Raw genomic sequence first — 56,215 nt, forward strand, 5'->3', positions numbered from 1 at the left:
CAAGAAGGCATAGCATTTGGCCAGAGGTCTGATTTGCCATTCCTCAAGTTCTGATAATATTTGATCTGTGATATCCGACACCATGTCATGAGAAATAGTAAAGCCATAAATATCTTCAATTGTCGAGGCAATATCTCGTTGACTCATGCCTTTGGCATACATAGAAAGAACTTTACTTTCAATACTTGAAACGTCTTTGCTTCTTTTAGGAATAATTTCTGGTTCAAAAGAAGCATCTCTATCTCTTGGAACCTGAATGTCTAATTCACCGAAACTTGTTTTTAACTTTTTATTTCCATATCCATTCCGTCTGTTTTGAGTTTCTTTTTCTTGTCTTGACTGATTCTCATAACCTAAATGATTATCTAATTCTCCACGTAGCATAGCTTCAAACATCGGTCCAAAAACATCTTTTAAAGCTTCTTGCATATCTTCAACCGATTCTGGTTGATAGATGTCAATAATTGATTGAGCTAACTTCGCTGATTTTTGGTCTCTTTTCTTTTTAGCCACAGCTTCTCACTCCTTTAATCTATTGTAAAAAAAGAAAAACCGCGAAGCAACCCACTACCTAGGATGGTAGGTTACTTACACAGTTTATATTACACTCTCGTTTCTTATGAGAATGATCTTTTTGACTTATCACTACTTAAAGATTTAAACAATGCATGCAAACAATTTTCATACTCAATCTATGTAACACGTGAACCTGCTTCACAATATATTCATAACAAATTAGATTGTCATGCGTTAAAAAAAGAAATATGTCATCTCAACGAACATACAATGAACGTTATCCTTTCAACAAGTTATCCATTTAGCAATTCATTACATAAAGATTTAGTTAGCCTAGGAGTTAAAACAACTCAAATATACCGCAACGACTTTCTCTTTTAACTAACAAAAGAAAACCGTCACTTTATTATATTGACTTTGGGATAATATCAATCGTTTCTATGTAGTTCTTTCTATTTTCCAATTACTTATTTTTAATCAACAATTCATTGATACAACAAAAAAAGACAACCTATAAATAGATTGCCTTTTTAATTATACACCGTATTTTTCAAACTCTTTTTCAATTTTATCCAATTCTTTTTCATCGTATTTTTCGTATTTTTCAACATCATGTAAAATACGTTTAATATTATGTAATGCTTTAGATTCATAATACCATTTTTTCACGCTATGTTTTTTAGTATCTTCTTCTACTTGATCTAATTTATCCAAGTTAGTATCCAATTCGTTTAAAACTTTTACCACATTATCAATTACTTTGTCTTCTTTTTTTTCATAATTAGCCATATGAAAAACCTCCCTTTATTAAGTATGAGGCAAGTATATTCCTAATCAGATATAATGTGAAATCAAAACCTCCAGTGAGAACTGGAGGTTTGTTCTTCGGCTGAAAGCCTCTATTACCGGCTTGAGCCTGAAAGGCTCACTGAAACGGTTTCCCTCATGCACCACATTCACTCGCTGATCCTAAAAGGATCTATTATTTCTTTTTATTTTTCTCTCCTGTAAACGGATCATATTCTTCAAATAATGTTAGTTGATCTGCTACATAATCTTCTCGAATTTGATTTCTTATGTATTCCTCAATTTGTTTCTTATTTCGTCCTACTGTATCAACATAGTAACCCCGACACCAAAATTTTCTGTTACCATATCTATATTTCAAATTAGCATGTCTGTCAAAGATCATAAGACTGCTTTTTCCTTTTAAGTAACCTATGAATCCTGAAACACTTAATTTTGGTGGAATACTTACTAACATATGAACATGATCTTTACATGTGCTAGCTTCAATTATTTCAACACCTTTTCGCTCACATAATAACCTTAGTATTTCTCCGATACTTTGTTTGTATTTTCCATAAATAATTTGTCGTCTGTATTTAGGTGCAAAAACTATATGATACTTACATTTCCATGTTGTGTGTGATAAACTTTGATTGTCCTTTTTCATAAGGAGCCTCCTATATGATTGATATTTTGTGGTCGGGAAACCAAATTTATCTTATCATTTTAGGAGGCTTTTTTAATACCACGCTGAAAGCTCTTTAGAACCACCCGCATAGCAGGTGGTTTTCAAAACATATAATAATATCCCTTATAATAAAATTATAAGGGATTCATCTAAAGAAATTCTTAATAATTAAGTAAACCACTATTTGTTTTGAGAGTCTAATAAAGCATTTATACCTTTTTAATAACCTATACCAAATCACTCGGTTATTACAAAATAAAAAAATAGGCTGACCCAAAAGTCTTAAAATAGAAAAATCCCATGAAATCAGTTTATTACAATACTGATTTCATGGGATTTCTGTTTTGTTAGTTTAGTGATTTTCATTTAAAAACTTACTTTTGGGTCAGCCTCTTTTTAATGCTATTTAATTATTTTTTCATATCATATAATCTTGCGTGTTTTACATCTTCAATCGTTTGTGTTCCTGCTAATTGCATCACACGTTTTAAGTCTGACTCAAAATATTCTAAGACAGATTTAACACCTTTCCATCCACCTAAAGCTAAACCAAATAGTACTGGACGACCTAAAGCAATGATGTCTGCTCCACTAGCTAATGCTTTAAAGATATGCTCTCCACGACGAATCCCACTGTCAAAGACGATTGGCACACGTCCTGCTACAGCTTCTGAAATTTCTGCCAATACTTCAAATGACCCAGGTGCATTATCTAATTGACGCCCACCATGATTTGACACCCAAATACCGGCTGCTCCTGCACCTATTGCTAATACTGCATCTTCAGGTGTTTGTACTCCTTTGACAAATACTGGTAACCCAGAATATTCAGCAATAAATTTCACATCTGCTGGTTCAATTTTTTGTTTTGATTGAGCATAGATGTTATTTAACGACATATTTTCTCCTGAACCTGTTAAATAACGAGAAACAATTGGCATACCAAACGGGTAAACAAATTTATTGTCTAAGTCGCGTTCACGGTTTCCACTTAATGTTGCATCCGCTGTCAAAATAATCGCTGTAGCTCCATCAGCTTTTGCTTCATCTAAAATGTTTTTGTTCATCTCTTCATCTTTGCTCATATAAATTTGGAACCAACGTGGGTTACCATTTAATCCGGCATCAATTTCTTCAAATGTTGCACCAGAATAAGCACTAATTGACATAATTGTCCCACCAAATTCTGAAATCCCTTTTGCTGTTCCTGCCTCCTTGGTCGCATGAGCTAACCCGTGAGCGGCGATTGGCGCCATAATAAAGGGAACTTTTAAGTCATGTTCAAAAATTGATGTAGAAGTATCTGGGTTTTCCACGTCAGCTAAAACACGAGGTAAAATCCCTTTACTTAACCATGCTTCATCATTACGTTGTAAAGTAAACTCTTTTCCTGATCCACCTGAGATGTAATCAAATCCACCTTTAGGAACGACTTTACTCGCTGCTTCTTCTAATCTATAGGTGCTGATTACTTCGATTTCTTGTTCGATTGTTGGTGCATTATATGTTTGTTGTTCTGTCATTTTTCATTCATCCTTTTTGTTTTTGTTTTTTTAAATGTTATTCCCAAAAATTAATTAAAATAAAAGAGCTGTGATCGGTCCTGTAAAAGGTACTAATATAACAACGGTAATACCTGTTACCACAATTGATAAACCAGACATCGCTCCTTGAACATCTCCAAGTTCAATTGCTTTAGCCGTTCCCATCGCATGGGATGAACTCCCTAACGCAACCCCTTGGGCCACAGGATCTGTGATGTTAAATAATTTGAAGACAGTTGGGCCAATCATCGCCCCAATGACGCCTGTAAAGACGACCACTGCCACTGTGAGTGATACAATTCCACCAAGAGAGTCGGATACTCCTACGGCAATCGCAGTTGTAATCGATTTAGGTATCAATGTTGCCCCCATCTCTTCCTCAAAAGCAAATAATATACTAAACGCATAAATCATTATTGTGTGGAATATTACACCACTGAAAATTCCAGTCAAAATAGCTGGGTAGTATTTCTTCAAATAGACAAAATTTTGTTCCAATTTAATGGCTAGTGCCACTGTAGCAGGAGTAACAAATAGACTTAAAAACTGCCCCCCACTTTTATATGTTTCAAGTGGTATATCTAAAAATACTAAAATCAGTATTAGCATTGCTATAGCAAAAACTAACGGTGTAAATAATGGATTTTTTGGCCATTTCTCTTTTAATTTAGCCGCTATTAAATACAACCCAATGGTTAAACTAATCCATAAAAATGGGCTCTCTAGCACATCAGACAACATCTGCATTCACCTCATTTTCTTCAGGAACAGCCACAATTTTTGTTTCCGCTTCCACTTCTTTCGACTTAATAGCTTGAACAATTCGGCCAACAAACGCCATCATTAAGGCTGTGGTAATAGCCATAATAACAAGTAGTTGCCACCACGTATCAGCTAACACATCAAAATTTGCCATTAATCCAACACCTGCTGGGACAAAAAATATTCCCATATTATTCGTTAACCATGTTCCCGCTTCTTCTACTTGCTCCATTTTGACCCATTTGAAATGAAGAGCACAGAAAAATAACACCATACCAATCACGCTTCCTGGAATTGCTATATATTTAGATAATAACGCGGAGATTATTTCGCCCATTAATGAAAATAAAAATATCCAAAAAAGCTGCTTGATTTGTTTCATTAAAATCAACCCTCTTTCGTTTTGTAAACGTTTTAGTGACACAAATATAGCATGATAAGTATTCCTTTGATAATATCATTTCCTTATGATATTATAAGATTTACTTATATAAATGGACATTATATACATTTTGCTTATGAGTGTTTTTTCACAATATAAAAAGGAGCTTTTTATGAATTTAAAAGATTTATCCTACTTTAATCATCTTGCTAAAACCCTTAGTTTTACTACAACTGCTGAACATTTTTACATTTCACAACCTTCCATTTCTATGGCTATTAAACGACTAGAAAACGAACTAGATACTGTTCTTATTGATAGAAAAAGAATTCACAAGAAGCTTAGTTTAACGGAAACTGGTGATATTTTATATCGTTATTCTCATCAAATTTTAAAGTCTGTTGAACAAGCGGAAGAAGAAATTCATGATTTTAAACATCAAATTGTGTACTTTGGTTTCTTACCAACAATAGGTGGCTATTTTATGTCCCATTTATTACCACATCTTGAGAAGTTTTCTTCATCAATGAAATTTATTGAAGAAGAAAGTTCAGATGTTATGTTAGAACTCGTTAAAAAAGGCACGGTACCTCTAGCAATTATTGGAAGCGATGAACCTGTGTTTGATGACGACTCTCTCATTCAAATTCCTTTAAAACAAGAAGATATGGCTTTATGGGTATCAAAAAATAACCATTTAGCCTCCAAAAAAAAGGTGCTTCCTCTTGATTGTAAGGAGTCTGTTTTTATATCGCTTGAGAAAGGTTACATGCATCATCGTATTTTTGATGATTGGGTAAGCACTCATCATTTAAACAATATACAAACAATCTATACAAAAGAGATACAAACCGCGCTTTCTATCGCAGGTTCTACTAACATGATTGCGTTTTTAAGTAACATCTTAGTACGTGGAAACAATGAATTAATTAAGATTGAACTTGAACAACCGCCTCAAATTTACATTAGCTTGATAGTCAATAAAAAAATTCATCAAGCGAATACATTTCAAACGGAATTTAATCAGGCCATCATAAATTTAGCCAAAACATTTGGACACCCTTTTACAGTAGAATAATGATAGTAATTTTAACTGTTTTCTATAAATATATATGAAACTAAAACGTTTTTTGATATGATAATATGGGGAGTTGATATAATGACAAAACAAGGTATTTTAAATTTAATTTTATTGCTTGCTTTAATATCATTTGCTGGAATAAGTATTTATAAAGTAGAACAAAATAACAAAGATATCGCACAATCTAAAATAGAGATTGATACACTCAAAAAAACAGTAGATAAACAAGCGAAAGAATTAAAAACAAAAGATGACACAATTCGTGATTTAAAAAAAGAAGTCACAGCTGCTCAAGAAGCTGTTAAACAACAAAATACACAAGTGGATAATACCCAAGACAATACAGTGACCTATAATCCATTTTAATAAAAACACACATGGTATGTCTTATCAATAAAGAATCTGCCACGTGTGTTTTTGTATTATATAAATGTTTTTCCTAATATATCCAAGCTATACTTTTTATTATCCATAATAGCTATATTAGGTAAATGAGCCCATCTTTCAAAACCATTTCTTAAAAATAGTTTTTGACTTGCACTATTGTGAGTAAAAACATAAGCCATAATGGTCGTCACATGACATGTCGATTGTTGAGAAAACACCCAATCAAGTGCTTGTTGTCCTAATCCTTTACCATGATGATGTTGATCGATATACAAACTGATTTCAGCTGTCTCATTAAACGCAGGCCGCCCATAAAAATCTTCCAAAGCCACCCATCCCACAATCATATCATCTTCTTTTATCACCCATAACGGTCTCGTTGTCTGATTATAAGATTCAAACCAACTAACTTTTGATTCAACAGAAACAGGATGAGTATCTGCTGTTGATAGTCGTGTTGGAATGGCTTGATTATAAATATCTACAATCGTTGGTAAATCTTGACGTGTCGCATAATCAAATGTAATTGTCATAAATGACCTCCTTTAAAATAATTACTATACATGTCTTGAAATTATTTTATAGTCTAACATATTTCTATATCATACGTACAGTTTATAAAACTACTCGTAAACGTCAAACCCAAAATGATTGATGTGTTGTTTTAACATTTCTATGTACATTTGCGCTACTTGACTTAACTCAATTTTTTTATGTTTTAAGTATCCTAACGTTAATGTTTCATCTACTTCAAGAGGTATTGCCACAATTTTTTCATCATTCAATTCACTACTGATAATTCCAGAACTAATGGTATAACCGTTCAGACCAATCATTAAATTAAATATAGTGGCCCGATCACTAATCTGTATATGTTTTTTATGGGGTAAGGTGCTTAGTATTTCTTCCGAAAAATAGAAAGAATTCGTATCTCCTTGTTCATAGGATAAATAAGGATACTCTTCTAAATCATCTAATGTTAGACTCGTTTTTTGGGTCAATGGATTATCTCGTCCCACAAACACATGAGGCTTGGCATCAAATAATGGAATAAATTCTAAATCTTTTTCTGAAATCAATCGCTTTAATACGGTTTTATTAAAATCATTTAAATAAATAACCCCTACCTCACTTCTGAATGTTTGCACATCGTTTAGGGTATTTTCTGTGATGGTTTCTCGTAGTGTAAAATGATACTCCTCTTTTCCTACTTCTTTTACTAGTTCAACGAAAGCATGTACCACAAAGGCATAATGCTGTGCTGACACACTAAATGTCCTTTTCCGAGAGGTATCTTGTTTAAATCGTCCATTCAACAAATTCACTTGATCCAGTATCATCCGAGAATAATTCATAAATTCTCGTCCCTCACTCGTTAATGTGATTCCTATTTTGCTACGATAAAATAATTGAATGTTATACTCTTTTTCTAACTCTTTCATAGCTTGTGATAAGCTAGGTTGGCTAATAAATAATTGTTTCGCTGCTTCATTGATCGATCCTGTTTCTGCAATTTTTTCTAAATACTCTAACTGTTGTATACGCATATATTCCTCCCTCTCGTTATAGGTTTTACCTATTATATCATTAAATAAATACATATTATCTATTTTTAATAATTGTTGTTACAATACGTTCAACACTTAAAAAACGGAGGGATTTTTCATGACATTATCAAAATTTCAATTAGTAGGCTCACTACTTAGACCAAAAGAATTATTAGATTATAAGGAACAAATTGAGGTACGAGATGATATCACGTATCCTTTTTACGAAGAATTTCCTGGGTATCAAGACGTGGAATCTAAAGCGATTAAAGAAGTCGTAGATGAACAAATTCAGCATGGCATTGATATCATAACTGATGGCGAGTTTTCAAAATCATTATGGCACTTAGATTTTTTATGGGGATTAAGTGGCGTAGAACGTTTCATTTCTGATCACGGATATGCATTTAAAGACCATGATGGCGAACACTTTGAAACACGTAAAGATATCGGAATTCGTATCGTTGCACCATTATCTGGAAAACATCATCATTTTCTAGACATCTTTAAAAAAGTAAAACAAGATGCAGGAGACACACAAGCTAAATTAACTGTATGGGGAGCAGCTCATGCTTTCACTGAATTGACTGTATTTAATGGACTGTACGGTGACGGACAAGTCTATCAAACGGCTGAGGACTTAAAAGAAGGACTCATTAATGCGTACAAAGAATTTCTAACAGAATTTAAAGAAATTGGAGGAGAGATTATCCAATTTGACGATTGTTTATGGACTTTGTTCTCATCTGATAACCAAGATAGCTTTTTTGCAGAAGGAAATGACAACCTTGAAGATTTGGCAGATACGTTTATCGCAATTAACAATGAAGTCGCAGATTTCGGACATTCTCTAGGCTTAAAAGTGTGGACACATAACTGTCGTGGAAACTATCAAAGTCGTCATGCAGCTGGTGGAAGTTACCAAACCATTGCTAAAAAATTCTTAGGAGAACAACATTATGACCGTTTCTTTTTAGAGTGGGACGATGAACGTGCAGGTGATATTTCTGCTCTAGAAGTTTTAAAAGACAAACCAAACGTTGAAGTGGTATTAGGTTTATTATCAAGTAAAACAGCTACTTTAGATGAAGAAGATCGAATTTATCGATTACTCGAAAAAGCGAGCCAAATCTTACCAAAAGAACGATTACTATTGTCTCATCAATGCGGGTTTGCTTCTTGTGACTGTGGTAATGAATTAACCCAAGCGCAACAGTGGGCAAAAATTGATCAAGGACAAAAAATTGCCAAACATTTCTGGTCTGACTCATATGTTAATCAATATAATTAACATCATACTATAAAAGAAAGAAACCCCTCTACTGAATGAGATTTAAGCTACCTCATCCAGTAGAGGGGTTTCTTATAAAAATATATTTACCTCGTTCGAGTAAAGTCCATTCTTATCAATAGTATTCACATCAAAAATGGCTTAACTTTATTACTTATCTATTTATTATGACTTTGCGAACTTTTTCTCATATAAAATATCATAATTAAAATAGATATAATTGTTAGCCCTAGTCCTAATATATATATATTCATATACTCACTAGTTTTAGGTAATTCACCATAGTACGTATTTGATACTGAAGAGACTTCAATTGTATTCGAAGAAGGTGTCTGGTGTATCTGTACCGTTTCTTCTTGACCAATTATTCCTGTTATATCTACTTGATTAGACATAACCGTCCTCCTTCACAACTTAAAATTTAATCCTATTTCCAATCTGAAGGCACAGAGAATGTCAGCCCTAATGTATAATTACTACTGTAAACACCACCTAAATCTGATCCAATTGCCCCTGCATAGTTAAAGGTCAAAATATTAGATCCAGAAACAGCTTCTTCTGACGATTTGTTCTTTCCTTCCTGGTTAGCTAATCGAGTCAACTCACTTGTTAATGATGCTACTGGAGAGCCATTTTTAATAATATTAGTCGAAGAAGCATGTGTTACTCCCCCTTTAGAGATTAAGTTAACTTCAACATTTTTGTTACTAGTTGTGGTATCACTAATTTTCTTTCCACCTGATTGTGCTGGATCCCCACTTTCAGTTAATCCATTTAAATTAACGATTACAGGTCTACCTGAATTATTTTTTATTGTATATTTTGGTGAAGTAATTGCTGAGTTAGCTGTTGTTCCTGCTGAATAAAAGTACGTTTGAGTGGGCACTGTTACATTTATCCAAGCTTTATCTCTTTCATCAATTGGAGAGTCCGGATTTGTATTATCCACACCTAATGTTCCTTGTACAGGAATAGTCGCACTATCTTCCCCAATGTATGTTCTAGAGCCATCTCTAGTACCTAGATCGTCTCCTTTTTGATCTGCTGATACCTGCACTGCTGTAAAAGCAACTACACTTGTTGCAACTAATAACCCTAATAATGTTTTTTTCATAATATATTCTCCTTTTCTATTTTTATATCTATTCATCAACTATAATAGTTAATAACGCTTTAACTTGTCCTTGCTTTTTTTTTGTATCTGGATTATAGATATCAAATGTTGCAGTGACGGGATACGTTCCTGAACCTAATTTTTGTAGTAATGTAGCTTCTTTTATTTCTTCTCCTGGTTGAATAGCTCCTGATTCATAAAGAACAGTGTTATTACTATCTAAAGTAACTATGACATTTACAGGCTGAGAATTTTGAGGTGGGTTTTGAATTGCCAAATCTCCTGTCATTGTATCTTTATTAAAATAAGCTTCTGAAACGATCTTCATATTAAAATTACTGCTGTCTACTGCTTTTTGAGCATACTTTGTCAACTCTTTTTCAGTCATTTTTGAAGCATCTTTCCCCTCAGGTAAAAAATCTCCTGCGACTACAGTAACTACTTCAGTTTGTTTGTCAAAAAAAATTTTATAGATGAAAAAACCACCGATAATAAATAACAAAAGTAAAAGTAATAATAACAGCCTACGCTTTCTTTTTTTTGGTTTATTCTCTTCTTCTATCATAAAATTGTATGCCTTTCATTTATTTTGATTTTATTAAAAAATCTAGATTATAGTCTATCACTGCTGGTGTTCGTGTCAAAAAAGGGCCACTGTATTTTCCATTAATGTAAAAGTTTTTTATACTGCCCTGTGTATCCCAATAAGGCTGAAGTTCTAATGTAGGAGAACTCATCAAATCCCCTAAGTTGATTTGAAAATCTCCAGTAGTTGAAAACAAGTTCAAAAATAACATTTTATTACTCCCGCCATCTGGTGGACTAGGAATCATAGTCACTTGATTATTTGGATTTTCACTCAGACTACTTGGCGTGACTTCTACGACTTGGTTACTCTGATTTGATATTGGATAGGTTATCGATTCGTTGAAAGCCAGTCCAAATTTTCCATTTACTAATTTATAGCTGATATTTTCATTAATATCAATCAGTGAAGGAAAGGTCACTGCTTGATAGGGGCTAATTGTTGTATCTGTATGTTTCCATTTACTATAAAAAATTTGACTGCCATTTTTCGGGATGATAGCTAAACGCCCGTACACCATATAATGGCCAGAAAATAATTGGTCTAAATGTGCAACTGTTGATTGATCACCAGTCTCTGTCGCGATAGAAGGCAAACTGCTTATCTCAGAATAGATACTCCCATCTAAATGTGTAGGGGAAGCTGTTGATTCATTATACTGACTATTTAATGTAGAATCATCTAAAATAGCACTAACATCGTTTGTAATATAATACTGTGCTTTATAAGTATAATTAGCGTCTAGAGTACTTGACACGCCTGTCAGACGACTTGAAATTTTACTAAAAGGAGAGCCTTCTGATTCATTATATCCAGATAACCCTTCAGCCATAATGCCACCCACCTTAACAGCAGGTTCATAAATAATCGAACTATATTTTAATAGATCTTTTGTTACAATATTACTATTCAATCCTGGTAAAATTAGTTCACTTACCTTTGTTTTTTCACTGTTTTTTTCTGTCTTAGATAAATTGTAGATTGTACTATTCAAACTATTATTTGTCACTTTAAAGCTAGTACTACTGCCTAAAGCCGAATTTGTAGTTAATTCATTTACAAATTGAACACTGGCTGGATCTAGAGCATTTATATCAATTGTTCCATTTTGAAATGGTAAATTTGCCGTTATAAAATTCACCTTAGACTCATTTGCAGCTGATATATTCAAGTTCTGTTTAGTGTAAAATAGTTTATTAGATGTCGCATTAGTTTTTCCAGATCGTATCACTTTTTGATAATTTAGTGGGTCACCAAAAACAGTTTGTGGATCTATATATGTTAGATTATTATCAAACATATAAGTAAATTCTGCACTGTCGGACACATTTAAATTCACTGAATATGCTGCTGGATAAATCATACACTCTTTACCAGATTGAATAAATACTTTTGCATTATCCTCTACGTTCATGTCTATATTAGAACTCGCCCAGATAAACGCAAGACTCGTTCCAGATTTTTGTACAATAGACGTTCGACTGCCTTCTTTAAAGTTGAGCGTTCCAGCAAATTCAGCAAATTCTTGGTTATTACTTCCATTACTTGACACAATAAACGAGTTATTTCCACTAAAATTTAATGAACTGTTACTTCCAGTGATATAAAAGGGTTGTCCCCCAGCTTCTGCATAATAATTGACGTTTTCAATATTAATACTGTTGTTTCTATTTGTACTATAACACAAGCCATAATAAGTACTTCTCGGGGATTCACTTGAACCAAAATTTATATTTTTAAATTTTATCGACATATCACTACTACCCAAAGCGAATATCCCACCCGCTACAGTTGATCCATTATAATAAATAGAATAATTTCCTGTAGAAGTTGAATCCGTAGAACCGTCTATGATAATAGGATTTTTATTGTTTGTAAATGTTGAAAATGTGCCGTTTACAGTAATATCGTTCTTCAACTGAATATACACAGTTCCTGAATTAACCGAATTTGTATAATCCGCCTTATTAATTATTTTAATCATTTCTGTCATCTGATCTGCCGTATAGATTAAAAAGGGGGTTGTCATTGTACCATTTCCAGTCAATGCCTTAGTTAAAAATAATGAAACCTCTCGTTCATCTAGTTCGCTACTTACTTCTTCAGAAAAAGATGACGTTGTATCATTAGTTTCAACATGATTTGATGCAGTTGTTGTCTCTTCCGTATAGGTTTCCAAAAAACTTTCGCTTGTCGTATTAATCTCTGTTTCCGTACTACTATGTTCGCTAGTATATGAAGAGGTCGTGCTATCTTGCGTTAACGTATCTGTACTATTAGTTTCAGCCGCTAAAACTAATGTACTAAATAACATAAACATAATAGATATACTTAATAACACGATACCTACATTTTTTTTCACATAATCCCCCTCTCTAATCATAAAATAGAGCGTTCAGAAGTCCTAAATCACACAATAATGACTCACTCGTAGTAGATTATAACATAGTCTGTTCATATTCTACAAAAAACTAATCTCATTTAAAGTAAGTTATACTAACAAAAATTGTTCAATTTACCTAAATAAAAGCAGGATGATTATCCTGTCCTTGTTGAATTGTATAATACATTGTTTTCACTCCTACTCTGGTCGCTCGATTGTTACACGTTTGCCGATAGTGGCATAGTCATTGCCTGCTAATCGACTCATTGGATTTAACCCATCAGCATCAATTCTGCCATCATTGTATAAACCTTCATTGATATGATACTGTGTCACAGATAGCAATAATAAATCTGCAGTGACATGTGGGCCATCCTTGATTTCAATATGTTGATATAACGTTGTTTCCATCTTAATCTGGAGCTCTGATAACATTGGGACAGCAACAACACGAGCAGGATCTAAAGTAAATGATGTTCTTAACAACTCACTCTCATTCTTAGGTAAATTAGCGGCCGTTTGATTAATATCATCTATATATGATTCTTCTGCTATATGGATCACTGCTTCTTTCGTGTCTAAAATAGTTCGAGACGTATCTTTCATCTCACCATTTTTTCGTTGAATAGCCAATGAAATGATAGGAGGGTTGGATGTCACAATATTAAAATAACTAAACGGTGCAATATTTAATGTTCCGTCCTCTGACAAACTAGTCACCACAGCAACAGGTCGTGGAATAATTGACCCAATTAGAAATTTATAATTGTCTCGCTCACTCATATCACGTGGGTTTAAAGATAACATATTACTTCTCCCTTCTATCTCAATGGCAACAGATGTGTTTCTAAATACTGTCTCATGTGCTCATATTGTGGTGGTAACATTAGTTTTTCACCTAGCTGTTCTAACGGTTCATCAACCGTAAAACCTGGCGCATCTGTCGAAAGCTCAAACACAATATTTCCTTTTTCAACAAAATAAATCGCATAGAAATATTGTCTATCTTTTATCTCTGTTACCCCGTAATTTTTTTCGTATAAATAATCTTGCCACATACGATGCGCCTCATCATCAGGGACTGACCACGCTATATGATGAACTGTGCCAATGCCAAAACGACCTCTAGGTAATACTTGTTTAGGAATAATAATCTGATGACGTTCTTTACCAACCGTCTCCAATCGATAAGCATCATTTTCATCAAGCAACAGATTTAATCCTAAGTCATCTCTTAGCGTTCTCATCGTGTCTTTTGGTTGACTAGATAATAGCACTGCGCCATGAAAACCAATAATATCTGGATAATCTTTTTCCTCATCACCTTCGACTAATGCAATCGCTAAATCATGTGTGTCAGTAAATTCCATCGTTGTTTTACCAAATAGTTGACTTATCTCAAATGAAATATCAAATGAAGTTAATCGTTCGTTCCAGTACCCAAGACTACCTTTAGGGATTCGAAACGCAATGCGACCAACTTGTCCACTACCTACACGGCCACGACTGGCAGTATTCCACGGGAAAAATGTCATAATAGTCCCTGACTCAGCTTGTTCATTACCAAAATACAGATGATACGTTTCAGGATCATCAAAATTAACTGTTTGTTTAACCAATCTAAGTCCCAATATTGTTTCGTAAAATCTTACATTTTCTTTAGGATTCCCTACAATTGCAGAAATATGATGAATTCTGTTAATAGCTTTCATAAATCAAACACCTCTATCTTCTAGTATCAAATGGCTTGATAACACTTTCTATATACTCACGCCTGTTTTCTAAAAATGGTGGTAACGACAAAGTTTCACCTAATGTTTCATATGACTCATCCTCCATAAAACCTGGCTCATCTGTGGCAAGTTCAATTAGGATATGGCCAACTCTGGCGTAAAGTGATTCAAAATAAAAACGATTCACATAACCAGAGTTAGGTAATCCTAGATTATCAAACAACTCTTTCCATACTTCTAAAGACTCACGATGTTTCAAACGAAAAGCCAAATGATGCACTTCTCCGTAACCTTGTCTAGCATCAGGTAATTGAATATCTTCGACTAAAATAACTCGTGCGCCATTGCCCCCTTCACCAACTTCCATCAAATGTCTGTTTCCCTCATGAGTAATTTCTTTAAACGAAAAAATGGTTTCCATCAATGATTTAAATTCTTGAAAATAGCTAATAGTTATTTCAGTAGTCCCTAGACCGTAAATAGCATACTCTTCAGGCACAGGACCTTTTTTCCAGGGAGTACCTGCTACGACACCATGATTCTTTTCATCTGATACTAACTGATACCTCTGACCATCTTCATCTCTAAATGACAACACTTTTACACCAAATTCTTCTGAAATATCGTCATGCTCCACATTAAATTGTTGAAATCTTTCTTTGTAGTACTCTAATGCTGCATCACTCGGTACTCTAAATCCCGTACGTGTAATAGCATTTGTGCCTTTGATACCTTTTGGATTATTAGGAAAGTCAAAAAACGTCATCGTTGTTCCCGGTGTCCCATAATCATCCGCAAAATAAGTGTGATAAGTATAAATATCATCTTGATTGACAGTCTTTTTAACGAGTCTCATACCTAATACATTAGTGAAAAAATCATAATTCTTTTTTGCATCACTTGTCATCGCTGTTATGTGGTGAATTCCTAATAATTTATCGTGTTCCTTCATTGTCAATTCCTCCTTGTATCACTTTTTTTCCAGTGACCTATTTAGTTTGGCTAATAATTTTAATAATTGTTCCAATTCATTTGGTTCTAAACATGACATAGAGTCAGTAATGGTCTTCGCATGTTTGGGAAAAATCTCTTTCATGAGTAGTGTTCCATGCTCTGTTAATACAACGAACGTTATCCTCTTATCATTAACATTAGTTTGCCTTGTGACAAATCCTTTTTTCTCTAATTGATCAATAACATATGTTGTACTACTACTAGCTATCAAGACTTTCTCTTTAATGACTTGGATTGTCTGTTTTCCTTTGTGAAAGAGCAACTCCATCACCGCAAATTCGGTTATATTTAATTCGTATTGTGCGACATCTTGTCTGACGATTTTTTCTAATTTATTACTTGAACGCATCAACTGAATAAATGTATTTAATGATTGCTCTGTTTGATTCATTGTCATCACCTCTATTATTTATTTCGAATTCGAGATAATAATGATATAAAAAAATCTCTCTCTTACTTGACATTATCATATAATATTACTTACAAAAAGTAAACTATTTAAACTTACTTTTAATTAGCAAACAAAAAACACTCTCCAAAATGGAAAGTGTTTTGACAAAAATTTAATGACTAATGTTTATACTTTAATAACAAATCTTTAGGTATATGACAGTAATCATTTGGACATCTATCCAATCGGTCTTGATGCTCCTCTACACTTCTAACATAATTAGTCAGAGGTTTTACTTCAACAGCAATCTTATCTCTGTCCTGACGACTCTTTATATAAAGCAAGGCTTCATCTAAATGTGAAGTAGTTTCACTATAAATCCCTGTTCTGTATTTTTCTCCTTCATCTATTCCTTGTTTATTGATACTATATGGATCAATCACTTCAAACAGATACTCGACTAACTCAGTGACCGTTACTTTTTTTGAATCAAACACTGTTTTAACACACTCAGTATAACCATCGTATTCGCCATCTAACGTATTAGTTAGGCCATTTGCCCTTCCTGCTTCCGTTTCAATCACGCCAGGTAACGTCTTGACATATGCTTGTACACCCCAAAGGCAACCCCCCGCCAAATAAATAGTTTCCATTTTTTCTCCTTAACATTCAATTCAATCAAGTATTTTCTTTTTCGATTATTAATTCAAATTAAGTTTACTTGGATTTTGTTGTCAGGACAAGTTCTACTTTTTTATCTGGTAATTTACAATATAAAATACAAAAAAACACCCTCTAAAATGGAAAGTGCTTTGATATTCTGTATAAAAACGAATTAATGTTTTAAAAATTGCGATACTCTGCTAGCTTTTAAAACCTACTTTATTGTTTAATTCATTATTCAAAATATTGTAATATCAATCTAAAATAGGATTTTTACACAATATGCCTACTGAAGTTACAGTTTTAATTTATTTATTCTTTTGCTAAACTCATTTTGAGGTGATAAACATGTATAAAAATAATCTTAAAAAATTAATGGTTGAAAGAAATATTAGCAACAACAAATTGTCTAAAGAAACGTCTATATCTCGTCAAGCAATTAGTAAAATTAAAAACAATGAATTTCATGATATTTCAATTAATGTCTTAACAGAGTTGTTAGAATACTTTGACGTAACTTTTGATGAGTTTGGAACAATCTATACTCGGAATGAGTGTCTACAAGCATTGTTACCAGACAAAGGTTTTACTAACAAAAATTTACAGTTATTAGAATCTTTAATTTATAAAAACTTGCATGTTTCTTGTACGTATTACCCTTACTCAAACAATCAGAGCCTTAATATTTACTCAAAAAAATACTTCAAAAAATTTGATTTTTCTGGTAATTTTAGGGTTAATGCCAGTCTAAACGGACTTACTTTTGAAGTCATAGATTTTGATTTATATATTCGAAATAAAAAAATAAATTTTGATGATTTTTATAGATTCTACCAAAATTTCATTAATCAGTTAGAATGTTATGCGTCATATTTGGGATTCACACAAATAGCTATAAATATAAATCCCTATATTGATGACAATTTATCAGAACTAGTAGATCCTCGAGATGTCAACATACCTGATTTGAAGTTTTTAATAGCTCACTCAAACTGCTCTGATAGAGAAAATGAGTTGATAAAAATGTCAATTATTAAAAATCGAAATTATAGAGAGTACTTGCATAACTCTAAAACTCAAAATAAAAAACAAGATACCGATGAAATAAACCATTTCATAGACTCATTACCTAGATTAGATTTTTTTGAAAAAGAAAAGAGACGACTTTCAATGTTATCCGAAAAAGGGATTCACTCTAAACATTATACAAAAATATTTTTTAAGCAACTAAACTCAGAAATCATTCCCAAAGAAAAACTAGAAAAAGATATGTTAATACGCTGGAGGGATAGTTAAAATTGGATAATTTTTTATCATTAATAGTTGCTCCTATACTTGTAGGAATTGTTACTAGTCTTTTTTCCCATTGGTTGCATAAAAAAGACAAACACTAAAAAATATATAATTTTCTGATTTATTTACAATAAAAATTCAAAAGTTAGTATTGTAAAATCACCAAAAATTATCCCTATCAGCAAAAAAACACCCTCCAAAATGGAGAGTGCTTTGATATTCTGTATAAAAACGAATTAACGTTTTGAGAATTGTGATGCTTTACGAGCTTTTTTAAGACCTGGTTCTAACAACTTTTATTTTCATAAGTTTCAAAAAGCTTTAACATCAAGCTTTTCAAGCAAAGAAAACACTCATGATTTCATCTAATTTCAATCAATTTCATCTGAATGGTGTGAACTTTAGACTAAAAACTATAATTTTGAGCTAGAAATTATCAAAGTTCACACCATATTTTATATCATAACATTTAGATCGGTATTTCTACATTAAGAGCTTCACGAGTTTGAACATCAAGTATTTTTTTATGTAATCTTTTCGCTTCATATTGTGTCAAACAGTAGTCTCTATTGACATTTTTCAGTTCAAATCCAATTAATTCATCACAATCATCTTTCCAAACTGGTTTTACTGGAATTATTGGGTTAAACATACTTGTCTCCAAACTTAATTCTAATACTTCCTTACTAACTTCGTTGAATTTTTCAATCATTTCATTAAACTGATTCTCAATATACCTTTTTGTTGCTAACCTGATCTCTTTCGATGATTGAATTGATTTTTTTGTGACAATACTTGCGTTATCTTCACTCTTTCTTAGGAGTAGAACATCTAACCAAAAACATGGTACTGTATAGATTTGATAAGATTCAATTTCATATTCCTTCTTACGGTTTTTCTCAATTGCATTATCAAACTTTAATCCATCTAAACTTGACCCAGCTTTTTTTTCTGATCTGTTAGCTTCTTCTATTTTTTCTAAAAACTCTGTTTCAAACCCTAATTTTTGAATTTCTTCAGAAAAAACACCATAAAATACTTTTCTTCTTTCATCCTTCACTAATTTTTTTTCAGCTTTCGAAAGATTTTTTGTCTCTGAGTATGTGATGCTATCTAAAAATTTTTTATAGAATTTAATTAACCAATTTGCATCTATTATTTCTTCTGATTCTCTAATTTTAATGAGATTAAACGAATCCAACCTTCTATCCCCATTATTTCTAATCGTAATATCACAATTTTGGGAAATAACAACATACTTTTCCTTATCTATCTCAATAATATCACCATAACTAATATCATCACTTCTACTACTTTTTAGTTCTGGTCCCTGTGAATTAACATGGTAATTTATTTCTTTTAAAAATCTAAATCTATCTGAAATATAACAAGCCAGAATATCACCATCATCTCTAAAGTTTTCATACTTTTGCATAGAGTTTCTGATAGGATTTATTATTTTATCATAATTCACATTTCTAAATTCATTATAAGTATAACTAAATTTATTGGTAAACATATCATATATGATATTATCTACATGTTGTCCTTCCATAAGATAATCATAGTTAAGCAATGCTTCATTATGACTCATATCCCATATTCTTTCTTTTAAAGATACTATACATTGAGAATATATATCATCAAATGAGTTCACATAATTTGCTTTTTGAGATTTACGTAAAGATGAGATAAAATGATCTTTTTCATAGTTTGATTTATTAACAAAATTGATATGCAATGCTAAATTATTTGCAACATCTTTTTCTAAATTCAAACCTTCTCCGTCACTCAAATAATCAACAACTGATTTATAATCTTTCAAATCTTCTGGAGCTGTTGAAAATAGTACTAAAAATAAATTTTTATTGATTATTAATTGATCATTAATTGCTTTTAAAACAATTGACAAAATTTTTTCAGGCTTTTCATCACCTAGTGCTAGAGTTTTATCTAAAATAATTAAAGTTTTGTCTTCTTCGCATCCTAACGTTTCTATATTTTTCAGCAATTTTTCTTCAGAATCTGCTCCCCATCCTTTAAATTCAAAAGTCTTATCTTCTAAAAGTGTTTCGTAATGATTTTTTTCGCTACTATTCATTATTTGTAAATACTCTTCAATTTCTTTTTTTTCTAAATCCGCAAATCTAAAATACTGACCTAATGTTTGTATTTCAAATGAATTAAAAAAAGATCGCATTGTAGTATCTTCATCTCCAGCATCAATGTTACCTTCACCTGTTTTCTCCAAGTGAAACATCGATATATCACTTCTGATTTCAGGTGGAATATTATTGATTTCAGTTTCCTCGCTATAAATAATATTAAACGCATCATCTATTGCTATTACTTTACTTATTCTGTATTCATCAAAATTACTCATCTTTCTCCTCCGGAAAAGTTATAATAAATTTATAAGGATTGTCATATTCATTAACTTCTAAAGACAAAATTATATCTGCACCTATCTCCCTAAGCATTTCTCTTACGATATTTAATCCCATACCTCTCCCTTCACCATCTGGTTTATTAGTAATAAATGGGTCAAATAACTTTTCTACAACATTTTCAGCAATTCCGATACCATTATCATATATTACTAGTTGCTTTTCTGTATTATGTAGTTCAAATACTATCATTGGGGATTTCGTATTCATTCTCTCCAGCCAATAAGTTGAATTTATAATAAAATTTTCTATTATAATTTTAAAACTATCTTTAATTAACTTAGTTGAAAAATCTGATCCCGATATTAAATATTTCAGTTCTAATTTTCTATATATTAATAGCGGACTATCGTGGACTATTTCTTTTATAGATTCTTTTACACTTAATTTTTCAAATCGTCTTCTTTTAGAATATGAATTAACATCTAACAAACTTGCATACCTTGCAAGAAACTTAATATCCGAATCTATACTTCCCAAATTTCTGATCATTGTTTTTTGGTCATTTTTTGGAATAGCCTTTCTTATTTTTAGTGAATAAGAATTAACATTATTTGACAGCCTTATTATTTCATGAGCTAACGTTTCTGATATTATAGTTGCTCCCACAACTGGTAATAATTCATTAAAATATGCATAGTCTTCCTTAATCTGCTTATCTTTTTTAACAAATTCTTTTTTTACATCCTTTGATTTTTTAGATAGTTCAGAAAAAACCATTTTTAGCTTATCTTCATTTTCATTTTCATTTTCAGTATTTTCTAAATTTTCTTTTTTATCGATTTTAATAAGATTATTTATTATATCTACCGTACTATCTACAGTTTCTTCAAAGTCTTCCACAACATTTTTCTTTCTTATAAAAGTTAAATCAGCTATTGTAATTGACTCTCCTTCTTTAATTTCAGAAACTTCTTTTCTTATAAAAGAAAAATTATTAGTAAAGTCTGTATCTTGATACGCTGCATTTTTATATATCAACTCTTTCATTATAAGTAAAAAATTTTTTCCGTATTTATCTAAAACTAGTCCTTGCCTATTCGTTAATTCTTTTAAGAGCTCTAAATTATTTTCGCCATTCACATTTACAAATCCTGTTGTAGTATGTTGCTTATATATCACTGATTTAGTCCGTGAATTAAAGTGACCCATGCCGAGCCAATCATTCCCAACGTTACCATATGGAAACAATCTAAAATTGTTACGATATAATTTAACTCCTACAATATTTTCAATCATTTTTTTTAACTCACTTGTTATTACTTGCGGTGAAAAGTCATACGCATATATCTCTCCAAAAAAATCTCCTGGTAAATACATAAATTGAGTATTTTCGTCATTTTCTGCTTCATTACTTACATCAGTTTCTTCATCACTATGTTCTTCACTACTAGTATAGAGATATGCATCTTTCAAATTACTCTTAGGACTATCTCTATAAATAGAGCTCACATTACTCAAATCAATAACTAATGTTTCTTTTAAATACTTTTTATAGTATTCTTCATAATTTATATTGCTATTTACGAGTTCTAAATTTCTACTCTCTAAACTTTTAATTAAGGTATTAATCTGACGTTGCACATATCCTTTACTTCTTATTGTATTTAATGTTAGTTTTTTTTTCTCTTCATTAAAATGAAATGTAAAAAACGAATCACAACTTTGCTTTATATATTCTTTATCATAAGTATCACTTCTGAAAATTTGATTATCTAGCTTTATTGAAACCTTAAAATTAACATTTTCATCTTCATATGGATTTAAAAATGCAAGTACTTCCGACTCTAACTGATTAGCAGTTTCTACATTTCTCCAAAAATCTAACCCTTTTAATCCATACACTTCAATTTTTGTTCCATGCTTCTTTCTATGTGTAAAGACTGTATTATTAAATTCTTTTTTTTCTATTTCTATTGGGATATCTTCTATTCGTTCATTCTTTTTTTCATATAATTTCCAGTCTATTTTAAAAGAATTATATGTGTCAGCTTCCTGCAATACCAGCTCTTCTAGTGTGTCTACCCCATACATAGAATTCATTTCTTCTGATTTCAATTTATCAGACACAATATCTAAATCAAATTTAGTTTTTACGTGAATATGTTGTCCTAGTTGATTCAATGCTAGTCTACCAATACCTTTATTTCCCTGAGCCAATCTATTAAATTTAGGAGATACTTTTTGATATTTATTTTTAAACGAAGTTGCTATTTTTAAAAAAGCATTCTCAATTATATAAGGATTCATGCCATTACCATTATCTTCAATAACAATTTTTCCTTTTCCAAGACTAGATTCAAAAAAAGTATCAATAACAATGGTACAATTTAATGCATCTGCATCGGATGAATTTTTTACAAGCTCTAACAATGCTACTTTTTCATCATCGATTAGAGCTTCTCCCAAATGACTAATTATTCTTGAATCTATAGTTAAATTGACCTTATTAATATTACTCATTAAAACTCCCCTTTTAATCTTTTATTTTTTTAAAAATTAATATATATTCTGAATTCATAGAAACAACAGATTTATTATTAACTCTAGAAACTTTTCTGGGCATTCTTTTAGTAGGGATTTCTCTTTCAATCTTATCTATAAGTTGTAAATTTTTACTAGTTAAAAAATCAATTGTAATATTAGTTAATGGTAGTACTTTATTGTCAACTCTCCTATTTCCTAAAGTAATTATCATATATTTATTAGGCTTAAGGACTTCAGTTAATTCATCAAAAGCTAATAAGTAATCGCTCATAAATTTTTTTACTTTCTTATGCTTATCTTTAGATATCGTTTCCAAATAATTATCTAGCTTAATTGATTCATACTGTTTTTCACTTGTGTTCTTTTTTATACCTCCAAGGCTTGCTGAGTCTATGCTGGAATAATTATCTAATAAACTTTCATCAAATTTAGCTAAATCTTTATTATTTATCCAAAATAAAGGAAGTATTGAAAACTGACCATATGTAACGGTAGTTCCATTATCACCATATGGAGGTGATGTACAAATCAGATCTATACTATTCTTTTCCATCTTACCTAATAATTCTGTTGTATCACCAACTGATAAAAAGATTTTTCTTTGTCTTGTATAATCAGGTAAATAGTCAACTGATTTTTTTATACTTTTACAAAAATCATTAATAACATCATTTTTTACTAATAGTATGTCATTTTCTTTTTTTATATGGAGTTTAAAAGTTGAACTTCTGGTATTACTATATTTTTTTATTATATTAATCATGCATACCCAATAAAATTGTCTTATATTTTTAGACTTTTCTTGTTCTATCGCATACTTAACTTTACTTAAACTTTCAATAATATCTGATCTAAACCATTTATCTATATTTGGAAAATTATGAATAGGAAATTCTATATCTTCATTCATCAATATTCTAGTTATTTTTTTATTGCTACTATTGATTAGATTTTTATTTATCCCCTGTAATTTAACACGTGTCATCAAGCTGGCTAATGGATTTATATCAAATCCAATAGGTATCAACCCTAATCCTGTACCTTCAACAAGAGTCACACCTGAGCCATGAAAAGGGTCAAAAATATTACTTATTGAACTATCTTCTTCTAAAACCATTTCTATTAGCTCTCTTTGCATATCGGGAACCATAGTTGCTGGATAAGAACATATTTTGTGAATTCCTGACGATTTAAAATCTGAAAAATCCCAATAACCTTTATTTTTTTCCCTTAATTTTATTTTAAGAGACATTGTTTACACCATCCTATTTAATAATTTCTACTTCTAACATACTTTATAAATTTAAATATCTAGTGTTTTATTTAACCATACACTAAGATTATTTATTTTTTACCCATATTTTTTAATGCATATTCACAAGCTTGAATAACAAAGCCTGAAAAACTAACATCTTCATTTTTTATGGCTTCATTAATTTCTTCTATCAAGGGCAAAGGAAAACGAATTGTTTTATTTTCAGTTTCCTTTTTATCTGATCTTAATTTGAAATCACTCATTATATCATTTCCTCTTTATTTATAATAATAGCTATTTAAATCATAAGACATTTAACACTTTTAATATGCATTGCATTAAGCATTACAATTTGTATTGCAATACTCTTTTTTTACTGGTAAACTTTGATTATCATATATTTGGAAAGGAACAATAAAATGAAAAAGTATGACTCAGCAAAAATTGTAAAAAGTATTCTCTATTCAAGTATTCTTGGTGGAACTATCTTTATCGGAGGATCTATAACACAAGCATCAGAAACTGATACTGCTTGGCAACCTCGAACATCAGAACAAATTAAATCAGAAATTAAAGGTAATGAATATGTCATTCAGTGGGGAGACACCCTTTCTGCCATCTCTATTGCTACTGATATTTCAATAAATCGTCTTGCCGAAATTAATCAGATTACCAACATAGATTTAATTTATTCAGGCAACAAGTTAGTATTCGGAGGAGAAATAAATTCAAAAACTGGTGAAGATAATCGTGTAGTAGCAGTTCAAGATAGCAATGGTAAAACATCAATTGTTATCAACACTGATGAAAACAAGCCTTTAGTTAACCAAAAAGAAACTAACAAAGCTAGAGAGACAGAAAACAACGGTGGGACATACACACCACCTAAAACAGATAATAGTGGAAATAACTCTTTACCAAAAGTTCCAACTATTCCTAAACCTAAACCAGAAGAACCTATTCCACCTGTAAAGCCAATTGATCCAGTAAAACCAATTGATCCCGAGTTACCTGTTGATCCTGTCGATCCAGGAAAAACTGAAGCTGATAAAACTCAGTTAACTGCTTTATATAATTCAACTACTAACTATGTATCTACTGATTACAAAACAGAATCTTGGACTTCATTTAAGGAAGCCCGTGAAGCATCATTACTTGTAATCAATAACCCTAATGCAACGCAAACAGAAGTTGATAATAGTTTTTCTCAATTACAGGCAGCGGTTAATCAGTTAGTAGTAATTGAAACAGTTGATAAAACTAACTTGCTTATTCTTGTGGAAGACGTAAAAAATTACCAAGAAAATGACTATACCTCTAAGAGTTGGACTATATTCTATAATAGTTTTATTTCTGCAACTGATGTACTAGTTAATGTAGAAGCCACTCAAGAAGAAGTTGATAGTGCTTATAAAAATTTAAGTCAATCCATCTCTTCTTTAGAAAAAGTAAAAGAGGTTAATAAACAAGAGTTAATTAATTTATATGATTCTACTGCCTCTTTAAATCCTGATGATTATACTGAAAAATCTTATAATGATTTTATCCTAGCTAAGTCTGAAGCTAAGTCAGTAATTGAAAATTCTATCGCTACGGATGCTGAAGTCAATAAAGCTCAACAATCTTTGCAACAAGCTATTGATTCTCTAGAAAAAGTAGTTGTAGTAGATAAAACTAAACTTATTGAATTATACGATTCTACTTCCTTTTTAAATCCTAATGACTATACGGAAGAAACTTGGAATAACTTCATTTTAACTAAATCTGATGCGAAGTCTGTGATTGATAACCCTAATGCAACTCAAGAAGAAACTGACTCTATTAGCCAATTATTATTAGAAACAGTAGAGAATCTTGAGAAAAGAGTAGAAGAAAATGATTTCTCAAAATTAGTTGAAAAAACACCAACGTACTCAATTTCTATGACTGAAAAAATAGAAGCTTCTATCAATGTTTTCAGAGTACAGAATGATGAAAAAGTTCTTCCTGTAAGTCAACGTTCAAGAGACTTATCAGATGCAGATGCAAAACGTAATGTGAGTGATAACTACATGACATGGTCAGCAGATCACAACGAAAATGCTATTGGAACAACATTTTCTATAATAGGTGCTACTAATGAAGATGAGGCAGTACAAAAAGCAATGACGAATTGGATTAATTCTCCAGGACATCACGACACAATGTTATGGAACGATAACGGAGACATTGGTGCATCTGTATATGTGATGAAAACAACAAAAAACGGAACAGTTATTTATACATTTGAATTTATTACTACAATGTATCCTGATTGGATGTAAGATAAGAAGGAGGTCTAAAAATATGTGGGCTTGTATTTTTACAGTTGCACTTTTATGGGGTTCTACAACAGGAGTTAACATTATGTTTCCCCATTTTTCAAATTTAATAAGAGTTGCAATTTATATATTAACGTCTATAATGTTATACATTTTCGGGAATGAATTGGTTATTCTTCTAACAGTTATGCATAATATTATTTTCAGTATCATTTTTGGTAAACGCGCATTATTGAACGGTATGCATAATATCGGAGAAAAAAACAGACAAAAACATAATGATAAAAGTAATCAATAAACTTTTTTATGAGAGTGTAATATAAACTGTGTAAGTAACCTACCATCCTAGGTAGTGGGTTGCTTCGCGGTTTTTCTTTTTTTACAATAGATTAAAGGAGTGAGAAGCTGTGGCTAAAAAGAAAAGAGACCAAAAATCAGCGAAGTTAGCTCAATCAATTATTGACATCTATCAACCAGAATCGGTTGAAGATATGCAAGAAGCTTTAAAAGATGTTTTTGGACCGATGTTTGAAGCTATGCTACGTGGAGAATTAGATAATCATTTAGGTTATGAGAATCAGTCAAGACAAGAAAAAGAAACTCAAAACAGACGGAATGGATATGGAAATAAAAAGTTAAAAACAAGTTTCGGTGAATTAGACATTCAGGTTCCAAGAGATAGAGATGCTTCTTTTGAACCAGAAATTATTCCTAAAAGAAGCAAAGACGTTTCAAGTATTGAAAGTAAAGTTCTTTCTATGTATGCCAAAGGCATGAGTCAACGAGATATTGCCTCGACAATTGAAGATATTTATGGCTTTACTATTTCTCATGACATGGTGTCGGATATCACAGATCAAATATTATCAGAACTTGAGGAATGGCAAATCAGACCTCTGGCCAAATGCTATGCCTTCTTGTTTGTTGATTGTATGTATGTCACTCTAAGAGAAAATTATGAAGTGAAAGAATGTGCAGTGTATACAATTCTTGGCTATGATTTAAAAGGAAATAAAGAAATTTTAGGCCTTTGGTTAAATCAAACAGAATCAAAAAACAGATGGATGCAGATTTTTGATGAGATTAAAGAGCGTGGAGTTGAAGATATTCTATTTATTTCAATGGACGGCGTATCAGGACTTGAAAATGGTGCTAAAGCTATTTTCCCAGGCGTTGTGGTTCAACGTTGTTTAGTTCATTTAGTTAGAAATGCCCTTCGCTATGTACCAAGTAAGAGTTATAAAGAAGTTTGTAAGGATATGAAGTCTTTTTACAGCGCTTCTTCTTTAAAGGCTGCTCAAACAGCTTTTGATACCTTTCAAACAAAGTGGGCTATTTATCCAGGAGCTGTTGATGTTTGGAAAAGAAATTTTCAACATGTTGAACAACTATTTGATTATGGATCAGCTATTCGAAAAATAATGTACACAACAAATGCTGTAGAGAGTGTTCATTCAAGTTTCCGTAAGGTAACTAAAAAAGGCGCTTTCCCTAATGAGAATGCCCTTCTTAAGCTGCTATATCTTCGAGTAAAAGAACTTCAAAGTAAATGGGAAGGTGGACACGTTCACAATTGGGCTATGGTGCTTAATCAATTAACTGTTAATGATTCTTTTTCAAAACGAGTTGAAAAATATAATCGGTACTAATCAAAATAGGTTGGATATATATAATTTGACAACGAGTCTCTCGTCCTGTGAATTTTTATCGGGACAAGAGCTTTATTAAAAATGCCCTCTTATCCTCGAAGATTATCACAGGACGACTCATTGTCAAATTGTCGTTCTATTATTATTTAAAATTACTTACACACTTAACTTGACAAACCCTTTTTTATAATTAAAAAACTCGAAGTAAATCCTATATAAAAGATTTGCTTCGAGTTTTATTTATATATTGCTTAGTTCACTAAACTAAATCCTGTTTTTTTAATATTTAAACTCTCATCTTGTATGTTTTTTAAATTATTCACAAACTCATCATATACATTTATTATTTTAAGATTAGCAGATTTTTTAGTTTCAAGTTCCTTCGATATCAAGTTTTTTATTTTATTAATATTTGTTTTATTTAACTTCTTTCCTTTAAACATTAAATCTTTATTTTTTTCTTCATAAATCATCTTTGACATATCTGTATGATATTTTTGATTTAACTCAATCACATCTAAAACATCTTTGGTTGTTCCATTAATTTTAAAGCCAATATTAACTACTACTTCATTTTTATATTCTTCTTCTATTTCTTCCATTAATTTATATAAATCATTATTGATCCATGTCGTTAATTCTTTACCAATTGTCATTATCTTCTTTTCAAACAATGTATTTTTAGTAATAAAAAACAGCTTAAAACTTTTTATAAATCTATTTTTTTCCTTTTCCCATAGATACTCCATTGAGTTTTCATAACATTTTTTATATTTTTCTAAATAATACTTTTTTTTCTCTTCACCACTGAAAAATTCGTTCTCATTTTTTCTAACAGGAAAATCATAAAATGAATCCTTCATCATATCATATTCTAATAATGACAATTCTGCATTAAACAAACTTATTCTTTTCAATATTTGCCTTATTTCCTTATAAGTATCATTGTATTTAAAATAAAACGCTACATCATCATCAATAATTTCTGAACTAACTATTGATAGTGATATTTCATCAAAAACAAACTTCAAAATATTTTTATATTCATCCTCATTTCCAAATATTAATTCTTCATACGTAATCGGTGTGCTTCCATACAATTCCACTGCTTCAATTATGTTCTTTAATATTGATGCAGTTGCTGGATTAACACTACTTTTCTTCAAAAAATCTTTCTTACCGCTTGCTTCTAACTTAGAAATAGTACTTCTATTTTCTGGAGAAACTTTAAACTGGCTCCATCCATACTCCTCTCTTATTTTTTTTGCTCTAACTCCTATTTTAGGAATTAAATAATTTTCGAATTCTATTCTGTTATCCATTAAATCACTACTTTCTTATTCTTTTTTATTATACTAAATGTGTGCACTTTTATCAAAAAAAACATCTATAAATACCACTACTCACACACATAATTAGTGATATTCTTAATTCATCAAGAAAACATGCATGGATTTTTGATGAATTAAGAAGGAGGTTTTTTTATGAAAACAAAAAATAAAAATGATAATACGAAAAAGATTCAGTCTGGAATTTTTTCGAAAACAGCTAATATTACTGGGATATATTACTGTGAAATTAAATCACCACAACAAATGCCCTTACCTAAAGATTTTAAATCTTTCAATTTTAGATTAAAGAATGGTTCTATTGGAAGAATAGCTTCGATTTTTAAAGAAGAAGGTAATTCAACGATTCAAGTTAGCTATGTATTTAACAATCCTGGTGATAGAAACGCACAGATACAAACACTTTCAGACAGTAAACTACTATGCAACATTAAAGAGTTTCTATAAAGCCAGAAATTCTTCTTGAAGAGCCATAGAAACGCTGTGAAAGCGTTTCTCCTCTTTAAGTAATAACTTTTAGAAAGAGAGATTAAGTGATGAAAACAATTAAAAAAGATATTAAATATATCTGTTCAGCTCAATTTTTTGGATTAGATATATTTACTGTTTCACTTCTATTTTCTACTCCTGTATTACTATTTCTATTAGTTTTGAATTTAACATTCGGATTCAATAAGCAAAGTTTATCTTTGATACTTATAATTCTTATTACAAATGGAGTTTTATCGGTTAATACAAAAAGTAAAATTAATTTTCTATGGAATTTAAAATTTTCTCAGTTTATTAAAAACAACAAGTTAGGTGACTTTCAAACGATTGATGGAAAACAAATTTTCAAAAATTCAGCAACTATTTGCTACTTTTTAGACGGTAATTCCTATCTTCATATTCAGATTTACACGAAAGGAAATCATTATACTAAGAAAGCTCAAAACCTTGATGCTGAACTGATGTCTCTTGTAAAAAAAGAGCTAACAAACAAACTAATCTTCGCTGAATATACTGAATATATTTTCTACCTATCAAATAATAAACGATATTCAATGAATGAAGAATTACTCAATTTGAATTCTAATAGAAATGAATTATCTTTCAATTACTTTTTAAGTTGGAATTTCTATAGAGAACCTCATTTATTAGTTGTAGGTGGAACAGGATCAGGAAAAACATACTTCTTACAAGAACTAATTTTGAAAGCCTATAAGAAAAAAATGATAATTAACATTATTGATCCTAAAAAAGCAGATTTATATCAAATCGGAGCTAATTTTTTTAATGAACGTACTGCCGATTCAACCGAATCTATCATAGAACTATTAACTCAAAACATTCAAATCATGAATGAAAGATATGAACTAATCAGAAATGAAATTGGGACAACCGCAAAAGATCATAAATTATCTCCGATTCTAATTTTTTTCGATGAAGTTTCTGCAGCTGTCGCAAGTTGTAGTTCTAAAGATAAAAAGTCGATTCACAGTCTTCTCACTACTCTAATTTTAAAAGGCAGACAAGCAGGTATATTCATCATTTTAGCAACACAACGTCCAGATACTGATGCAATTCCTGGCAATATAAGAGATCAACTTTCCGTGAAGATTGCTTTTGGTAATTTATCACAAGATGGTTTGCGAATGACTTTTGGTTCATTAAATCAGGAACTAACTTCAATAGATAATACTGAAAAAGGACATGGATACATTCAATTTTCAAGCAATACGGGAAATCCTCAAAAATTTGTTTCAAGTTATTGGGAGACAAATTTTAACTATATAAAAGAATTAAAAAACGTCCAGAGCTCTGAAAGACGAGAAACGCTGTAGCTTAACTAATCAAACGATTAGAAATGAAAGGAAAATTATTATGAAATACAAATTAAATTTAAATAACTTATTATCAACTGCAACAGAACCTATAACAAAGTTTATTTATGAAAATGGAGAAAAAACTGAAAAGATTTCTGGCTACGCTTATCGCCTATTGGACTTAGATTTTGGTGAACCAGTTATCGTTGTATTACCAAAATTAAAAGAGATTCCCGCATCAACTTATGTCAATGTTATTAATGCAATTGGCACTCCTTACAAGAATCAAAATGGAGCTGTTTTAATGAGTATCAAAGCTGATGATATTCGCAAAGCAAATTAGATTATCTCAACTTTTGAATGATAGTTTGCTTGTCTTGATTATGTCCCTGACATAATCAAACAGACAAGCGAATCAAACTATCATCTCTCTTAAATCTTGTGTCAAAACACTCATTTCCCTTTAACTACTTGGGCGGAGGGCTTGTTATCCGCCCAAATTATATTTGTGTCAGTGTCAGAATAAAATTTACTAATTAATTTTTTCTCGACTACTACAGAATTATAAATCTTGTTTTAAAAAGGTTTTAAAAAATTATATTAAAAAAATTACAAATAGGAATTGGCACTTAAAGATGGTAATTGAGATTAACATTTTTATTTCTGTGCTACGAAAAAATACTGGAGGATTACACTATGTCTACAAAACGAAAAAGAGAACGAAATATGATGTACGTTCAGAAATTTAAATATTTACCTTTTGAAAATCTTGAGGAAGTAATTAAATGTATAGAAACTGAGATTAAACCAACTGAGTTTGCAGCAATTATCCATGATAAGGATAAAAAAGATGATGGTTCTTTAAAAGATAAACATATACATGTCATGTTTCATTTTGAAAATGCTCGTAGTATAGAGAATATTGCAAAAATGCTTAAAGATAAGCCACAATCCATCCAAAAATGGGATAAAAAATTAGAATCTGGCTACTCATATTTAATTCACGAAACTGAAAATTCAAAACATCAGCATCAATATGATCCAAAAGAAGTAATTGCCAATTTTGATTACTTAAAACGTATAGAAAAAATTAGAAAATCAATTAAAAATAACAATTTGAAAAAGAAAAAAAGGAAAATCAAAATCGATGAATTTTTAGACCTCTTATTACAAGGAAAGATTAGTAAAGAAAAATTAGAAAACTCACTAAATGGAGCTGAATTAGCTCAATATCATAGACAAATTGATGTTGTCTATAAAAAAGGATTAGAAAGACAAGCAAATAAGTGGATAGAGTCAAGGGAAGCTGAAGGGGCGAAAAGTAAAACGTTATGGATATACGGACCAGCTGGAACTGGCAAAACTCAATTAGCTAAAAAAAAAGCCCAAAAAGAAAGCCGTTCTTATTATATTAGCGGTTCAAGTAATGATCCCTTTCAAAACTATATTGATGAAAATATTGTCATTCTCGATGAGTTAAGACCAAACGATTTTGAATATAGTGATTTACTACGAATGTTTGATCCATACAATTTTAAAAATTGTGCACCTTCACGATACCAGAATAAAAATTTAATAGTTCATACATTTATTGTCACTACACCTTATAGTCCAAAAGATTTTTTTGAGAAAGTAATCAAAATTAAAGGTAAAAACTTTGATTCAAAAATCGATACGTTCTATCAATTAGCAAGAAGATTAGATGAAGTAATACATGTTACAGAAAAACAAATACAAAAACTAACCTATCAAAAAAAATATGACAATTTTCTTTAAAAAAATATTGGAGGTAATCAATTTGAAAGTTATGTTACTTGAAGAACAAATACAAGAAATTCAACAACTAATTTCAAATTTAATAGAACAAGAGATCACTAATCATCTCACCAATTTAAATCTATCTAGCCCTTACCTAAATAAACAACAAACTTGTGAGTATTTAAATATTTCTAATAATACTCTAGATAGTTGGATAAACAAAGGACTACCAACTATAAGAATTGGAAAAACAATTAGATTTGATAAAAATGAAATTCATAAATGGATAAATAGGCTAGAAAAATAATCATAATTGATTTATGATTTTATTATGATAGTTTTCTAGCTCAAACTAAAAGGAGAAATTTATCATGGCAATAACAAAAACAGAAAATGGAACATATAGACTTAGAATGTATATCCCTGAAGAAGTAAAATCATCTTTAGGGATTTCCTCTAAGGTAGTTGAAAAAAGATTCAAAAAAAGAAGTGATGCAAGAAAATTTGAAATAGAGTTATTAACTAAAATTTCAAATATACTTGATGGAGATATAGACATACCTTTAGAAAGTGACGGTAACATTCTTTTTTCAGATTTTTATACAAACGTATGGTGGGAAGCATATAAATCAGGACAAACAACTTCTACTGCTAAGCCACCAACCATTGTCACTATTGAAAATACTGAAATTATATTTAGAAAGCATATTTTACCACTCTTAGGTAATTATTCTATTGATTTTCTAAATAATAATAAACAAGTTATTCTCAATTTAATGACTCAAAAATCTAGAGAATATGCTAATTTCAAAACAATAAAAAGTTATGTTATTTCAATTTTTGATTGGGCAGAAGAGCTGGATTATATTGAATATAATCGAATTGCAAAAACGATTAGAAGAATAAAAGCTATTAAGAAAATTCAACTACAAGAAGAAAAAAATGATTCTGATCTATACTTATCAAAAGAAGAATTACAAGCATGGTTTTCAGCATTTCAACAAGACTTAGAACAAGACAAACTATCTCTAAAAGACTACGTTTTATTCTTTACTACATTCTTTCTTGGAAACAGAAAATCAGAATCTTATGCTCTACAGTGGAAACATGTCAATTTAGAAAATAAAGAAATAAGTTTAGTACAAGCTTTAGACAGAAAAAAAGGTGTAAAAAATACTAAAGGAAATAAAAAAACTATTTTCTCAATACCTGCTGAGTTAACAGCTTTACTCCATTCTTGGAAAATCCAACAAAAACAAGAGTTAGCTAAATTTAATATTCTTCAAGTTGATGAACAATATGTATTCACTTACATTGATTCTAAAGGAAATGTAAATAGTCGCTTACACGCTGATTACTTAAACAATAAAATGAAAACAGTTAAACGTAGACACCCTGAGCTTACACACGCTACACCACATAAATTACGTCATACAGGAGCAACTTTAGCTCGCTTGAGTGGTGTATCTATAGAAACTATTTCTGAGGCTCTAACACATAGTGATACAAGTACAACAAAATACTATGTTAATACTTCAAATATAGTTCCTATGGCTGTCGGGGAAATCGCTTATCGAAATTTGAAAAATTGAATGGTGTGAAAATGGTGTGAATTTTGGTGTGAACTTTTTAAAAAAGCGTAAAAAAAACACCCTTTGGTGTGAACCAAAAGGTGTTTGAAACGTTGATATATAAGCAATATTAACGCTTAGAGAATTGTGATGCTTTACGAGCTTTTTTAAGACCTGGTTTTTTACGTTCAACCATACGAGCGTCACGTGTTAATAATCCTTCACGTTTAAGAGCTCCACGGAAGTCAGGATCTACTTGTAATAATGCACGAGCAATACCATGACGAGTTGCGCCAGATTGTCCTGCATATCCACCACCATTAACGTTTACGAAAACGTCATATGCGCCTTTTGTTTCAGTTAAAACAAGAGGTTGCATAATTACTTCACGTAAATCAGCATGTGGAATATATTCTTCGATGTCTTTGTTGTTCATCACTACTTTACCTGTTCCAGGTACTAAGCGTACGCGAGCAACAGATTTTTTACGACGGCCTGTGCCGATATATTGTACTTTAGCCAATCTATTTTCCTCCTTAAATTAGGTTTGTAATGTCTAATACTTCTGGTTTTTGAGCTTGTTGTTGATGTTCGCTTCCACCATAAACGAATAATTTAGACCATTGTTTACGTCCTAAAGTATTCTTTGGTAACATACCTTTGATAGAATTCTCAACTAAACGACGAGAGTTTTTATCACGTAGTTCACCAGCAGTGATAGATTTCAAACCACCTGGATGTTGGCTATGACGGTAATAAACTTTGTCAGTTGCTTTTTTACCAGTTAATTTTACTTTATCAGCATTAATTACAATTACATAATCACCAGTATCCACATGTGGTGTGAATGTTGGTTTATTTTTTCCACGTAAGATAGATGCTACAACTGTTGATAGACGTCCTAAAGGAACATCTGTTGCATCCACTACATACCATTTACGATCTACTTCGCCATTTTTGGCCATATATGTTGTACGCATGGGTGTTTTTCCTCCAATTTTCTTCTGTTGTTTGACATAACACAATAAGTTTCCGGGGCTCATCGTGGGGCAAACAATACCACTAACCATATTATCCTTATTTTGTTGATATGTCAACAAAATTCACATTATTTATGACACTTTTTCTCGCCATTATAATCGACTTTCATTAAAAATAACCCCTCAGGTTGAGCAGTTGGTCCTGTCATTTTCTTGTCTTGGTTCACTAGGGCACGTTGTATAGCGTCTTCTGGTAGTTGGCCATTCCCTATTTTTAATAACGTTCCAACAAGCATACGGACCATTTTATATAAAAACCCATTTCCTTTAAATACAAATAATAATTCATCGTTACCTACTTCTTCTATTGTCACACTATAGACAGTACGCGTTTTATCCTCCACAGAACTTCCTGTCGCGCAAAACACACTAAAGTCATGTTCTCCTTCAATAAAACGTGCGGCACGTCTCATAGCATCCAAATCAAGCTCATAACGAAAATGGGCAGCATATAATCGTTTAAATGGATTAGGGGACTTTCCTGTATCAACATGATAATGATATTCTTTTCCTGTTGCCAAGTATCTCGCATGAAAATCTTCTGTCACTTTTTCAATAGATAAAATACTAATATCCTCTGGCGTTTGTGTATCTAGAGCAAATCGTAATTTTTCCACGTCACGTTTTTGTGGCAAATCAAAATGTATCACCTGACCAACTGCGTGAACCCCTGAGTCTGTTCTACCTGATGGATGAATAGTTACAGGCTTTCCACTATTCAATCTCTTTAGAGTGGCTTCTATGACTTCTTGAATAGTCACAGCATTTGGTTGTATCTGAAACCCTGCATAGTTTGTTCCATCATAACTAATATTCGCTTTATATCTTGTCATGCTTCTTCTCCTTTATTTTTTCCAATGAAAAAACGAGGCACATGTCCTCGCTTTTTATATATTAATTTCTAACTAACACAAGCACAATCGTCAATACGACAAATGACAACATAGCAAGAGTGTCTGTTTTATCCCAATGCAACACACGGTATTTCGTACGTCCTTCTCCACCACGATAACCACGTGCTTCCATCGCAATCGCTAATTCTTCTGCCCGGTTAAAACTACTGACAAATAACGGAATCAGAAGTGGCACAATAGCTTTCATCTTATCCATTAAGTTTCCTTCACCAAAATCGACCCCACGAGCACGTTGCGCATTCATGATTTTTTCTGTCTCATCCATCAACGTTGGCACAAAACGTAGTGCAATAGATAGCATCAACGAAATTTCATGCGCAGGAAATTTAATTTTTTCCAACGGTCGAAGCAGATACTCAATCGCATCTGACAACGATAATGGTGGTGTCGTTAGCGTTAAAAGTGTCGACATAAAAATAATTAGCACAAAACGCGTAAAGATAAAGAACCCATTGACCAAACCGAATTGGCTAATACTTACCCAACCCCATTCAAAATAGACATGGCCACCACGAGTGAATAGCACTTGCAGTCCGACTGTAAACAGGATTAACCAGATTAATGGTTTCACTCCTTTGAGAAAGAAACTTAGTTTAATTTGTGATAACCAAATACAAAATAGCGTAAAGGCAAACATCACACCAAATGATAAAAAGTTGTTACAGATAAAGATAATTCCAATAAAATAAAAACTCGCAATTAGCTTTGCCCTTGGATCCATACGATGGACAACTGAATCACCTGGTATATAACGTCCTAAAATTAATTTATTCATCATCTGAGAACACCTGCCTTTTTTCAAGTATAGGTAAGAGTTCTTCAGATAACTCTTCTGCAGTTAACGGTAGACGATTAAATTCCATCCCTTTTTCCATTAAATCAAAAGCAAATTCTGTCGCGGTTGGAACGCCTAATTGTTTCTCACGTAACCACTCAACATCATTGAATATCTCACGTGGATGTCCTTTTTTTTGGATTTTTCCTTTTTCAAGGACCACCATAAAGTCGGCATACTCAGCCACATCATCCATTAAATGAGTCACTAAAATAATGCCAATACCTTTTTCTTTATGCAATCGATAGAACATATCCATCATGTCTTTTCTACCTTTGGGATCAAGTCCGGCTGTTGGTTCATCCAAAATCAATACCTCGGGCTCCATCGCAAGCACTCCAGCAATTGCCACACGTCGCATTTGTCCACCTGAAAGGTCAAATGGCGAACGCTCAAGGTAACTATCATCAAGCCCCACAAGTGCTAACATCTCGCTAGCAAGTCTCAAACCCTCTTCTTCAGAGACACCAAAATTCTTTGGACCAAATGCAATATCAAGTGCCACTGTTTCATCAAATAATTGTGACTCGGGAAATTGGAACACAATTCCTACTTTTTTACGAATCGGCTTTAAATTTTTGTTGCTTGTCTCAGGAGTAATCTCTCTATCACCAATAATCACTTTACCACTAGTAGGTTTCAGTAACGCATTCAGATGTTGTAATAAAGTGGATTTACCACTACCTGTGTGTCCCACAATTGCACTATAACTATTGCTTGGAATGTCTAAGTTGATATCAAATAACACACGTTGCTCAAATGGGCTATTAGGTTGATATGTAAAATCTACTTTCTCAAACCGTATGTCCATAGCCATTCCACCATTCCTTCCCTCGTCAGATACTCTTTTGGCACATTTATTCCTTTTTTTCTTAATGAAGCTTTCAGTTTTTCAGGAAATGGGACATCAAGCCCCATACCAATTAATGCTTCACCATGAGAAAAAATTTCTTGTGGTGTGCCTTCATGGATAATTTCACCCTGTTTCATTACTAACACTCGATTAGCATAGGCAGCTTCATCAATATCGTGTGTAATAGAAATAACGGTTAAATTCGTTTCTTCTTTTAGTGCTCGTATAGTTTCAATCACATCTTGTCTACCTTGAGGATCAAGCATAGATGTTGCCTCATCAAGAATAATCACATCAGGAGCTAATGCAATCACGCCAGCAATCGCGACACGTTGCTTCTGTCCGCCAGATAATCGCGCGGGTTCTTTTGTTTTAAAGTCAGACATACGAACTCTCTCTAAGGCATTGTTGACCCTTACAATCATTTCATCACGAGGAACACCTTGATTTTCTAAACCAAAGGCCACATCGTCTTCAACTGTAGAACCAACAAACTGATTATCAGGATTTTGAAACACCATCCCAACCATTTTACGAATATCCCATATATTTTCTTCTCTGAGCACTTCGTTATTTACAATAATCTCACCAGATTCTGGGGTAATCAATCCGTTAATGGTCTTAGCAAGCGTTGATTTACCAGACCCATTGTGACCAATTAAAGCAACCCATTCACCTTGATTAATTTTAAGAGACACATTATTTAGAGCATGATTGTCCTGACCATAATATTTAAAAGTGATATTATTTAATTCAATTAAAGGATTTTTCATTTTACTGCCTTCCTTAGATCACGTCATTTTAGTTTTTTAAAAAATGCTTCTTTCTAAACTCAACTTATTTGAGGATACAAAGAAACATTTTATGAATAATAAACATTTATCATAATTGATGATATAAAAAAAGCACTTTATATGATGAGCGCAAGTCCTCTATCATAAAAGACAGAGGACTGCACCGAGCTAGACTCGGAGATTTCTCTCCAACATCATAACACTCTAAAAAGATCATCTATAAAGTGATGCAATTTCAAAATTAAACAAGTTCAATGATAACCATTGGTGCTGCGTCTCCACGGCGTTGTCCTTTTTTAAGGATACGTGTGTAACCACCTTGACGGTCAGCATAACGAGGTCCTAAGTCATTGAATAATTTTTGTAAAGCACTTTCTTCAATGATAGTTTCTTCTTTTTCGTCTAAACGAGCTTCTAAGTATTCGTTTCTTACGAATGCTGCAGCTTGACGACGAGCATGAAGATCCCCACGTTTACCTAAAGTAATCATTTTTTCAGTTGTTGAACGGATTTCTTTTGCACGAGCTTCAGTTGTCTCAATGCGTTCATTGATAATTAAATCAGTTGTTAAATCACGTAACATTGCTTTTCGTTGGCTGCTTGTGCGACCTAATTTACGATAACTCACGTCGTGTTCCCTCCTTTAAATCGGTTTAGATTAGTCCTCTTGGCGTAATCCTAGAGAAAGATCAGCTAATTTAGCTTTTACTTCTTCAAGTGATTTGCGTCCTAAGTTACGAACTTTAATCATTTCGGCTTCAGATTTATTTGTTAATTCTTGTAATGTATTGATGCCTGCGCGTTTCAAACAGTTATAAGAACGAACTGATAAATCAAGCTCTTCGATTGTTGTTTCTAACATTTTTTCTTTTTGTGTTTCTTCTTTTTCAATCATGATTTCGGCATTTTTTGCTTCGTCAGTTAAGTTAACAAAAATATCTAAATGCTCAGTCAAGATTTTAGCAGATAAACTGATAGCTTCTTGAGGAGCGATAGATCCGTCAGTCCAAACATCTAAAGTTAGTTTGTCGTAATCATCACGACGCCCAACACGTGTGTTTTCTACTTGGTAGTTAACACGGTTTACTGGCGTGTAAATAGAATCCACTGGTAATACACCAATTGGCATATCTTCACTCTTATTTTCTTCTGCTTGTACATAACCACGTCCTGGCTTAACAGTTAAACTTGCACGGAAAGTTGCACCTTCAGCAACGCTACAAATGAATAAATCTTTATTCATTATTTCTACGTCACTATCAGTAAGAATATCTCCAGCAGTCACCTCAGCTGGGCCAGTTATATCAATTTCAAGAGTCTTTTCTTCATCAGCATAAAGCTTTAAAGCAAGTCCCTTAATATTTAGAATAATTTGAGTGACATCCTCACGTACACCTTTGACAGTTGAAAATTCATGCAACACACCATCGATTTGTAAATTAGTGATGGCAGCCCCTGGTAGAGACGATAATAAAATACGGCGTAGGGAGTTCCCTAAAGTCGTTCCATATCCTCTTTCAAGTGGTTCGATGACGAACTTGCCATAATCTCTATCTTCATCGATCTTTGTGATTCTTGGTTTCTCAAATTCTATCATTCTTGTCTATACCCCTTTCAAAACGAAAGTGTCTTGTTCAATGTCGTTATAATTCCTATCCAATGAATAAACTCTCACTAAACACGACGGCGTTTTGGAGGGCGACATCCATTATGTGGAACTGGAGTAACGTCACGAATTGCTGTCACTTCTAATCCTGTTGCTTGTAATGAACGAATAGCTGCTTCACGACCAGAACCAGGTCCTTTTACAGTTACGTCAACAGTCTTCAAGCCATGTTCCATAGCTGCTTTTGCTGCAGTTTCAGCTGCCATTTGAGCTGCGAATGGAGTTGCTTTTTTACTACCTTTAAATCCTAATGAACCTGCAGATGACCATGCAATAGCATTTCCATGTACATCAGTTAACATTACGATTGTATTATTGAAAGTAGAGTGGATATGTGCCACACCTGCTTCAATATTTTTTTTCACTCGGCGTTTTCTTGAAACTTTTTTTGCTACCATGAAGCTTTAAACCTCCTTCACTCTAATCTTATTTTTTCTTACCAGCGATTGAACGAGCTGGTCCTTTTCTAGTACGAGCATTGTTTTTTGTGTTTTGACCACGAGTTGGCAATCCACGACGATGACGCATACCTCTGTATGAACCAATTTCCATCAAACGTTTGATGTTTAAGTTCACTTCACGACGTAAGTCACCTTCTACTTTTAATTTGTCTACTGCAGCACGGATGCTATCAGTTTGTTCGTTAGTTAAATCGCGCACACGAATATCTTCAGAAACTCCTGCTTCTTTTAAGATTTCTTGAGAAGTTTTCTTTCCAATACCGTAAATGTAAGTAAGCGAAATAACAACACGTTTATCACGAGGAATATCTACACCTGCAATACGAGCCATTATTCGTTACACCTCCTTTATCCTTGACGTTGTTTATGTTTTGGGTTTTCACAGATAACCATAACTCGACCTTTACGACGAATTATTTTGCATTTTTCACAAATTGGTTTTACTGATGGTCTTACTTTCATGATTATACCTCCTTGAATTTTACGGAGTACAATTATTTAAAGCGGTAAGTAATACGACCACGAGTTAAATCATATGGAGATAACTCAACAGTTACTTTGTCACCAGGTAAAATACGAATGTAATGCATTCTGATTTTTCCCGATACGTGAGCCAAAATAACATGGCCATTTTCTAATTCAACTTTAAACATTGCATTCGGCAAAGTTTCGACGACTGTACCTTCGATTTCAATCATATCTTCTTTCGCCACAACTAGTACCTCCTTATACAGTGTTTGCATCTGACAATTGACAAAATAGTACTCACACCTATTTCTTTTCAACTTTTGTATTATAGCATAAAAGCTATACAAAGAAAAGATACCAACGTCAATTCAACAAAAAAACGCGGGTAAGAAATAGTGAGTGACATAGATTAAATTGATAACTAGATGAGCGTTCTAATTTGCTTTATCTATGATTGATTTCACATCTTCAAAAACAGCATCAATGTCACGATCACCATCGATAGTGTGTAACACACCTTTATCTTGGTAATACGCTAAAATTGGTTCACTATTTTTAATATTAACTTCTAGACGATTTTTGACAGTCTCAGGCTTGTCATCTTCTCTTTGATAAAAATCATGACTACCACAGCGATCACAAGTACCCTCCACTTTTGGTGGATTGTTTGTTTTGTGATAAGTAGCACCACAACTTCTACAAATAATACGACCAGCTAGACGGTCAACTAACACATCTTCAGCTACATGGATGTTTAGGACATCATCTACTTTTTTACCTAACTCTTCTAAAATTGTATCTAATTCTTCTGCTTGAGCTAGTGTACGAGGAAATCCATCTAATAAAAATCCTTTTTCAGTGTCAGCTTGTGATAAACGTTCTTTTACAATACCGTTTGTCACAGAATCCGGAACTAATTCACCTTTATCGATATAAGATTTTGCTTCTTTACCAAGAGGTGTTTCATTCTTCATTGCTTCACGGAACATATCTCCAGTAGAAATATGTGGGATTTCATAAACATCGACGATTCTTTCCGCTTGAGTTCCTTTACCTGCTCCTGGCAACCCCATTAGGATGAGATTCATTTGTTTTCCTCCTTAAGTTCGAGAAAAGTGCTGAGGAAAACCCCCAACACACACTCTTACTCTCTGATAAAACCAGTGTACTGACGCTTCAACAATAACCCTTCAAGTTGTTTATTCGTTTCAAGAGCCACACTAATGACAATCAGTAAACTTGTTCCTCCCAATCCAATTGACTGAGGTAAGCCCCAAATATTTTGCGCAATAATTGGTAAAATTGCCACTAATCCTAAGAACACAGATCCAACAACACTTAATCTCATTAATAGAGAAGAAATGAATTGCTGTGTTTCCTGACCAGGTCGTACACTTGGAATATAACTTCCTTGCTTCTGCAAATTCTCAGCAACTTTCTCAGGATTAACCTGAACAAAGGCATAGAAGAATGTAAAAGCAACAATCATAATTGTATAAAGTATTCCACCTGGAATAGTTGTGTAATTAAATAGTGTTGACAACACATCAAACCATGTTTTTCCACTTTGACTTGTTTCAAAAGCAGTCAAAACAGCTTGTGGTGTTGCAATAATTGAGCTGGCAAAGATAACAGGAATAACTCCTGCAGCATTTACTTTTAACGGTAAATAGCTACTTTGTGGTGCGCCAGCCACGCGTTTTGTATATTGAATTGGTATCTTTCTTTCTGCTTGTTGCACATAAGTAACCATAACTACAACTAAAAGAATAGCAATAATTAAAGCAAGTATGAATAATACAGATTTCCACATATCAGATTTATCAATATTGACAAAATAGTCTACATAGATTTCTTTGATACTCGCTGGGAATCTAGCAATAATCCCTGCAAAGATAATCATTGAGACACCATTTCCAATTCCTTTTTCAGATATTTGCTCCCCCATCCAAGTAACTAACATGGTACCCGCTGTTAGAATGATTCCTATACTAATATAAGTATAGATGCTTGGACTTTTCACTAATCCGGCATTTGAATACATGTTAAAACCAGCTGTAATGGCAATCGATTGAACAAACCCTAGTACCAACGTAATATAACGTGTAGCTTGGTTTAATTTTCGACGACCAACTTCACCTTGTTTCGACCACTCAACAAATTTCGGCACAATATCCATTTGAAGTAATTGAACAATAATAGACGCAGTAATGTACGGCGATACTCCCATTGCGAACAATGAGAATCTCTCCATGGCATTACCACTGACCGTGTTGAACATCGCCATCAATGCCAAGTCATTTAAACTTGTCAATGCTTTTGCGTCAACACCAGGTACTGTAATATGTGCTCCAACTCTAAACGCGAAGAGAATGAAAAGTGTAAAAAATATTTTATTACGAATATTTTCTATCTTAAACGAATCCTTCAACAGCTTAAACATTAGATCACCTCAGCTGACCCACCAGCTGCTTCAATTGCAGATTTAGCAGATTCAGAGAATTTAGCTGCTTTAACAGTTAATTTTTTAGTTAATTCACCATTACCTAAAACTTTGATTCCTGATTTTTCGTTTTTAACGATTCCTGCTTCAATTAAAGTAGTTGGTGTTACTTCAGTACCATCTTCAAAACGATTTAATACGTCTAAGTTGATAACTGCATAATCTTTACGATTAATGTTAGTAAATCCACGTTTTGGTAAACGACGGAATAAAGGAGTTTGTCCCCCTTCAAATCCTAAACGTACACCACCACCTGAACGTGATTTTTGACCTTTTTGTCCACGACCTGATGTTTTACCGTTACCAGATGATGAACCACGACCTACACGATTACGTACATGTCTTGATCCTTCTGCCGGATGTAACTCATGAAGTTTCATATATTCGGCACCTCCTTAAAATAGTCTACCTACAAATCATAATTAAATTTCTTCAACGTCCACTAAATGAGATATAGTGTTAACCATTCCTTTAATCGCTTCATTGTTAGGTTTCACGACTGTAGAATTAGTTTTTTTCAAGCCTAAAGCTTTCACTGTATCACGTTGGTTTTGAGGACGTCCAATGACACTACGCTTTAACGTAATTTTTAATTCGCTCATTTTTAGTCCCCCTTATCCGATTAGTTCGTCAACAGAAATGCCTCTAAGTTCAGCCACTTCTTCTGCACGTTTTAGTCTACTTAATCCTTCAACAGTTGCGCGAACAACGTTGACAGGTGTGTTTGATCCTAATGATTTACTTGTAATATCAGAAATACCTGCTAACTCAAGGACGGCACGTACTGGTCCACCAGCAGCAACCCCAGAACCGGCTACAGCAGGTTTCATAAGGATACGTCCACCACAGAATGATCCAATCACTTCGTGAGGAATTGTTGAGCCTACCATTGGTACTTCAATTAAGTTTTTCTTAGCATCTTCTACTGCTTTACGAATTGCTTCAGGTACTTCTTGAGCTTTACCAGTACCAAATCCAACGTGACCGTTTCTATCTCCAACTACTACTAAAGCAGCAAAGCGTAGACGACGTCCACCTTTAACAACTTTAGATACGCGGTTAATAGCAACTACGCGGTCTTCTAAGTCGAATTGTCTAGCATCTAAATTAGCCATGAATGGTGTTCCTCCTTTTCCTAAAATTCTAGTCCATTTTCACGTGCTGCTTCAGCTAATGCAGCTACACGTCCATGGTAAAGGTATCCACCACGGTCAAAGACTACTTCTTTAATACCTTTTTCTGTTGCTTTTTTAGCGATTGAAGCACCTACAGCTGCAGCTGCTTCTGTTTTATTTTCTCCTGCGATATCTTTATCGACAGTAGAGGCACTTGCAAGTGTCACACCCGCTACGTCATCAATTAATTGAGCGTAGATGTTTTTGTTAGAACGGAATACGTTCAAGCGTGGGCACTCGGCAGTACCAGAGATTTTACTACGTACGCGGTGATGTCTCTTTTGGCGCACTTTATTTTTATCTGGTTTTGAAATCACACTTGTCACCTCATATATTTATTTGTTATTTACCTGTTTTACCTTCTTTACGTCTTACGTGTTCACCAACATAGCGAATACCTTTACCTTTGTAAGGCTCAGGAGGACGTACTCCACGAATGTTTGCTGCAAGTTCTCCAACAACTTCTTTGTTAGATCCTTTAACAACAATTTGTGTATTTGAAGGAACTTCAATTGTGATGCCTTCTGGCGTTTCAAACTCTACTGGATGTGAATATCCAACGTTTAAAACAAGTTTTTTACCTTGCAATTGAGCACGGTAACCAACCCCGATTAACTCAAGAGCTTTTTCAAACCCTTCACTAACACCAACAACCATGTTGTTTAAGTTAGCACGCATTGTACCATGTAAGGTTTTGTTTTCTTTAGTATCATCAGGACGAGTTAAGACAACTTCACCTTCTGAAATGTTTAACGTAATATTTGGTGAAAACTCACGAGTTAATTCACCTTTTGGACCTTTAACCGTAACAGTGTTTCCTGATTGTGCAACTGTGACACCTGCAGGAACTACAACTGGTTTATTTCCGATACGACTCACTCTAGGCCACCTCCTTGATTAATAATTTTTTACCAAACGTATGCTAGTACTTCTCCACCAGTGTTACGCTCTCTTGCTTCTTTATCAGTTAAGATACCTTCTGAAGTTGAGATAATAGCTATACCTAAACCATTTAATACTTTAGGCACTTCATCAGCTTTTACATAAACACGTAAACCTGGTTTAGAGATACGTTTTAAGTTAGTAATAACGCGTTCGTCGTTTTTACCATATTTTAAGAAAACACGGATGATTCCTTGTTTGTCATCTTCGATGAATTCTACTTCACGCACAAAACCTTCACGTTGTAAGATTTTTGCGATTTCAAGTTTGATTGTTGATGCAGGTACTTCTAATGATTCGTGTTTCACGATATTCGCGTTACGAATACGAGTTAAGAAGTCTGCAATTGGATCTGTCATCACCATTGAGTCCTTTACCTCCTTTTGCGGTTTACTTTTTTTACCAGCTTGCTTTCTTCACGCCGGGAATTTGTCCTTTATAGGCAAGTTCACGGAAGCAAATACGGCAAAGTTTAAATTTGCGATAAACTGAATGTGGACGTCCACAACGTTCACAACGAGTATATTCTTGAGTTGAGAATTTTGCTGGGCGTTTATTTTTAGCAATCATTGATTTTTTAGCCACGTAGTTCGCCTCCTTAAATTATTTTTGGAATGGCATTCCAAGTTGACCTAATAACTCACGAGCTTCCTCATCAGTATTAGCTGTTGTAACAATAACAATGTCCATTCCTCGAACTTTATCTACTAAATCATAATCAACTTCAGGGAAGATTAATTGTTCTTTTACACCTAAAGTGTAATTTCCACGTCCGTCAAATGATTTTTTGCTGATACCATGGAAGTCACGTACACGAGGTAAAGAGACAGATACTAATTTATCTAAAAATTCGTACATTCTTTCTCCACGTAAAGTTACTTTACATCCGATTGGCATTCCTTCACGTAAACGGAAACCAGCGATAGATTTTTTAGCTTTTGTAATAATTGGTTTTTGTCCAGAGATTAAAGCAAGTTCTTCAACAGCTTTATCTAAGTTTTTACTATTTGATACTGCATCACCAACACCCATGTTAATAACGATTTTATCAACTTTAGGTGTTTGCATAACAGAAGAGTAATTAAATTTTTCCACCAATGATGGTGTTACTTCATTAAGATACTTTTCTTTTAGGCGGTTCATTCAACATTGCCTCCTTCCTGATATTCTTATTTATCTAAAACTTCTCCAGTTTTCTTAGAAACACGTACTTTTTTGCCATCTACTTCTTTGTATCCTACACGTGTTGGTTCACCATTAGATGGGTCAACCACCATTACATTAGAAACGTGAATAGATGCCTCCATTTCGATAATTCCACCTTGTGGAGCTGTCGCGCTAGGTTTTTGGTGTTTTTTCATAACGTTAACACCTTCAACGATGACGCGATCTTTCTTCGGAAATGCTTGGAGTACGATTCCCTCTTTGTTTTTATCTTTACCTGAGATAACTTTTACTTTATCGCCTTTTTTAACGAACATCTTGTTTCGCACCTCCTTTAAACATGAGTATGTATTATAACACTTCTGGTGCTAGTGAGACTATTTTCATAAAGTTGTTGTCACGTAATTCACGAGCAACTGGCCCAAAGATACGAGTACCACGTGGGCTCTTGTCATCACGAATAATCACACATGCATTTTCATCAAATTTGATATAAGAACCGTCACTACGACGAGCTCCTGATTTTGTACGAACGATAACAGCTTTAACTACTTCGCCTTTTTTAACAACTCCACCTGGTGTTGCTTGTTTAACCGTACAAACCACAACGTCACCGATATTTGCTGTTTTACGACCAGAACCACCAAGTACTTTAATAGTAAGTACTTCACGAGCTCCTGAGTTGTCAGCAACTTTCATACGACTTTCTTGTTGGATCACTTGAGTATCCTCCTTTCAAACTTTCAGGTTTCTCTATGGGAAAATTCGAATTAAATAATTACTGCTTCTTCTACAACTTCTAATAAACGGAAGCGTTTTGTCGCAGACAATGGACGAGTTTCCATAATTTTAACGATGTCTCCCGTTTTTGCTACATTGTTTTCATCATGAGCTTTATATTTTTTAGAGTATTTAACTCTCTTACCATAAATCTTATGAGTTTTCTTTGTTTCTACTACAACAACGATAGTTTTATCCATTTTGTCGGATACTACGCGCCCAGTATAAACTTTACGTTCATTTCTTTCTTGAGTCATCTATCAATGGCCTCCTTCCACTATTACTTAGCAGCTTCTTCACGCAAAACTGTTTTGATGCGTGCAATCGATTTACGAACTTCTGAAATTCGTGCTGTGTTTTCTAATTGACCTGTTGCTAATTGGAAACGTAAGTTGAAAAGTTCTTCTTTATACTCTTTCTCTTTAGCGATCATTTCGGTAGTGGTTAATTCTCTGATATCTTTAACCTTCATTCGATTCACCACCCATTTCTTCACGTTTTACAATTTTTGTTTTAATAGGTAACTTGTTAGAAGCAAGTCTTAATGCTTCACGAGCCACATCTTCAGGAACACCGGCAACTTCAAACATGATTTTCCCACGTTTTACTGGTGATACCCATCCTTCAGGAGCCCCTTTACCAGAACCCATACGAACACCAATTGCTTTTGATGTATATGATTTGTGAGGGAAAATTTTAATCCACACTTTCCCACCACGTTTCATGTGACGAGTCATTGCGATACGGGCAGCTTCAATTTGACGGTTAGTAATCCAATGAGAATCAACAGCTTGTAAGCCATATTCACCAAATGCGATTTCTTTACCACCTTTAGCTTCACCACGCATTTTACCTCTAAATTCACGACGGTGTTTTACACGTTTAGGTACTAACATGATTATTTCCCTCCTTTCTCAGTGTTTTTCTTTTCAGGAAGAATTTCTCCACGATAAATCCACACTTTAACTCCTAGTTTTCCGTATGTTGTATCTGCTTCTTCCCAAGCATAATCAATATCTGCTCTTAATGTATGCAATGGAACAGTTCCTTCAGAATAACCTTCAGAACGTGCCATATCAGCACCATTTAAACGTCCAGATACAAGAGTTTTGATACCTTTAGCACCTGATCTCATTGTACGTTGGATAGCTTGTTTTTGAGCACGACGGAATGCTACACGGTTTTCTAATTGACGTGCAATTCCTTCTGCTACTAATTTAGCATCTAAATCTGGTTTTTTGATTTCAACGATATTAATGTGAACTCGTTTACCAGTTAAATTGTTTAATTCTTTACGTAAAGCTTCAACTTCAGATCCGCCTTTACCAATAACCATACCAGGTTTAGCAGTATGAATTGAAACGTTCACGCGATTTGCAGCACGTTCGATTTCAATGGTTGAAACAGAAGCATCAGCCAATCTAGTCGAAATGAATTTACGAATGTTCAAATCTTCATGCAGGTATTCAGCGTATTCTTTTTCTGCATACCATTTCGCATCCCAGTCACGAATGACGCCGACACGCATTCCAATTGGATTAATTTTTTGACCCACTGGTTGTCCCTCCTTATTTTTCTGATACTACTACTGTAATATGACTTGTTCTTTTGTTGATAGGTGAAGCAGATCCTTTTGCACGAGGACGGAAGCGTTTCATTGTTGGTCCTTCATTTACAAATACTTCTGATACTACTAAATCTTCAACATCTAAATCAAAGTTGTTTTCTGCGTTAGCAATAGCTGACATAAGCACTTTTTCAACAATACCTGCTGCTTTGTTAGGTGAGAATTTCAAGATTGAAATTGCTTCTCCTACTTGTTTACCTCTGATTAGGTCAACAACAAGTCTTGTCTTACGAGGTGAAGTGCGAATTGTTTTAGCAGTTGCTTTAGCTGAAGTAATTCTTTCTTCTGACATATTCGTGTCCTCCCCTCAATTAGCGATTTGTTTTTTTATCGTCAGCAGCGTGTCCGCGATAAGTTCTTGTTGGTGCGAATTCACCTAGTTTATGTCCTACCATGTCTTCTTGAATGTAAACAGGAACATGTTTTCTTCCATCATATACTGCAATAGTATATCCTATAAAGTTTGGAAAAATTGTAGAACGACGTGACCAAGTTTTAATTACTTTCTTTTTCGGTTGATCTTTTTGTGCTTCCACTTTTTTCATTAAGTGTTCATCGACAAAAGGTCCTTTTTTTAAGCTACGACCCATGGTGAACCTCCTCTCACATATTTCATATTAGCTATCAAATTATTTAGTTTTACGACGACGTACAATAAGTTTATCTGATTTAGCTTTTTTACTACGTGTTTTATATCCAAGTGTTGGTTTGCCCCATGGACTCATTGGAGATGGACGTCCGATAGGTGCTTTACCTTCACCACCACCGTGTGGGTGATCGTTAGGGTTCATTACGCTACCACGTACAGTAGGACGTTTACCTAACCAGCGATTACGACCAGCTTTACCAATGTTAATTAATTCGTGTTGTTCGTTACCTACAGTACCGATTGTTGCACGACAAGTTCCTAAAATCATACGAACTTCCCCTGAATTCAAACGAACTAATACATATTTACCTTCTTTACCTAACACTTGAGCGCTAGTACCAGCTGAACGAATTAATTGTCCACCTTTACCAGGTTTTAACTCAATGTTATGGATAACAGTACCAACTGGGATGTTGTTCAATGGTAGAGCATTCCCTACTTTGATATCCGCGTCTGGACCTGAAGAAATTTGTGCACCTACTTGGATTCCTTTTGGTGCTAAGATGTATGCTTTCACACCATCAGTATAATGGATTAATGCAATGTTAGCAGATCTATTTGGATCATACTCAACTGTTTTTACAGTACCAACCACATTATCTTTATTACGTTTAAAATCAATTAAACGATATTGGCGTTTGTGTCCACCAGCTTGATGACGTACAGTAATTTTACCTTGGTTGTTACGTCCAGCGTTTTTGCTTAATGGTTGTAATAACGTTTTTTCTGGTTTAGATGTTGTGATTTCAGCAAAATCAGAACCAGTCATGTTACGACGACCATTTGTGGTAGGTTTATACTTTTTAATCGCCACGTGATTTCCCTCCTACTTTAGTCGATGCTCTAATTATTCAGCATCAAAAATTTGAATGTCTTTTGAATCTTCTGTTAGTTGTACGATCGCTTTGCGACGTTTTTTAGTATAACCAGCATGTTTACCCATTCTTTTAAGTTTAGGTTTTACGTTCATGATGTTAACTTTTTTAACTTTAACGTCGAAAACTGATTCTACAGCTTGCTTAACTAATGTTTTGTTGGCTCTTACGTCAACTTCAAACGTGTATTTTTTTTCGTCCATAGCTGCTACAGACATTTCTGTAATAACTGGGCGTTTAATTACGTCGATTAATTCCATTATGCAAGCACCTCCTCTATTTGAGTTAGAGCAGTTTTAGTTACTAATAGTTTGTCAGCAGCAACTACATCAAGTACGCTTACGTTATTTGATTCTACGATAGAAACATTTGGTAAGTTACGTCCTGATAAAGCAGCAAAATCATTGCCACCTTCTAATACTACTAAAACTTTAGTGTCAACACTTAAGTTTGCTAAAACTTGTTTAAATTCTTTTGTTTTTGGTGCGTCGAAAGCTAATCCTTCAACAACAACTAGTTTGTTTTCAGCAACTTTTTCTGATAATACAGATTTAATTGCTAAACGACGAACTTTTTTAGGTAATTTGTAGCTGTAAGAACGTGGTGTTGGTCCAAAGACAACTCCACCTCCACGCCATTGTGGTGAGCGGATAGATCCTTGACGCGCACGACCTGTTCCTTTTTGACGCCATGGTTTACGTCCACCACCGCGTACAGCGCTACGGTTTTTAACAGCGTGAGTTCCTTGTCTTAAAGAAGCACGTTGCATGATGATTGCATCGTAGACAACACTTTCGTTTGGCTCGATACCAAAAATAGCTTCATTTAATTCAATTTCGCCATTTTGAGTTCCATCTTGTTTAAATAATGCTACAGATGTCATTCTTAGTTCCTCCTCTCCCACAATTATTTAGCTGCCTTAACAGCTGTTTTTATTTCAATTAATGATTTTTTAGCTCCAGGAACATTTCCTTTAACTAAAATAACATTTTTATCTGCATCCACTCTAACGATTTCAAGGTTTTGAACTGTTACACGATCTCCACCCATACGTCCTGCAAGTTTTTTGCCTTTAAATACACGTGATGGAGTAGACGCTCCACCCATTGAACCTGGACGACGATGGTATCTAGAACCATGTGCCATTGGTCCACGAGATTGTCCATGACGCTTAATAGCCCCTTGGAAGCCGTGTCCTTTAGTTGTACCTGTGACATCAACAATGTCTCCTACTTGGAAAACATCAACTGTGATTTCTTTACCTACTTCATATTCTCCTAGCTCAACATCATTGAATTCTCTAATGAAGCGCTTAGGAGTCGTATTTGCTTTTGCAACATGACCCTTAGCAGGTTTGTTTGACAAAATATCACGTTTATCTTGGAAGCCAACTTGGATAGCTTCGTATCCATCAGTTTCAACAGTTTTAACTTGTAAAACAACGTTTGGAGTTGCTTCGATAACTGTTACGGGAATTAATTCGCCGTTTTCTGTAAATATTTGTGTCATACCTACTTTTTTACCTAAGATTCCTTTGGTCATGAGTACACCTCCATCTTTTTGTTATTATAATTTAATTTCAATGTTAACACCGCTTGGCAAGTCTAGCTTCATTAAAGCATCAACTGTTTTTGGTGTTGGGCTCACAATATCAATTAAACGTTTGTGAGTACGCATTTCGAATTGTTCACGTGAATCTTTGTATTTATGTGTTGCACGAATAACTGTATAAACTGAACGGTCAGTTGGTAATGGAATTGGTCCAGAAACCTCAGCACCTGTTCTTTTTGCTGTTTCTACAATTTTTTCTGCAGACTGATCTAATACACGGTGTTCATACGCTTTTAAACGGATACGAATTTTTTGTTTTGCCATTTTGTTCCCTCCTTCGCCTATTTTAAAAAGTAGACATAGCTCCTCGAAAATATCCAACACGCCACCATGGCAATGCTCCCTGGCGTGTCGCAACCTCTCGATTCAACGCCTCCGTATTTTCATACGAGGTACTAACATACTTTTTTATCAGCACCTCTAGAATTATACTAAAAAAACATACTATAAGCAACCCTTTTTTTGTATAATTCTTTTTATTTTATTATTAATAATAACGTTTCTTGCTATTTACACTTTAAAAACCAAAAAAGGTTGAAAACAAATGTTTTCAACCTTACGTCCTTACACAACAATGCTTTATTTGAATAGATTAAAAATTAACCTACGATTTCAGTTACAACGCCTGAACCAACAGTACGTCCACCTTCACGAATAGAGAAACGAGTTCCGTCTTCGATCGCGATTGGGTGAATTAATTCAACGTCCATAGCTACGTTATCACCAGGCATTACCATTTCAGTTCCTTCTGGTAATTGACAAACACCAGTTACGTCAGTTGTACGGAAGTAGAACTGAGGACGGTAGTTTGTAAAGAATGGAGTATGACGTCCACCTTCTTCTTTAGATAAAACGTAAACTTCAGCTTTAAATTTTGTATGTGGAGTGATTGTTCCTGGAGCTGCTAATACTTGTCCACGTTGGATATCTTCACGAGCTACCCCACGTAACAAAGCACCGATGTTATCTCCAGCTTCAGCGTAATCTAATAATTTACGGAACATTTCAACACCTGTTACAGTTGTTTTAGCAGTTTCTTCAGCGATACCTACTAATTCTACTTCGTCACCAACGCGTACTTGTCCACGTTCAACACGACCTGTAGCAACTGTACCACGACCAGTAATTGAGAATACGTCCTCAACTGGCATCATGAATGGTTTGTCAGTATCACGTTCTGGTGTTGGAATATACTCATCAACAGCAGCCATTAATTCTAAGATTTTTTCTTCGTAAGAAGCGTCGCCTTCTAAAGCTTTTAATGCTGAACCAGCAACGATAGGAGTATCATCTCCTGGGAAGTCGTATTCAGATAATAAGTCACGAACTTCCATTTCTACTAATTCTAATAATTCTTCGTCGTCAACCATATCCATTTTGTTTAAGAAAACAACGATGTATGGAACACCAACGTTACGAGATAAAAGAATATGCTCACGAGTTTGAGGCATTGGACCATCAGCAGCAGATACTACTAAGATCGCGCCGTCCATTTGAGCAGCACCAGTGATCATGTTTTTAACGTAGTCAGCATGTCCTGGGCAGTCAACGTGTGCGTAGTGGCGAGTGTCAGTTTCATACTCGATATGAGAAGTAGAAATTGTGATTCCACGTTCTTTTTCTTCTGGAGCGTTATCAATGTCAGCATATGATGAAGCTTCCCCACCATTTTTCTTAGCTAAAACTGTTGCGATTGCTGCAGATAAAGTTGTTTTACCGTGGTCAACGTGTCCGATTGTACCAATGTTTACATGGGCTTTCGAACGGTCAAATTTTTCTTTTGCCATTTTTTATATATCCTCCTAAAATTAAAAGTTATTTATTTATATTATAATGATGAAGGAAAAAAATCAATTAATGAATCTCTTCCTTCACACATCATCATTCTACATGAAATTCAGAAAAAAGCCTAGTCAAAAAATTAATCTTGAGATCCGCCATTTTTCTTAATAATTTCTTCTTGAATAGATTTAGGTACATCTTCATAGTGGTCAAATACCATCATAAACGTACCACGTCCTTGAGTGGAAGAACGTAATGTTGTTGCGTATCCGAACATTTCAGCAAGTGGAATCATTGCGTTAACAATTTGTGAATTACCATGTGCTTCCATACCTTCAACGCGTCCACGACGACTTGTAACGTGTCCCATGATATCACCTAAGTTATCTTCTGGAACAGTAATTGTTACTTTCATCATTGGTTCAAGGATTGCTGGTTGTGCTTTCTTAGCTGCTGCACGTAAAGCCATAGAAGCCGCAACACGGAATGCTGTCTCGTTCGAGTCAACATCATGGTATGAACCATCATACAATTTAGCTTTAATGTCAACTAATGGGTATCCAGCAAGAACACCATTAGCCATAGAATCTTCTAATCCTTTTTCAACAGCTGGGATGTACTCACGAGGAACCACACCACCGACGATAGCATTTTCAAACTCGAAGCCTTTTCCTTCTTCGTTTGGTGTGAACTCAACCCATACGTGACCGTATTGACCTTTACCACCAGACTGACGAACGAATTTACCTTCTGCTTGAGTCATAGGTGCTCTAAATGTTTCACGATAAGAAACTTGAGGAGCTCCTACGTTTGCTTCTACTTTGAATTCACGTCTCATACGGTCTACTAAAACGTCTAAGTGCAACTCACCCATACCAGAGATGACAGTTTCACCAGTTTCAACGTTTGTTTCAACACGGAATGACGGATCTTCTTCAGCAAGTTTTTGTAAAGCCACACCCATTTTATCTTGGTCAGCTTTTGATTTTGGTTCAACCGCCACTTGAATAACTGGTTCTGGGAACTCAATTGATTCAAGAACAACTGGTGCATCTAACGCACACAATGTGTCCCCTGTTGTTGTATCTTTCAATCCAACAGCAGCTGCGATATCTCCAGCGTAAACTGTACTGATTTCTTCACGTGAGTTGGCATGCATTTGTAGGATACGTCCGATACGTTCTTTTTTGTCTTTAGACGCATTTAAAACGTATGAACCACTATCTAATGTACCAGAGTAAACACGGAAGAATGTTAGACGACCAACAAATGGGTCAGTCATAACTTTAAA

Annotated in this window: 73 protein-coding genes (2 of these 73 running past the window's edge); 14 read left to right on the forward strand and 59 right to left on the reverse strand. The window is 33.5% G+C overall.

The features are described 5' to 3' along the window. The 6 genes from JNUCC83_RS09690 to JNUCC83_RS09715 all read right to left on the reverse strand — a co-directional run. On the reverse strand, positions 1 to 513 hold the start of the coding sequence (locus tag JNUCC83_RS09690; RefSeq protein WP_454459153.1) for an IS256 family transposase. It extends 729 nt beyond the left edge of the window; 513 of the gene's 1,242 nt are visible here — the first part of the coding sequence; the start codon lies at positions 511 to 513; its stop codon lies beyond the left edge, outside the window. 537 nt (positions 514 to 1,050) lie between these two features. Continuing rightward, a complete protein-coding gene (locus JNUCC83_RS09695; protein ID WP_454459836.1) occupies positions 1,051 to 1,305 on the reverse strand; it encodes a hypothetical protein in 255 nt (84 codons plus the stop codon). 193 nt (positions 1,306 to 1,498) lie between these two features. Further along, entirely contained in the window at positions 1,499 to 1,972 is a 474-nt protein-coding gene (tnpA, locus tag JNUCC83_RS09700; protein ID WP_454459837.1) for an IS200/IS605 family transposase, read from the reverse strand. 431 nt (positions 1,973 to 2,403) lie between these two features. Continuing rightward, positions 2,404 to 3,516 carry a lactate oxidase gene (locus JNUCC83_RS09705; RefSeq protein ID WP_454459838.1) on the reverse strand — a complete coding sequence of 371 codons (1,113 nt, stop codon included), beginning with the start codon at positions 3,514 to 3,516 and terminating at the stop codon, positions 2,404 to 2,406. 54 nt (positions 3,517 to 3,570) lie between these two features. After that, the gene (locus JNUCC83_RS09710; RefSeq protein ID WP_454459839.1) at positions 3,571 to 4,278 is read right to left on the reverse strand and encodes an LrgB family protein; all 708 of its coding nucleotides are present in this window, start codon (positions 4,276 to 4,278) and stop codon (positions 3,571 to 3,573) included. Beyond that, the gene (locus JNUCC83_RS09715) at positions 4,268 to 4,681 is read right to left on the reverse strand and encodes a CidA/LrgA family protein (RefSeq protein WP_454459840.1); all 414 of its coding nucleotides are present in this window, start codon (positions 4,679 to 4,681) and stop codon (positions 4,268 to 4,270) included. The genes JNUCC83_RS09710 and JNUCC83_RS09715 overlap by 11 nt, the downstream gene beginning before the upstream one ends. Before the next feature lie 172 nt (positions 4,682 to 4,853). Between JNUCC83_RS09715 and JNUCC83_RS09720 the strand changes: the two genes are divergently transcribed. Both JNUCC83_RS09720 and JNUCC83_RS09725 read left to right on the forward strand, forming a co-directional pair. Further along, positions 4,854 to 5,759, forward strand: a complete 906-nt coding sequence (locus JNUCC83_RS09720) for a LysR family transcriptional regulator (RefSeq protein WP_454459841.1) — start codon at positions 4,854 to 4,856, stop codon at positions 5,757 to 5,759. Positions 5,760 to 5,840: 81 nt separating this feature from the next. Further along, positions 5,841 to 6,128: a hypothetical protein gene (locus tag JNUCC83_RS09725; protein ID WP_454459842.1), complete on the forward strand. Its 288-nt coding sequence runs from the start codon at positions 5,841 to 5,843 to the stop codon at positions 6,126 to 6,128. 56 nt (positions 6,129 to 6,184) lie between these two features. Here the strand turns inward: JNUCC83_RS09725 and JNUCC83_RS09730 are convergent, their stop codons facing one another. Next, on the reverse strand, positions 6,185 to 6,682 hold the full coding sequence (locus tag JNUCC83_RS09730; RefSeq protein WP_454459843.1) for a GNAT family N-acetyltransferase: 498 nt from the start codon (positions 6,680 to 6,682) through the stop codon (positions 6,185 to 6,187). A 90-nt stretch (positions 6,683 to 6,772) separates the two neighbouring features. Next, on the reverse strand, positions 6,773 to 7,696 hold the full coding sequence (locus tag JNUCC83_RS09735) for a LysR family transcriptional regulator (RefSeq protein ID WP_454459844.1): 924 nt from the start codon (positions 7,694 to 7,696) through the stop codon (positions 6,773 to 6,775). A gap of 118 nt (positions 7,697 to 7,814) precedes the next feature. Between JNUCC83_RS09735 and JNUCC83_RS09740 the strand changes: the two genes are divergently transcribed. Then, entirely contained in the window at positions 7,815 to 8,987 is a 1,173-nt protein-coding gene (locus tag JNUCC83_RS09740; RefSeq protein ID WP_454459845.1) for a cobalamin-independent methionine synthase II family protein, read from the forward strand. Positions 8,988 to 9,145: 158 nt separating this feature from the next. Here the strand turns inward: JNUCC83_RS09740 and JNUCC83_RS09745 are convergent, their stop codons facing one another. The 9 genes from JNUCC83_RS09745 to JNUCC83_RS09785 all read right to left on the reverse strand — a co-directional run bounded on the left by JNUCC83_RS09745 (position 9,146) and on the right by JNUCC83_RS09785 (position 16,861). Further along, entirely contained in the window at positions 9,146 to 9,382 is a 237-nt protein-coding gene (locus tag JNUCC83_RS09745; RefSeq protein ID WP_454459846.1) for an LPXTG cell wall anchor domain-containing protein, read from the reverse strand. A 32-nt stretch (positions 9,383 to 9,414) separates the two neighbouring features. Beyond that, complete coding sequence (locus tag JNUCC83_RS09750; protein ID WP_454459847.1) at positions 9,415 to 10,101, reverse strand: hypothetical protein; 687 nt, start codon at positions 10,099 to 10,101, stop codon at positions 9,415 to 9,417. Positions 10,102 to 10,129: 28 nt separating this feature from the next. Beyond that, entirely contained in the window at positions 10,130 to 10,666 is a 537-nt protein-coding gene (locus JNUCC83_RS09755) for a hypothetical protein (RefSeq protein ID WP_454459848.1), read from the reverse strand. Between the two features lie 19 nt (positions 10,667 to 10,685). Continuing rightward, positions 10,686 to 13,049 (reverse strand): hypothetical protein, encoded by a 2,364-nt coding sequence (locus tag JNUCC83_RS09760; protein WP_454459849.1) that lies wholly within the window; start codon positions 13,047 to 13,049, stop codon positions 10,686 to 10,688. A gap of 219 nt (positions 13,050 to 13,268) precedes the next feature. Continuing rightward, positions 13,269 to 13,877: a flavin reductase family protein gene (locus JNUCC83_RS09765; RefSeq protein ID WP_454459850.1), complete on the reverse strand. Its 609-nt coding sequence runs from the start codon at positions 13,875 to 13,877 to the stop codon at positions 13,269 to 13,271. Positions 13,878 to 13,891: 14 nt separating this feature from the next. After that, on the reverse strand, positions 13,892 to 14,782 hold the full coding sequence (locus JNUCC83_RS09770; RefSeq protein WP_454459851.1) for a VOC family protein: 891 nt from the start codon (positions 14,780 to 14,782) through the stop codon (positions 13,892 to 13,894). A 13-nt stretch (positions 14,783 to 14,795) separates the two neighbouring features. After that, a complete protein-coding gene (locus tag JNUCC83_RS09775) occupies positions 14,796 to 15,755 on the reverse strand; it encodes a ring-cleaving dioxygenase (protein WP_454459852.1) in 960 nt (319 codons plus the stop codon). A gap of 18 nt (positions 15,756 to 15,773) precedes the next feature. Next, positions 15,774 to 16,208 (reverse strand): MarR family winged helix-turn-helix transcriptional regulator, encoded by a 435-nt coding sequence (locus tag JNUCC83_RS09780; RefSeq protein ID WP_454459853.1) that lies wholly within the window; start codon positions 16,206 to 16,208, stop codon positions 15,774 to 15,776. A gap of 179 nt (positions 16,209 to 16,387) precedes the next feature. Beyond that, positions 16,388 to 16,861 (reverse strand): peptide-methionine (S)-S-oxide reductase, encoded by a 474-nt coding sequence (locus tag JNUCC83_RS09785; RefSeq protein ID WP_454459854.1) that lies wholly within the window; start codon positions 16,859 to 16,861, stop codon positions 16,388 to 16,390. Positions 16,862 to 17,219: 358 nt separating this feature from the next. Here JNUCC83_RS09785 and JNUCC83_RS09790 point away from each other — a divergent pair, with 358 nt between their 5' ends. After that, the gene (locus JNUCC83_RS09790; protein WP_454459855.1) at positions 17,220 to 18,167 is read left to right on the forward strand and encodes a helix-turn-helix domain-containing protein; all 948 of its coding nucleotides are present in this window, start codon (positions 17,220 to 17,222) and stop codon (positions 18,165 to 18,167) included. 2 nt (positions 18,168 to 18,169) lie between these two features. Continuing rightward, positions 18,170 to 18,265 (forward strand): type I toxin-antitoxin system Fst family toxin, encoded by a 96-nt coding sequence (locus tag JNUCC83_RS09795; RefSeq protein ID WP_454459856.1) that lies wholly within the window; start codon positions 18,170 to 18,172, stop codon positions 18,263 to 18,265. Between the two features lie 368 nt (positions 18,266 to 18,633). Here the strand turns inward: JNUCC83_RS09795 and JNUCC83_RS09800 are convergent, their stop codons facing one another. The 4 genes from JNUCC83_RS09800 to JNUCC83_RS09815 form a co-directional block, all read right to left on the reverse strand. Continuing rightward, the gene (locus tag JNUCC83_RS09800; protein ID WP_454459857.1) at positions 18,634 to 20,547 is read right to left on the reverse strand and encodes a hypothetical protein; all 1,914 of its coding nucleotides are present in this window, start codon (positions 20,545 to 20,547) and stop codon (positions 18,634 to 18,636) included. Then, a complete protein-coding gene (locus JNUCC83_RS09805; protein ID WP_454459858.1) occupies positions 20,540 to 23,074 on the reverse strand; it encodes an ATP-binding protein in 2,535 nt (844 codons plus the stop codon). Before JNUCC83_RS09805 ends, JNUCC83_RS09800 begins: the two co-directional genes overlap by 8 nt. A gap of 13 nt (positions 23,075 to 23,087) precedes the next feature. Continuing rightward, complete coding sequence (locus tag JNUCC83_RS09810; RefSeq protein ID WP_454459859.1) at positions 23,088 to 24,350, reverse strand: TRM11 family methyltransferase; 1,263 nt, start codon at positions 24,348 to 24,350, stop codon at positions 23,088 to 23,090. A gap of 92 nt (positions 24,351 to 24,442) precedes the next feature. Continuing rightward, positions 24,443 to 24,616, reverse strand: a complete 174-nt coding sequence (locus tag JNUCC83_RS09815; RefSeq protein WP_454459860.1) for a YlcI/YnfO family protein — start codon at positions 24,614 to 24,616, stop codon at positions 24,443 to 24,445. A 156-nt stretch (positions 24,617 to 24,772) separates the two neighbouring features. On the opposite strand from JNUCC83_RS09815, the gene JNUCC83_RS09820 reads away from it, so the two are divergent. The 3 genes from JNUCC83_RS09820 to JNUCC83_RS09830 all read left to right on the forward strand — a co-directional run bounded on the left by JNUCC83_RS09820 (position 24,773) and on the right by JNUCC83_RS09830 (position 28,302). Then, the gene (locus tag JNUCC83_RS09820; protein ID WP_454459861.1) at positions 24,773 to 26,656 is read left to right on the forward strand and encodes a LysM peptidoglycan-binding domain-containing protein; all 1,884 of its coding nucleotides are present in this window, start codon (positions 24,773 to 24,775) and stop codon (positions 26,654 to 26,656) included. A gap of 22 nt (positions 26,657 to 26,678) precedes the next feature. Further along, on the forward strand, positions 26,679 to 26,951 hold the full coding sequence (locus tag JNUCC83_RS09825) for a hypothetical protein (RefSeq protein ID WP_454459862.1): 273 nt from the start codon (positions 26,679 to 26,681) through the stop codon (positions 26,949 to 26,951). Positions 26,952 to 27,060: 109 nt separating this feature from the next. Beyond that, the gene (locus JNUCC83_RS09830; protein WP_454459153.1) at positions 27,061 to 28,302 is read left to right on the forward strand and encodes an IS256 family transposase; all 1,242 of its coding nucleotides are present in this window, start codon (positions 27,061 to 27,063) and stop codon (positions 28,300 to 28,302) included. A 251-nt stretch (positions 28,303 to 28,553) separates the two neighbouring features. Here JNUCC83_RS09830 and JNUCC83_RS09835 read toward each other — a convergent pair whose 3' ends face one another. Then, positions 28,554 to 29,624 carry a hypothetical protein gene (locus tag JNUCC83_RS09835; protein WP_454459863.1) on the reverse strand — a complete coding sequence of 357 codons (1,071 nt, stop codon included), beginning with the start codon at positions 29,622 to 29,624 and terminating at the stop codon, positions 28,554 to 28,556. A gap of 162 nt (positions 29,625 to 29,786) precedes the next feature. Here JNUCC83_RS09835 and JNUCC83_RS09840 point away from each other — a divergent pair, with 162 nt between their 5' ends. The 6 genes from JNUCC83_RS09840 (at position 29,787) to JNUCC83_RS09865 (ending at position 34,806) form a co-directional block, all read left to right on the forward strand. Continuing rightward, a complete protein-coding gene (locus JNUCC83_RS09840; RefSeq protein WP_454459864.1) occupies positions 29,787 to 30,098 on the forward strand; it encodes a hypothetical protein in 312 nt (103 codons plus the stop codon). A gap of 89 nt (positions 30,099 to 30,187) precedes the next feature. After that, positions 30,188 to 31,474: an FtsK/SpoIIIE domain-containing protein gene (locus JNUCC83_RS09845; protein ID WP_454459865.1), complete on the forward strand. Its 1,287-nt coding sequence runs from the start codon at positions 30,188 to 30,190 to the stop codon at positions 31,472 to 31,474. A 40-nt stretch (positions 31,475 to 31,514) separates the two neighbouring features. Continuing rightward, complete coding sequence (locus JNUCC83_RS09850) at positions 31,515 to 31,799, forward strand: hypothetical protein (RefSeq protein WP_454459866.1); 285 nt, start codon at positions 31,515 to 31,517, stop codon at positions 31,797 to 31,799. A 353-nt stretch (positions 31,800 to 32,152) separates the two neighbouring features. Continuing rightward, the gene (locus JNUCC83_RS09855; RefSeq protein WP_454459867.1) at positions 32,153 to 33,232 is read left to right on the forward strand and encodes a Rep family protein; all 1,080 of its coding nucleotides are present in this window, start codon (positions 32,153 to 32,155) and stop codon (positions 33,230 to 33,232) included. A 31-nt stretch (positions 33,233 to 33,263) separates the two neighbouring features. Continuing rightward, positions 33,264 to 33,521 carry a helix-turn-helix domain-containing protein gene (locus JNUCC83_RS09860; protein ID WP_454461361.1) on the forward strand — a complete coding sequence of 86 codons (258 nt, stop codon included), beginning with the start codon at positions 33,264 to 33,266 and terminating at the stop codon, positions 33,519 to 33,521. A 64-nt stretch (positions 33,522 to 33,585) separates the two neighbouring features. Beyond that, positions 33,586 to 34,806, forward strand: coding sequence for a site-specific integrase (locus JNUCC83_RS09865; RefSeq protein WP_454459868.1), 1,221 nt, complete (start codon positions 33,586 to 33,588; stop codon positions 34,804 to 34,806). A 109-nt stretch (positions 34,807 to 34,915) separates the two neighbouring features. Here JNUCC83_RS09865 and rpsI read toward each other — a convergent pair whose 3' ends face one another. The 37 genes from rpsI to fusA all read right to left on the reverse strand — a co-directional run. Continuing rightward, positions 34,916 to 35,308, reverse strand: coding sequence for a 30S ribosomal protein S9 (gene rpsI / locus JNUCC83_RS09870; protein ID WP_071457734.1), 393 nt, complete (start codon positions 35,306 to 35,308; stop codon positions 34,916 to 34,918). Between the two features lie 13 nt (positions 35,309 to 35,321). Further along, positions 35,322 to 35,765, reverse strand: a complete 444-nt coding sequence (rplM, locus tag JNUCC83_RS09875) for a 50S ribosomal protein L13 (protein ID WP_071457735.1) — start codon at positions 35,763 to 35,765, stop codon at positions 35,322 to 35,324. A 128-nt stretch (positions 35,766 to 35,893) separates the two neighbouring features. Continuing rightward, positions 35,894 to 36,658, reverse strand: coding sequence for a tRNA pseudouridine(38-40) synthase TruA (truA, locus tag JNUCC83_RS09880; RefSeq protein WP_454459869.1), 765 nt, complete (start codon positions 36,656 to 36,658; stop codon positions 35,894 to 35,896). Positions 36,659 to 36,719: 61 nt separating this feature from the next. After that, positions 36,720 to 37,517, reverse strand: a complete 798-nt coding sequence (locus JNUCC83_RS09885) for an energy-coupling factor transporter transmembrane component T family protein (RefSeq protein WP_454459870.1) — start codon at positions 37,515 to 37,517, stop codon at positions 36,720 to 36,722. Further along, a complete protein-coding gene (locus JNUCC83_RS09890; protein WP_454461362.1) occupies positions 37,507 to 38,385 on the reverse strand; it encodes an energy-coupling factor ABC transporter ATP-binding protein in 879 nt (292 codons plus the stop codon). Before JNUCC83_RS09890 ends, JNUCC83_RS09885 begins: the two co-directional genes overlap by 11 nt. Continuing rightward, positions 38,361 to 39,200, reverse strand: a complete 840-nt coding sequence (locus JNUCC83_RS09895; protein ID WP_454459871.1) for an energy-coupling factor ABC transporter ATP-binding protein — start codon at positions 39,198 to 39,200, stop codon at positions 38,361 to 38,363. The genes JNUCC83_RS09890 and JNUCC83_RS09895 overlap by 25 nt, the downstream gene beginning before the upstream one ends. 262 nt (positions 39,201 to 39,462) lie before the next feature. Beyond that, positions 39,463 to 39,849 carry a 50S ribosomal protein L17 gene (rplQ, locus tag JNUCC83_RS09900; protein ID WP_071457740.1) on the reverse strand — a complete coding sequence of 129 codons (387 nt, stop codon included), beginning with the start codon at positions 39,847 to 39,849 and terminating at the stop codon, positions 39,463 to 39,465. Between the two features lie 30 nt (positions 39,850 to 39,879). Beyond that, entirely contained in the window at positions 39,880 to 40,818 is a 939-nt protein-coding gene (locus JNUCC83_RS09905) for a DNA-directed RNA polymerase subunit alpha (protein ID WP_454459872.1), read from the reverse strand. Between the two features lie 77 nt (positions 40,819 to 40,895). After that, a complete protein-coding gene (rpsK, locus tag JNUCC83_RS09910) occupies positions 40,896 to 41,285 on the reverse strand; it encodes a 30S ribosomal protein S11 (RefSeq protein WP_071457742.1) in 390 nt (129 codons plus the stop codon). A 28-nt stretch (positions 41,286 to 41,313) separates the two neighbouring features. Then, positions 41,314 to 41,679, reverse strand: a complete 366-nt coding sequence (rpsM, locus tag JNUCC83_RS09915; protein WP_071457743.1) for a 30S ribosomal protein S13 — start codon at positions 41,677 to 41,679, stop codon at positions 41,314 to 41,316. 17 nt (positions 41,680 to 41,696) lie between these two features. Next, a complete protein-coding gene (gene rpmJ / locus JNUCC83_RS09920; protein WP_071457744.1) occupies positions 41,697 to 41,810 on the reverse strand; it encodes a 50S ribosomal protein L36 in 114 nt (37 codons plus the stop codon). Positions 41,811 to 41,842: 32 nt separating this feature from the next. Next, a complete protein-coding gene (gene infA, locus JNUCC83_RS09925; RefSeq protein ID WP_071457745.1) occupies positions 41,843 to 42,061 on the reverse strand; it encodes a translation initiation factor IF-1 in 219 nt (72 codons plus the stop codon). A gap of 189 nt (positions 42,062 to 42,250) precedes the next feature. Then, entirely contained in the window at positions 42,251 to 42,904 is a 654-nt protein-coding gene (locus JNUCC83_RS09930; protein ID WP_079346397.1) for an adenylate kinase, read from the reverse strand. A gap of 56 nt (positions 42,905 to 42,960) precedes the next feature. Continuing rightward, positions 42,961 to 44,259 carry a preprotein translocase subunit SecY gene (gene secY / locus JNUCC83_RS09935; RefSeq protein ID WP_454459873.1) on the reverse strand — a complete coding sequence of 433 codons (1,299 nt, stop codon included), beginning with the start codon at positions 44,257 to 44,259 and terminating at the stop codon, positions 42,961 to 42,963. Beyond that, positions 44,259 to 44,699: a 50S ribosomal protein L15 gene (rplO, locus tag JNUCC83_RS09940; protein ID WP_079346401.1), complete on the reverse strand. Its 441-nt coding sequence runs from the start codon at positions 44,697 to 44,699 to the stop codon at positions 44,259 to 44,261. The genes secY and rplO overlap by 1 nt, the downstream gene beginning before the upstream one ends. Before the next feature lie 42 nt (positions 44,700 to 44,741). Next, the gene (rpmD, locus tag JNUCC83_RS09945; protein ID WP_071457749.1) at positions 44,742 to 44,921 is read right to left on the reverse strand and encodes a 50S ribosomal protein L30; all 180 of its coding nucleotides are present in this window, start codon (positions 44,919 to 44,921) and stop codon (positions 44,742 to 44,744) included. A gap of 12 nt (positions 44,922 to 44,933) precedes the next feature. Then, positions 44,934 to 45,434: a 30S ribosomal protein S5 gene (gene rpsE, locus JNUCC83_RS09950; protein ID WP_071457750.1), complete on the reverse strand. Its 501-nt coding sequence runs from the start codon at positions 45,432 to 45,434 to the stop codon at positions 44,934 to 44,936. A gap of 20 nt (positions 45,435 to 45,454) precedes the next feature. Beyond that, positions 45,455 to 45,811, reverse strand: a complete 357-nt coding sequence (gene rplR / locus JNUCC83_RS09955) for a 50S ribosomal protein L18 (RefSeq protein WP_454459874.1) — start codon at positions 45,809 to 45,811, stop codon at positions 45,455 to 45,457. A gap of 25 nt (positions 45,812 to 45,836) precedes the next feature. Beyond that, the gene (gene rplF / locus JNUCC83_RS09960) at positions 45,837 to 46,373 is read right to left on the reverse strand and encodes a 50S ribosomal protein L6 (RefSeq protein WP_454459875.1); all 537 of its coding nucleotides are present in this window, start codon (positions 46,371 to 46,373) and stop codon (positions 45,837 to 45,839) included. A gap of 29 nt (positions 46,374 to 46,402) precedes the next feature. After that, positions 46,403 to 46,801: a 30S ribosomal protein S8 gene (rpsH, locus tag JNUCC83_RS09965; RefSeq protein WP_071457753.1), complete on the reverse strand. Its 399-nt coding sequence runs from the start codon at positions 46,799 to 46,801 to the stop codon at positions 46,403 to 46,405. 34 nt (positions 46,802 to 46,835) lie between these two features. After that, positions 46,836 to 47,021: a type Z 30S ribosomal protein S14 gene (locus tag JNUCC83_RS09970; RefSeq protein ID WP_016184192.1), complete on the reverse strand. Its 186-nt coding sequence runs from the start codon at positions 47,019 to 47,021 to the stop codon at positions 46,836 to 46,838. Positions 47,022 to 47,039: 18 nt separating this feature from the next. Continuing rightward, positions 47,040 to 47,579 carry a 50S ribosomal protein L5 gene (gene rplE, locus JNUCC83_RS09975; protein ID WP_071457754.1) on the reverse strand — a complete coding sequence of 180 codons (540 nt, stop codon included), beginning with the start codon at positions 47,577 to 47,579 and terminating at the stop codon, positions 47,040 to 47,042. 26 nt (positions 47,580 to 47,605) lie between these two features. Beyond that, on the reverse strand, positions 47,606 to 47,917 hold the full coding sequence (rplX, locus tag JNUCC83_RS09980; protein WP_257701977.1) for a 50S ribosomal protein L24: 312 nt from the start codon (positions 47,915 to 47,917) through the stop codon (positions 47,606 to 47,608). Positions 47,918 to 47,951: 34 nt separating this feature from the next. Beyond that, entirely contained in the window at positions 47,952 to 48,320 is a 369-nt protein-coding gene (gene rplN, locus JNUCC83_RS09985; RefSeq protein WP_071457756.1) for a 50S ribosomal protein L14, read from the reverse strand. 50 nt (positions 48,321 to 48,370) lie between these two features. Continuing rightward, a complete protein-coding gene (gene rpsQ / locus JNUCC83_RS09990) occupies positions 48,371 to 48,637 on the reverse strand; it encodes a 30S ribosomal protein S17 (RefSeq protein ID WP_071457757.1) in 267 nt (88 codons plus the stop codon). Between the two features lie 23 nt (positions 48,638 to 48,660). Beyond that, a complete protein-coding gene (gene rpmC / locus JNUCC83_RS09995; RefSeq protein WP_071457758.1) occupies positions 48,661 to 48,852 on the reverse strand; it encodes a 50S ribosomal protein L29 in 192 nt (63 codons plus the stop codon). Continuing rightward, positions 48,842 to 49,276, reverse strand: a complete 435-nt coding sequence (gene rplP / locus JNUCC83_RS10000; RefSeq protein ID WP_454459876.1) for a 50S ribosomal protein L16 — start codon at positions 49,274 to 49,276, stop codon at positions 48,842 to 48,844. Before rplP ends, rpmC begins: the two co-directional genes overlap by 11 nt. Positions 49,277 to 49,278: 2 nt before the next feature. After that, positions 49,279 to 49,935 carry a 30S ribosomal protein S3 gene (gene rpsC / locus JNUCC83_RS10005; RefSeq protein WP_454459877.1) on the reverse strand — a complete coding sequence of 219 codons (657 nt, stop codon included), beginning with the start codon at positions 49,933 to 49,935 and terminating at the stop codon, positions 49,279 to 49,281. A 13-nt stretch (positions 49,936 to 49,948) separates the two neighbouring features. Continuing rightward, positions 49,949 to 50,299, reverse strand: coding sequence for a 50S ribosomal protein L22 (gene rplV / locus JNUCC83_RS10010; protein ID WP_071457761.1), 351 nt, complete (start codon positions 50,297 to 50,299; stop codon positions 49,949 to 49,951). 19 nt (positions 50,300 to 50,318) lie between these two features. Next, positions 50,319 to 50,597, reverse strand: a complete 279-nt coding sequence (rpsS, locus tag JNUCC83_RS10015) for a 30S ribosomal protein S19 (protein ID WP_071457762.1) — start codon at positions 50,595 to 50,597, stop codon at positions 50,319 to 50,321. Between the two features lie 39 nt (positions 50,598 to 50,636). After that, positions 50,637 to 51,470: a 50S ribosomal protein L2 gene (gene rplB, locus JNUCC83_RS10020; RefSeq protein ID WP_071457763.1), complete on the reverse strand. Its 834-nt coding sequence runs from the start codon at positions 51,468 to 51,470 to the stop codon at positions 50,637 to 50,639. A gap of 33 nt (positions 51,471 to 51,503) precedes the next feature. Beyond that, the gene (gene rplW / locus JNUCC83_RS10025; RefSeq protein ID WP_454459878.1) at positions 51,504 to 51,791 is read right to left on the reverse strand and encodes a 50S ribosomal protein L23; all 288 of its coding nucleotides are present in this window, start codon (positions 51,789 to 51,791) and stop codon (positions 51,504 to 51,506) included. After that, positions 51,791 to 52,414 carry a 50S ribosomal protein L4 gene (rplD, locus tag JNUCC83_RS10030; RefSeq protein WP_117973952.1) on the reverse strand — a complete coding sequence of 208 codons (624 nt, stop codon included), beginning with the start codon at positions 52,412 to 52,414 and terminating at the stop codon, positions 51,791 to 51,793. Before rplD ends, rplW begins: the two co-directional genes overlap by 1 nt. Before the next feature lie 23 nt (positions 52,415 to 52,437). Beyond that, the gene (gene rplC, locus JNUCC83_RS10035; RefSeq protein WP_454459879.1) at positions 52,438 to 53,073 is read right to left on the reverse strand and encodes a 50S ribosomal protein L3; all 636 of its coding nucleotides are present in this window, start codon (positions 53,071 to 53,073) and stop codon (positions 52,438 to 52,440) included. A gap of 24 nt (positions 53,074 to 53,097) precedes the next feature. Continuing rightward, the gene (gene rpsJ, locus JNUCC83_RS10040; RefSeq protein ID WP_071457767.1) at positions 53,098 to 53,406 is read right to left on the reverse strand and encodes a 30S ribosomal protein S10; all 309 of its coding nucleotides are present in this window, start codon (positions 53,404 to 53,406) and stop codon (positions 53,098 to 53,100) included. Between the two features lie 335 nt (positions 53,407 to 53,741). Next, on the reverse strand, positions 53,742 to 54,929 hold the full coding sequence (gene tuf, locus JNUCC83_RS10045; protein ID WP_071457768.1) for an elongation factor Tu: 1,188 nt from the start codon (positions 54,927 to 54,929) through the stop codon (positions 53,742 to 53,744). Between the two features lie 134 nt (positions 54,930 to 55,063). Then, positions 55,064 to 56,215, reverse strand: partial view of an elongation factor G gene (gene fusA, locus JNUCC83_RS10050; RefSeq protein WP_454459880.1) — the 3' portion only. Its footprint extends 936 nt past the window's final position; the window shows 1,152 of its 2,088 coding nt (coding positions 937-2,088); the start codon falls outside the window, past its right edge — the gene reads right to left on this strand; the stop codon is at positions 55,064 to 55,066.

This window comes from Vagococcus sp. JNUCC 83 (assembly GCF_053667615.1).

Bases quoted from the DNA above. Each gene is read 5' to 3' on its own strand.
- JNUCC83_RS09705 (WP_454459838.1), bottom strand. From the start codon at position 3,516: ATGACAGAACAACAAACATATAATGCACCAACAATCGAACAAGAAATC.
- JNUCC83_RS09725 (WP_454459842.1), top strand. From the start codon at position 5,841: ATGACAAAACAAGGTATTTTAAATTTAATTTTATTGCTTGCTTTAATA.
- JNUCC83_RS09845 (WP_454459865.1), top strand. From the start codon at position 30,188: ATGAAAACAATTAAAAAAGATATTAAATATATCTGTTCAGCTCAATTT.
- JNUCC83_RS09720 (WP_454459841.1), top strand. From the start codon at position 4,854: ATGAATTTAAAAGATTTATCCTACTTTAATCATCTTGCTAAAACCCTT.
- tuf (WP_071457768.1), bottom strand. From the start codon at position 54,929: ATGGCAAAAGAAAAATTTGACCGTTCGAAAGCCCATGTAAACATTGGT.
- rplM (WP_071457735.1), bottom strand. From the start codon at position 35,765: ATGCGTACAACATATATGGCCAAAAATGGCGAAGTAGATCGTAAATGG.
- JNUCC83_RS09890 (WP_454461362.1), bottom strand. From the start codon at position 38,385: ATGGACATACGGTTTGAGAAAGTAGATTTTACATATCAACCTAATAGC.
- rpsM (WP_071457743.1), bottom strand. From the start codon at position 41,679: ATGGCTCGTATTGCAGGTGTAGATATTCCTCGTGATAAACGTGTTGTT.
- JNUCC83_RS09895 (WP_454459871.1), bottom strand. From the start codon at position 39,200: ATGAAAAATCCTTTAATTGAATTAAATAATATCACTTTTAAATATTAT.
- rpsE (WP_071457750.1), bottom strand. From the start codon at position 45,434: ATGGCTAATTTAGATGCTAGACAATTCGACTTAGAAGACCGCGTAGTT.
- rpmD (WP_071457749.1), bottom strand. From the start codon at position 44,921: ATGAGCGAATTAAAAATTACGTTAAAGCGTAGTGTCATTGGACGTCCT.
- JNUCC83_RS09770 (WP_454459851.1), bottom strand. From the start codon at position 14,782: ATGAAAGCTATTAACAGAATTCATCATATTTCTGCAATTGTAGGGAAT.
- JNUCC83_RS09930 (WP_079346397.1), bottom strand. From the start codon at position 42,904: ATGAATCTCATCCTAATGGGGTTGCCAGGAGCAGGTAAAGGAACTCAA.
- JNUCC83_RS09855 (WP_454459867.1), top strand. From the start codon at position 32,153: ATGTCTACAAAACGAAAAAGAGAACGAAATATGATGTACGTTCAGAAA.
- rplC (WP_454459879.1), bottom strand. From the start codon at position 53,073: ATGACCAAAGGAATCTTAGGTAAAAAAGTAGGTATGACACAAATATTT.
- tnpA (WP_454459837.1), bottom strand. From the start codon at position 1,972: ATGAAAAAGGACAATCAAAGTTTATCACACACAACATGGAAATGTAAG.
- truA (WP_454459869.1), bottom strand. From the start codon at position 36,658: ATGACAAGATATAAAGCGAATATTAGTTATGATGGAACAAACTATGCA.
- JNUCC83_RS09865 (WP_454459868.1), top strand. From the start codon at position 33,586: ATGGCAATAACAAAAACAGAAAATGGAACATATAGACTTAGAATGTAT.
- JNUCC83_RS09755 (WP_454459848.1), bottom strand. From the start codon at position 10,666: ATGATAGAAGAAGAGAATAAACCAAAAAAAAGAAAGCGTAGGCTGTTA.
- JNUCC83_RS09805 (WP_454459858.1), bottom strand. From the start codon at position 23,074: ATGAGTAATATTAATAAGGTCAATTTAACTATAGATTCAAGAATAATT.
- rplO (WP_079346401.1), bottom strand. From the start codon at position 44,699: ATGAAACTTCATGAGTTACATCCGGCAGAAGGATCAAGACATGTACGT.
- rplW (WP_454459878.1), bottom strand. From the start codon at position 51,791: ATGGAATTAATCGACGTAATTAAACGCCCAGTTATTACAGAAATGTCT.
- JNUCC83_RS09800 (WP_454459857.1), bottom strand. From the start codon at position 20,547: ATGAGTAATTTTGATGAATACAGAATAAGTAAAGTAATAGCAATAGAT.
- JNUCC83_RS09780 (WP_454459853.1), bottom strand. From the start codon at position 16,208: ATGAATCAAACAGAGCAATCATTAAATACATTTATTCAGTTGATGCGT.
- JNUCC83_RS09740 (WP_454459845.1), top strand. From the start codon at position 7,815: ATGACATTATCAAAATTTCAATTAGTAGGCTCACTACTTAGACCAAAA.
- JNUCC83_RS09710 (WP_454459839.1), bottom strand. From the start codon at position 4,278: ATGTTGTCTGATGTGCTAGAGAGCCCATTTTTATGGATTAGTTTAACC.
- JNUCC83_RS09820 (WP_454459861.1), top strand. From the start codon at position 24,773: ATGAAAAAGTATGACTCAGCAAAAATTGTAAAAAGTATTCTCTATTCA.
- JNUCC83_RS09790 (WP_454459855.1), top strand. From the start codon at position 17,220: ATGTATAAAAATAATCTTAAAAAATTAATGGTTGAAAGAAATATTAGC.
- JNUCC83_RS09885 (WP_454459870.1), bottom strand. From the start codon at position 37,517: ATGATGAATAAATTAATTTTAGGACGTTATATACCAGGTGATTCAGTT.
- JNUCC83_RS09745 (WP_454459846.1), bottom strand. From the start codon at position 9,382: ATGTCTAATCAAGTAGATATAACAGGAATAATTGGTCAAGAAGAAACG.
- rplD (WP_117973952.1), bottom strand. From the start codon at position 52,414: ATGACATCTGTAGCATTATTTAAACAAGATGGAACTCAAAATGGCGAA.
- JNUCC83_RS09840 (WP_454459864.1), top strand. From the start codon at position 29,787: ATGAAAACAAAAAATAAAAATGATAATACGAAAAAGATTCAGTCTGGA.
- rplX (WP_257701977.1), bottom strand. From the start codon at position 47,917: ATGTTCGTTAAAAAAGGCGATAAAGTAAAAGTTATCTCAGGTAAAGAT.
- rpmC (WP_071457758.1), bottom strand. From the start codon at position 48,852: ATGAAGGTTAAAGATATCAGAGAATTAACCACTACCGAAATGATCGCT.
- rplP (WP_454459876.1), bottom strand. From the start codon at position 49,276: ATGTTAGTACCTAAACGTGTAAAACACCGTCGTGAATTTAGAGGTAAA.
- JNUCC83_RS09905 (WP_454459872.1), bottom strand. From the start codon at position 40,818: ATGATAGAATTTGAGAAACCAAGAATCACAAAGATCGATGAAGATAGA.
- secY (WP_454459873.1), bottom strand. From the start codon at position 44,259: ATGTTTAAGCTGTTGAAGGATTCGTTTAAGATAGAAAATATTCGTAAT.
- JNUCC83_RS09815 (WP_454459860.1), bottom strand. From the start codon at position 24,616: ATGAGTGATTTCAAATTAAGATCAGATAAAAAGGAAACTGAAAATAAA.
- rpsJ (WP_071457767.1), bottom strand. From the start codon at position 53,406: ATGGCAAAACAAAAAATTCGTATCCGTTTAAAAGCGTATGAACACCGT.
- rpsK (WP_071457742.1), bottom strand. From the start codon at position 41,285: ATGGTAGCAAAAAAAGTTTCAAGAAAACGCCGAGTGAAAAAAAATATT.
- JNUCC83_RS09765 (WP_454459850.1), bottom strand. From the start codon at position 13,877: ATGTTATCTTTAAACCCACGTGATATGAGTGAGCGAGACAATTATAAA.
- rplE (WP_071457754.1), bottom strand. From the start codon at position 47,579: ATGAACCGCCTAAAAGAAAAGTATCTTAATGAAGTAACACCATCATTG.
- JNUCC83_RS09735 (WP_454459844.1), bottom strand. From the start codon at position 7,696: ATGCGTATACAACAGTTAGAGTATTTAGAAAAAATTGCAGAAACAGGA.
- JNUCC83_RS09715 (WP_454459840.1), bottom strand. From the start codon at position 4,681: ATGAAACAAATCAAGCAGCTTTTTTGGATATTTTTATTTTCATTAATG.
- rpsH (WP_071457753.1), bottom strand. From the start codon at position 46,801: ATGGTGATGACAGATCCAATTGCAGACTTCTTAACTCGTATTCGTAAC.
- rpsS (WP_071457762.1), bottom strand. From the start codon at position 50,597: ATGGGTCGTAGCTTAAAAAAAGGACCTTTTGTCGATGAACACTTAATG.
- JNUCC83_RS09835 (WP_454459863.1), bottom strand. From the start codon at position 29,624: ATGGATAACAGAATAGAATTCGAAAATTATTTAATTCCTAAAATAGGA.
- JNUCC83_RS09750 (WP_454459847.1), bottom strand. From the start codon at position 10,101: ATGAAAAAAACATTATTAGGGTTATTAGTTGCAACAAGTGTAGTTGCT.
- JNUCC83_RS09860 (WP_454461361.1), top strand. From the start codon at position 33,264: ATGTTACTTGAAGAACAAATACAAGAAATTCAACAACTAATTTCAAAT.
- JNUCC83_RS09695 (WP_454459836.1), bottom strand. From the start codon at position 1,305: ATGGCTAATTATGAAAAAAAAGAAGACAAAGTAATTGATAATGTGGTA.
- JNUCC83_RS09785 (WP_454459854.1), bottom strand. From the start codon at position 16,861: ATGGAAACTATTTATTTGGCGGGGGGTTGCCTTTGGGGTGTACAAGCA.
- JNUCC83_RS09850 (WP_454459866.1), top strand. From the start codon at position 31,515: ATGAAATACAAATTAAATTTAAATAACTTATTATCAACTGCAACAGAA.
- JNUCC83_RS09730 (WP_454459843.1), bottom strand. From the start codon at position 6,682: ATGACAATTACATTTGATTATGCGACACGTCAAGATTTACCAACGATT.
- rpmJ (WP_071457744.1), bottom strand. From the start codon at position 41,810: ATGAAAGTAAGACCATCAGTAAAACCAATTTGTGAAAAATGCAAAATA.
- rpsQ (WP_071457757.1), bottom strand. From the start codon at position 48,637: ATGACTCAAGAAAGAAATGAACGTAAAGTTTATACTGGGCGCGTAGTA.
- rplV (WP_071457761.1), bottom strand. From the start codon at position 50,299: ATGTCAGAAGAAAGAATTACTTCAGCTAAAGCAACTGCTAAAACAATT.
- JNUCC83_RS09775 (WP_454459852.1), bottom strand. From the start codon at position 15,755: ATGAAGGAACACGATAAATTATTAGGAATTCACCACATAACAGCGATG.
- JNUCC83_RS09825 (WP_454459862.1), top strand. From the start codon at position 26,679: ATGTGGGCTTGTATTTTTACAGTTGCACTTTTATGGGGTTCTACAACA.
- JNUCC83_RS09810 (WP_454459859.1), bottom strand. From the start codon at position 24,350: ATGTCTCTTAAAATAAAATTAAGGGAAAAAAATAAAGGTTATTGGGAT.